The sequence below is a fragment of the Pseudarthrobacter raffinosi genome, assembly GCF_023913835.1.
Lineage (GTDB): Bacteria > Actinomycetota > Actinomycetes > Actinomycetales > Micrococcaceae > Arthrobacter > Arthrobacter raffinosi.
Genome location: NZ_JAMXBG010000003.1, coordinates 57,672 through 114,437, shown reverse-complemented (window position 1 = coordinate 114,437; position 56,766 = coordinate 57,672). Strand labels below are relative to the sequence as shown.

Annotated in this window: 58 protein-coding genes (2 of these 58 running past the window's edge); 44 read left to right on the top strand and 14 right to left on the bottom strand. The window is 65.8% G+C overall.

The window, feature by feature from the left end; translation table 11 throughout:
- The 8 genes from dxr to NG697_RS04115 form a co-directional block, all read left to right on the top strand.
- Positions 1-851 carry the 3' portion of a 1-deoxy-D-xylulose-5-phosphate reductoisomerase gene (gene dxr / locus NG697_RS04150; protein WP_252613670.1) on the top strand. 334 nt of this gene lie to the left of the window's left edge, so the window shows 851 of its 1,185 coding nt (coding positions 335-1,185); the start codon falls outside the window, past its left edge; its stop codon occupies positions 849-851.
- A gap of 18 nt (positions 852-869) precedes the next feature.
- On the top strand, positions 870-2,201 hold the full coding sequence (locus tag NG697_RS04145) for a M50 family metallopeptidase (RefSeq protein ID WP_252613669.1): 1,332 nt from the start codon (positions 870-872) through the stop codon (positions 2,199-2,201).
- A 48-nt stretch (positions 2,202-2,249) separates the two neighbouring features.
- Entirely contained in the window at positions 2,250-2,687 is a 438-nt protein-coding gene (locus tag NG697_RS04140) for a hypothetical protein (RefSeq protein WP_252607882.1), read from the top strand.
- 161 nt (positions 2,688-2,848) lie between these two features.
- Complete coding sequence (locus tag NG697_RS04135) at positions 2,849-3,514, top strand: MarR family transcriptional regulator (protein ID WP_252613668.1); 666 nt, start codon at positions 2,849-2,851, stop codon at positions 3,512-3,514.
- Complete coding sequence (locus NG697_RS04130; protein WP_104063097.1) at positions 3,511-4,035, top strand: hypothetical protein; 525 nt, start codon at positions 3,511-3,513, stop codon at positions 4,033-4,035. Before NG697_RS04135 ends, NG697_RS04130 begins: the two co-directional genes overlap by 4 nt.
- 55 nt (positions 4,036-4,090) lie before the next feature.
- Positions 4,091-4,384, top strand: coding sequence for a YciI family protein (locus NG697_RS04125; RefSeq protein ID WP_252607883.1), 294 nt, complete (start codon positions 4,091-4,093; stop codon positions 4,382-4,384).
- 47 nt (positions 4,385-4,431) lie between these two features.
- Positions 4,432-5,598 (top strand): flavodoxin-dependent (E)-4-hydroxy-3-methylbut-2-enyl-diphosphate synthase, encoded by a 1,167-nt coding sequence (ispG, locus tag NG697_RS04120; protein WP_104063099.1) that lies wholly within the window; start codon positions 4,432-4,434, stop codon positions 5,596-5,598.
- The gene (locus NG697_RS04115) at positions 5,561-6,451 is read left to right on the top strand and encodes a GNAT family N-acetyltransferase (protein ID WP_252600049.1); all 891 of its coding nucleotides are present in this window, start codon (positions 5,561-5,563) and stop codon (positions 6,449-6,451) included. Before ispG ends, NG697_RS04115 begins: the two co-directional genes overlap by 38 nt.
- A 53-nt stretch (positions 6,452-6,504) precedes the next feature.
- On the opposite strand, the gene NG697_RS04110 is transcribed toward NG697_RS04115, so the two are convergent.
- Genes NG697_RS04110 through NG697_RS04100 form a run of 3 tightly spaced genes read right to left on the bottom strand, consistent with a single transcriptional unit; the run spans position 6,505 to position 8,698 of the window.
- Complete coding sequence (locus NG697_RS04110; RefSeq protein WP_374209888.1) at positions 6,505-7,161, bottom strand: TetR/AcrR family transcriptional regulator; 657 nt, start codon at positions 7,159-7,161, stop codon at positions 6,505-6,507.
- A complete protein-coding gene (locus tag NG697_RS04105) occupies positions 7,158-7,901 on the bottom strand; it encodes an ABC transporter permease (protein ID WP_056348486.1) in 744 nt (247 codons plus the stop codon). Before NG697_RS04105 ends, NG697_RS04110 begins: the two co-directional genes overlap by 4 nt.
- A gap of 8 nt (positions 7,902-7,909) precedes the next feature.
- The gene (locus NG697_RS04100) at positions 7,910-8,698 is read right to left on the bottom strand and encodes an ABC transporter ATP-binding protein (RefSeq protein WP_252607884.1); all 789 of its coding nucleotides are present in this window, start codon (positions 8,696-8,698) and stop codon (positions 7,910-7,912) included.
- A 409-nt stretch (positions 8,699-9,107) separates the two neighbouring features.
- Here NG697_RS04100 and NG697_RS04095 point away from each other — a divergent pair, with 409 nt between their 5' ends.
- The 3 genes from NG697_RS04095 (at position 9,108) to NG697_RS04085 (ending at position 13,183) form a co-directional block, all read left to right on the top strand.
- Positions 9,108-10,916 (top strand): proline--tRNA ligase, encoded by a 1,809-nt coding sequence (locus NG697_RS04095; RefSeq protein ID WP_252600019.1) that lies wholly within the window; start codon positions 9,108-9,110, stop codon positions 10,914-10,916.
- A 9-nt stretch (positions 10,917-10,925) separates the two neighbouring features.
- Positions 10,926-11,720, top strand: coding sequence for a sulfite exporter TauE/SafE family protein (locus NG697_RS04090; RefSeq protein WP_252600020.1), 795 nt, complete (start codon positions 10,926-10,928; stop codon positions 11,718-11,720).
- Between the two features lie 65 nt (positions 11,721-11,785).
- On the top strand, positions 11,786-13,183 hold the full coding sequence (locus NG697_RS04085) for a pyridoxal phosphate-dependent decarboxylase family protein (protein WP_252607885.1): 1,398 nt from the start codon (positions 11,786-11,788) through the stop codon (positions 13,181-13,183).
- Between the two features lie 84 nt (positions 13,184-13,267).
- Here the strand turns inward: NG697_RS04085 and NG697_RS04080 are convergent, their stop codons facing one another.
- Genes NG697_RS04080 through NG697_RS04070 form a run of 3 tightly spaced genes read right to left on the bottom strand, consistent with a single transcriptional unit; the run spans position 13,268 to position 16,236 of the window.
- Positions 13,268-14,299, bottom strand: a complete 1,032-nt coding sequence (locus tag NG697_RS04080; protein WP_252607886.1) for an aminoglycoside phosphotransferase family protein — start codon at positions 14,297-14,299, stop codon at positions 13,268-13,270.
- Positions 14,296-15,024, bottom strand: coding sequence for a VIT1/CCC1 transporter family protein (locus NG697_RS04075; RefSeq protein WP_252564829.1), 729 nt, complete (start codon positions 15,022-15,024; stop codon positions 14,296-14,298). The genes NG697_RS04080 and NG697_RS04075 overlap by 4 nt, the downstream gene beginning before the upstream one ends.
- 51 nt (positions 15,025-15,075) lie before the next feature.
- Positions 15,076-16,236 (bottom strand): DUF4439 domain-containing protein, encoded by a 1,161-nt coding sequence (locus NG697_RS04070; RefSeq protein WP_252607887.1) that lies wholly within the window; start codon positions 16,234-16,236, stop codon positions 15,076-15,078.
- A 106-nt stretch (positions 16,237-16,342) separates the two neighbouring features.
- On the opposite strand from NG697_RS04070, the gene rimP reads away from it, so the two are divergent.
- The 5 genes from rimP to rbfA all read left to right on the top strand — a co-directional run bounded on the left by rimP (position 16,343) and on the right by rbfA (position 22,363).
- Positions 16,343-16,957: a ribosome maturation factor RimP gene (rimP, locus tag NG697_RS04065; protein WP_252613667.1), complete on the top strand. Its 615-nt coding sequence runs from the start codon at positions 16,343-16,345 to the stop codon at positions 16,955-16,957.
- Complete coding sequence (gene nusA / locus NG697_RS04060; protein ID WP_058929500.1) at positions 16,957-17,937, top strand: transcription termination factor NusA; 981 nt, start codon at positions 16,957-16,959, stop codon at positions 17,935-17,937. The genes rimP and nusA overlap by 1 nt, the downstream gene beginning before the upstream one ends.
- Positions 17,938-18,107: 170 nt before the next feature.
- Entirely contained in the window at positions 18,108-18,485 is a 378-nt protein-coding gene (locus tag NG697_RS04055; RefSeq protein ID WP_252575299.1) for a YlxR family protein, read from the top strand.
- 152 nt (positions 18,486-18,637) lie between these two features.
- Complete coding sequence (gene infB / locus NG697_RS04050; protein ID WP_252613666.1) at positions 18,638-21,562, top strand: translation initiation factor IF-2; 2,925 nt, start codon at positions 18,638-18,640, stop codon at positions 21,560-21,562.
- A gap of 291 nt (positions 21,563-21,853) precedes the next feature.
- On the top strand, positions 21,854-22,363 hold the full coding sequence (gene rbfA, locus NG697_RS04045; protein WP_104063111.1) for a 30S ribosome-binding factor RbfA: 510 nt from the start codon (positions 21,854-21,856) through the stop codon (positions 22,361-22,363).
- A 73-nt stretch (positions 22,364-22,436) separates the two neighbouring features.
- Here rbfA and NG697_RS04040 read toward each other — a convergent pair whose 3' ends face one another.
- Positions 22,437-23,534: a ScyD/ScyE family protein gene (locus NG697_RS04040; RefSeq protein ID WP_252607892.1), complete on the bottom strand. Its 1,098-nt coding sequence runs from the start codon at positions 23,532-23,534 to the stop codon at positions 22,437-22,439.
- A 181-nt stretch (positions 23,535-23,715) separates the two neighbouring features.
- Here NG697_RS04040 and NG697_RS04035 point away from each other — a divergent pair, with 181 nt between their 5' ends.
- A complete protein-coding gene (locus tag NG697_RS04035; RefSeq protein ID WP_058929495.1) occupies positions 23,716-24,201 on the top strand; it encodes a nucleoside deaminase in 486 nt (161 codons plus the stop codon).
- Positions 24,202-24,213: 12 nt separating this feature from the next.
- On the opposite strand, the gene NG697_RS04030 is transcribed toward NG697_RS04035, so the two are convergent.
- On the bottom strand, positions 24,214-25,380 hold the full coding sequence (locus tag NG697_RS04030; protein WP_252600028.1) for a pyridoxal phosphate-dependent aminotransferase: 1,167 nt from the start codon (positions 25,378-25,380) through the stop codon (positions 24,214-24,216).
- 69 nt (positions 25,381-25,449) lie between these two features.
- Here NG697_RS04030 and truB point away from each other — a divergent pair, with 69 nt between their 5' ends.
- The 10 genes from truB to NG697_RS03980 all read left to right on the top strand — a co-directional run bounded on the left by truB (position 25,450) and on the right by NG697_RS03980 (position 35,544).
- Complete coding sequence (truB, locus tag NG697_RS04025) at positions 25,450-26,433, top strand: tRNA pseudouridine(55) synthase TruB (RefSeq protein ID WP_252600029.1); 984 nt, start codon at positions 25,450-25,452, stop codon at positions 26,431-26,433.
- A 2-nt stretch (positions 26,434-26,435) separates the two neighbouring features.
- Positions 26,436-26,789, top strand: coding sequence for a hypothetical protein (locus NG697_RS04020; protein ID WP_248761780.1), 354 nt, complete (start codon positions 26,436-26,438; stop codon positions 26,787-26,789).
- Between the two features lies 1 nt (position 26,790).
- Positions 26,791-27,261, top strand: coding sequence for a hypothetical protein (locus tag NG697_RS04015; RefSeq protein WP_248761779.1), 471 nt, complete (start codon positions 26,791-26,793; stop codon positions 27,259-27,261).
- 185 nt (positions 27,262-27,446) lie between these two features.
- A complete protein-coding gene (locus tag NG697_RS04010; protein WP_252600030.1) occupies positions 27,447-28,430 on the top strand; it encodes a bifunctional riboflavin kinase/FAD synthetase in 984 nt (327 codons plus the stop codon).
- Positions 28,431-28,470: 40 nt separating this feature from the next.
- The gene (gene kynA, locus NG697_RS04005) at positions 28,471-29,325 is read left to right on the top strand and encodes a tryptophan 2,3-dioxygenase (protein ID WP_252613665.1); all 855 of its coding nucleotides are present in this window, start codon (positions 28,471-28,473) and stop codon (positions 29,323-29,325) included.
- An 8-nt stretch (positions 29,326-29,333) separates the two neighbouring features.
- Entirely contained in the window at positions 29,334-30,581 is a 1,248-nt protein-coding gene (locus NG697_RS04000) for a kynureninase (RefSeq protein ID WP_374209891.1), read from the top strand.
- Between the two features lie 230 nt (positions 30,582-30,811).
- The gene (gene rpsO, locus NG697_RS03995) at positions 30,812-31,081 is read left to right on the top strand and encodes a 30S ribosomal protein S15 (RefSeq protein ID WP_056348417.1); all 270 of its coding nucleotides are present in this window, start codon (positions 30,812-30,814) and stop codon (positions 31,079-31,081) included.
- Between the two features lie 249 nt (positions 31,082-31,330).
- The gene (locus tag NG697_RS03990) at positions 31,331-33,583 is read left to right on the top strand and encodes a polyribonucleotide nucleotidyltransferase (RefSeq protein ID WP_252600052.1); all 2,253 of its coding nucleotides are present in this window, start codon (positions 31,331-31,333) and stop codon (positions 33,581-33,583) included.
- 124 nt (positions 33,584-33,707) lie between these two features.
- A complete protein-coding gene (locus NG697_RS03985; protein ID WP_252613664.1) occupies positions 33,708-35,051 on the top strand; it encodes a M16 family metallopeptidase in 1,344 nt (447 codons plus the stop codon).
- A 31-nt stretch (positions 35,052-35,082) separates the two neighbouring features.
- Positions 35,083-35,544: a DUF1579 family protein gene (locus NG697_RS03980; RefSeq protein ID WP_252611174.1), complete on the top strand. Its 462-nt coding sequence runs from the start codon at positions 35,083-35,085 to the stop codon at positions 35,542-35,544.
- Between the two features lie 56 nt (positions 35,545-35,600).
- On the opposite strand, the gene NG697_RS03975 is transcribed toward NG697_RS03980, so the two are convergent.
- Positions 35,601-35,882 (bottom strand): hypothetical protein, encoded by a 282-nt coding sequence (locus NG697_RS03975; protein ID WP_252613663.1) that lies wholly within the window; start codon positions 35,880-35,882, stop codon positions 35,601-35,603.
- A gap of 207 nt (positions 35,883-36,089) precedes the next feature.
- Here NG697_RS03975 and NG697_RS03970 point away from each other — a divergent pair, with 207 nt between their 5' ends.
- Together NG697_RS03970 and NG697_RS03965 are read left to right on the top strand one after the other, a co-directional pair.
- Complete coding sequence (locus NG697_RS03970) at positions 36,090-36,680, top strand: hypothetical protein (RefSeq protein WP_252613662.1); 591 nt, start codon at positions 36,090-36,092, stop codon at positions 36,678-36,680.
- 41 nt (positions 36,681-36,721) lie between these two features.
- Positions 36,722-37,228, top strand: a complete 507-nt coding sequence (locus tag NG697_RS03965) for a helix-turn-helix transcriptional regulator (RefSeq protein ID WP_252613661.1) — start codon at positions 36,722-36,724, stop codon at positions 37,226-37,228.
- 12 nt (positions 37,229-37,240) lie between these two features.
- On the opposite strand, the gene NG697_RS03960 is transcribed toward NG697_RS03965, so the two are convergent.
- The 3 genes from NG697_RS03960 to moaA form a co-directional block, all read right to left on the bottom strand.
- Positions 37,241-38,788 (bottom strand): HNH endonuclease signature motif containing protein, encoded by a 1,548-nt coding sequence (locus tag NG697_RS03960; protein WP_252613660.1) that lies wholly within the window; start codon positions 38,786-38,788, stop codon positions 37,241-37,243.
- Between the two features lie 221 nt (positions 38,789-39,009).
- Positions 39,010-39,276 (bottom strand): MoaD/ThiS family protein, encoded by a 267-nt coding sequence (locus NG697_RS03955; RefSeq protein WP_252611182.1) that lies wholly within the window; start codon positions 39,274-39,276, stop codon positions 39,010-39,012.
- Positions 39,277-39,280: 4 nt separating this feature from the next.
- Complete coding sequence (gene moaA / locus NG697_RS03950) at positions 39,281-40,483, bottom strand: GTP 3',8-cyclase MoaA (RefSeq protein WP_252600037.1); 1,203 nt, start codon at positions 40,481-40,483, stop codon at positions 39,281-39,283.
- 249 nt (positions 40,484-40,732) lie between these two features.
- Between moaA and NG697_RS03945 the strand changes: the two genes are divergently transcribed.
- From NG697_RS03945 to NG697_RS03915, 7 genes are all read left to right on the top strand, one after another.
- A complete protein-coding gene (locus tag NG697_RS03945; protein WP_252613714.1) occupies positions 40,733-42,289 on the top strand; it encodes a molybdopterin-dependent oxidoreductase in 1,557 nt (518 codons plus the stop codon).
- A gap of 23 nt (positions 42,290-42,312) precedes the next feature.
- Complete coding sequence (locus NG697_RS03940) at positions 42,313-43,557, top strand: molybdopterin molybdotransferase MoeA (protein WP_308293049.1); 1,245 nt, start codon at positions 42,313-42,315, stop codon at positions 43,555-43,557.
- Positions 43,545-44,039: a cyclic pyranopterin monophosphate synthase MoaC gene (gene moaC / locus NG697_RS03935; protein ID WP_252600038.1), complete on the top strand. Its 495-nt coding sequence runs from the start codon at positions 43,545-43,547 to the stop codon at positions 44,037-44,039. Before NG697_RS03940 ends, moaC begins: the two co-directional genes overlap by 13 nt.
- Positions 44,036-44,605, top strand: a complete 570-nt coding sequence (locus NG697_RS03930) for a MogA/MoaB family molybdenum cofactor biosynthesis protein (RefSeq protein ID WP_252613659.1) — start codon at positions 44,036-44,038, stop codon at positions 44,603-44,605. Before moaC ends, NG697_RS03930 begins: the two co-directional genes overlap by 4 nt.
- Positions 44,595-45,056 (top strand): molybdenum cofactor biosynthesis protein MoaE, encoded by a 462-nt coding sequence (locus NG697_RS03925; RefSeq protein WP_252600040.1) that lies wholly within the window; start codon positions 44,595-44,597, stop codon positions 45,054-45,056. Before NG697_RS03930 ends, NG697_RS03925 begins: the two co-directional genes overlap by 11 nt.
- A gap of 94 nt (positions 45,057-45,150) precedes the next feature.
- Positions 45,151-45,921, top strand: coding sequence for a 4-hydroxy-tetrahydrodipicolinate reductase (gene dapB / locus NG697_RS03920; protein ID WP_252600041.1), 771 nt, complete (start codon positions 45,151-45,153; stop codon positions 45,919-45,921).
- 3 nt (positions 45,922-45,924) lie between these two features.
- On the top strand, positions 45,925-46,404 hold the full coding sequence (locus tag NG697_RS03915; protein ID WP_058929479.1) for a hypothetical protein: 480 nt from the start codon (positions 45,925-45,927) through the stop codon (positions 46,402-46,404).
- Positions 46,405-46,463: 59 nt separating this feature from the next.
- On the opposite strand, the gene NG697_RS03910 is transcribed toward NG697_RS03915, so the two are convergent.
- Positions 46,464-47,699, bottom strand: coding sequence for a heparan-alpha-glucosaminide N-acetyltransferase domain-containing protein (locus tag NG697_RS03910; RefSeq protein WP_252611191.1), 1,236 nt, complete (start codon positions 47,697-47,699; stop codon positions 46,464-46,466).
- 226 nt (positions 47,700-47,925) lie between these two features.
- Between NG697_RS03910 and NG697_RS03905 the strand changes: the two genes are divergently transcribed.
- The 8 genes from NG697_RS03905 (at position 47,926) to NG697_RS03870 (ending at position 56,543) form a co-directional block, all read left to right on the top strand.
- Complete coding sequence (locus NG697_RS03905; protein WP_374209890.1) at positions 47,926-48,234, top strand: hypothetical protein; 309 nt, start codon at positions 47,926-47,928, stop codon at positions 48,232-48,234.
- Between the two features lie 4 nt (positions 48,235-48,238).
- Entirely contained in the window at positions 48,239-48,985 is a 747-nt protein-coding gene (locus NG697_RS03900) for a carbon-nitrogen hydrolase family protein (protein WP_252611194.1), read from the top strand.
- Positions 48,986-49,110: 125 nt separating this feature from the next.
- Positions 49,111-50,019, top strand: coding sequence for a 4-hydroxy-tetrahydrodipicolinate synthase (gene dapA / locus NG697_RS03895; protein WP_252602117.1), 909 nt, complete (start codon positions 49,111-49,113; stop codon positions 50,017-50,019).
- Between the two features lie 41 nt (positions 50,020-50,060).
- Positions 50,061-51,752, top strand: a complete 1,692-nt coding sequence (locus NG697_RS03890; protein ID WP_252602113.1) for a ribonuclease J — start codon at positions 50,061-50,063, stop codon at positions 51,750-51,752.
- 130 nt (positions 51,753-51,882) lie between these two features.
- Positions 51,883-54,804, top strand: a complete 2,922-nt coding sequence (locus NG697_RS03885) for an FtsK/SpoIIIE family DNA translocase (RefSeq protein ID WP_252613658.1) — start codon at positions 51,883-51,885, stop codon at positions 54,802-54,804.
- A gap of 9 nt (positions 54,805-54,813) precedes the next feature.
- On the top strand, positions 54,814-55,449 hold the full coding sequence (gene pgsA / locus NG697_RS03880; protein ID WP_252611198.1) for a CDP-diacylglycerol--glycerol-3-phosphate 3-phosphatidyltransferase: 636 nt from the start codon (positions 54,814-54,816) through the stop codon (positions 55,447-55,449).
- 9 nt (positions 55,450-55,458) lie between these two features.
- Positions 55,459-55,938 carry a CinA family protein gene (locus tag NG697_RS03875; RefSeq protein WP_252611200.1) on the top strand — a complete coding sequence of 160 codons (480 nt, stop codon included), beginning with the start codon at positions 55,459-55,461 and terminating at the stop codon, positions 55,936-55,938.
- A 152-nt stretch (positions 55,939-56,090) separates the two neighbouring features.
- Positions 56,091-56,543 (top strand): helix-turn-helix domain-containing protein, encoded by a 453-nt coding sequence (locus NG697_RS03870; protein ID WP_111906474.1) that lies wholly within the window; start codon positions 56,091-56,093, stop codon positions 56,541-56,543.
- A 75-nt stretch (positions 56,544-56,618) separates the two neighbouring features.
- Here NG697_RS03870 and NG697_RS03865 read toward each other — a convergent pair whose 3' ends face one another.
- Positions 56,619-56,766 carry the end of a MarR family winged helix-turn-helix transcriptional regulator gene (locus tag NG697_RS03865; protein ID WP_252613657.1) on the bottom strand. Its footprint extends 422 nt past the window's final position, so the window shows 148 of its 570 coding nt (coding positions 423-570); its start codon lies off the right edge, out of view — the gene reads right to left on this strand; its stop codon occupies positions 56,619-56,621.

Below are 56,766 nucleotides of genomic sequence, written 5' to 3'. Positions count from 1 at the left end.
CCATCGGGCTCGCCCCGACCCTCGCCGCCCTGAAATCAGGTGCAACGCTGGCGCTGGCCAACAAGGAATCGCTGATCGTCGGCGGAGCGCTCGTCAAGGCCGCCGCCCGCGAGGGGCAGATCGTGCCGGTGGATTCCGAGCACTCAGCGATAGCGCAGTGCCTGCGCTCCGGCTCCGCGGTCGAGGTTGAGAAGCTCATCCTGACGGCCTCCGGAGGGCCTTTCCGCGGCCGGACAAGGGAACAGCTCCACGACGTGACGCCGAAAGAGGCCCTGGCGCACCCCACGTGGGACATGGGGCTGATGGTCACCACTAACTCGGCCACGCTCGTCAACAAGGGCCTTGAGCTCATCGAGGCCCATCTGCTGTTCGACGTGCCGCTGGACCGGATCGACGTTGTGGTCCACCCGCAGTCGGTGGTCCACTCCATGGTCCAGTTCATTGACGGGTCCGTCATCGCCCAGGCGTCCCCGCCGGACATGCGCCTCCCCATTGCCTTAGGGCTGGGCTGGCCGGACAGGGTCCCCAAAGCGGCCTCCCCGTGTGACTGGACCAAAGCCACCAGCTGGACGTTCGAACCGCTGGACACCGTCGCTTTCCCGGCCGTGGACTTGGCCAAGGACGCCGCCAAGCAGGGGAGTACTTTTCCCGCCGTCTTTAACGCGGCAAACGAGGAAGCGGTCATGGCGTTCCACTCGGGACGCATCCGCTTCACCGAAATCGTGGACACCATCGATGCTGTCCTCAGCGAACATTCAGGATCCTCCGGGCTGACGCTGGAGTCGGTACTGGATGCTGAAGACTGGGCACGCACGCGTGCCCACGAACGTTTAGCAGTCAGCAGTCTCTAGGAAGCAGCAGATCCACGCATGAGCCCCGTCCTCCTCTTTATCCTCGGCGTCGTCTTTGTGGCGATCGGCATTGCCGTGTCCATTGCGCTGCACGAAGTGGGGCACCTGGTGCCCGCCAAGCTGTTCAAGGTGCGTGTCACCAAGTACATGATCGGCTTCGGCCCCACCCTGTGGTCCAAGCGGAAGGGTGAAACTGAATACGGCGTGAAAGCGATCCCGCTGGGTGGCTACGTGTCCATGATCGGCATGTATCCGCCCAACAAGGACGACGGCACCGTCCGCCCTTCCAGCACCGGCATGTTCCAGACACTGGCCACGGAAGCCCGGTCCATGGCACACGAGGAAGTGGGACCGGAGGACGCAAACCGCGTGTTCTACCGGCTGCCGGTGTGGAAGAAAATCATCGTGATGCTGGGCGGGCCGGCCATGAACCTGCTGATCGGCGTGATCCTGACCGCCGTCCTGCTGATGGGCTTCGGCATGGCCACGGCCACCACCACCATCGCCGACGTCTCCAAGTGCCAGGTGGCGGCCGGCGAGACCGTTGATCCCGATTCCCCGGACTGCCAGCTGACCCCCGCGGCCGCTGCCGGGCTCCTGCCCAACGACGTGGTCACCTCCTTTGACGGGAAAGCTGTCACCGGCTGGGACGAGCTGACCGAATGGATCCGGACCTCCGCGGGCAGGGAAGTCAGCATCACTGTTGAGCGCGACGGCGCGCCCGTCACCACCGCGGTGACGCCGGTGCTCTCCGCCCGCCCCGTCGTCGGCGTGGACGGACGCCAGGCAAAGGACGACGCCGGCACCCTCCTGTACCAGGACGTCGGCTTCCTGGGCATCGGCGCGCAGACCGAACTGGTTCCCCAGCCGGCGTCGTCCGTCCTGCCCATGGCGGGCGAAAACATCAAGCAAGTGGCCGGCGTCGTCTTCAATCTGCCCGCCCGGGTGGTGGGCGTTGCCAAGGCGGCCTTCAGCGAGGAAGAGCGCGACCCCAACGGCCCCATCAGCGTGGTGGGCGTGGGGCGCGTGGCCGGTGAAGTGGCGGCCATGGAGGAAGTGCCGCTGCAGTCCAGGATTGGGGCACTGGTAGGGCTGCTCGCCGGCTTGAACTTTGCGCTTGCGGTCTTCAACCTGATCCCGCTGCTTCCGCTCGACGGCGGCCATGTGGCCGGAGCGCTGTACGAGGGGGCGCGGCGGCGGGTGGCCAAGCTGTTCGGCAAACCGGATCCGGGCGCTTTCGACATCGCCAAACTGCTTCCCGTGACTTACGTGGTGGCCACGTTGCTGATGGGCATGAGTTTGTTGCTGATTTATGCCGACATCGTGAAGCCGGTGAACCTGTTCGGCTGACTCCTGCGGACGTCTGGCTGGACGGATGTCCCGGATCTACCATGAAACATGGGCACGTTCGCCGTCCAATCAAAGAGCATTAGCCGCTGGATCCGGGCCGGGTTGTGGGCGCTGCCTGTCTCGTGGCTTGTCACCGCCTGGTCCACGCTGGACCCGCATCCGGACCAGGCGAAGGACCCGGAGGCGTGGGCCCGTTTTGTCAGCTCCGATGCGTACCAGATCAGCCATCTTTTCGGCAGTACCGCAGGCACCATCCTGGCCCTGTTCGGTTTCTTTGCTTTGGGCTGTTCCATGGCCAACAGCAGGACGGGGAGCCTGGCAATCGCCTCAATGGTCACAGCTGTTGCCGGCACGGCTTTGCTGCTTGTTCCGGCGGTGATTTCCACGTTTTGCTGGGCCTGCTGCTCGTATTCGTTGGCACGGTGCTGCTGGGGATCGCGGTATGGCGTTCCGACGTGCTGCCGCGCCGGGCTGGGGCCGTACTGATGGCAGGCGCCGGTGGGTGGATCGCCTGGAGCGGATCCCGGCAGGCCACGACAGCACCTGATCGGATCGGGTGATTCTCGAAAATCAGTCTTTATTGGCTGATATTTAATAATCAGCTATTTTTGATTGATTATGAGTGATCACCTGCGTACGGTTAGGGCATGTACGTACTGACCATCGACCAGCGAGGCAGCACTGCCGACGTCGACCGTGTTCCCGATCTGATCGCCGCACTGCGCAGCCTCACACCGGCGACCTTCGAACGGTCCGTGGGTGATGAACTCCAGGGTGTGGTGGAACATGCCGAGGACGTAGTGGAGATCGCCTTGTACGCACTCCGGAGCGGGCGCTGGTACGTCGGGATCGGGATCGGGGCCGTACAGCTCACCCCGGGCGGAAGCCCCCGGGAAGGTTCCGGGAGCGGCTTTGTGGCAGCGCGAAAGGCCGTGGAACTCGCCAAGGGCTCGGCTGGTCAGGTGCCATTGTCGGTGGTGTCCGGCAGTATTGGCCGTGGACGGGAGATGCCTCCCCACGCCAAGGAGGGAGCCATGACCAGTGCAAATGCCCAGGCGGTGCTTCGCCTGATCGGACGGGTGGTGCAGCAACGCACACCAGCCCAGTGGCGGGTGGTGGACCGGTTGCGCGCGCTCCAGGGCGGCGAGGGAAAGCATGGCAGCCAGAAACACGTGGCCCAGGAACTGGGAATCACGGAGCAGTCGGTGAGCCGTGCTGTGCTTAGGTCCGGCTGGCTTGAGGAATGGGCGGCCAGGCCTGCCGCGGCCATGCTCCTGGACCACGCCCATTCCCAGATTGAAGGAGAACGGTGAACGCACTCTGGATCGCAGTTGCGCTGTTGGTGGCCGGATTCGCAGGATGGCCGGTGACCGCACTGGTGTTCCGGCTCGCCAGGACCATTGACGACAAAGCGGACGCGGCCACCAAGTCGGACCAGGACGCATCGGCCCAGGACCCTTCAGCCGACGTCACGGTAGACACCGTTTCGGAAGCCCCGCGGGCCGGTACGGGGCAAACCGTCGACGGCGAGCTGACCACGGGTGGCGGCCAGCCGCCGTCGGACGTTCCTCAGGTGGCGCCGGCGCTGCCGGCCCAGCGGATCCTGCGGGGTGGGGCAATCATCGGAGTCCTGGAACGGTTGGGCGTCTGCGTGGCCATCCTGACCGGACAGCCGGTGGCCATTGCCTACATCGTGGCTATCAAGGGCCTGGGCAGGTTCGCCGAATTGAAAGAGACCCCCGTGGCTGCGGAGCGGTTCATCATCGGAACGCTCACGTCCATGCTGTGGGCTGCGGGAACGGCGGCAGTGATCAAGGTAGTGTTCCTGCAGTGAGTCTTGCTGACTGCCCGGATCGGCGACAGCCCACCCCTGGGGATAGGGTGTCTTTATGACTGTTTTTGCCGTTGAGTATGTGTACGCCGCCGATTCCTCCGCCGTCCGTGATGATCACCGCCCCGCGCACCGCGCCTGGCTGGCGGGTCTGGCGGACGAGGGCCAGCTGCTGACCAGCGGACCCTACGGTGACGGGGCGGGCGCCCTGCTGATCTTCAAGGTCCAGGACGAAACCCACGTGAACGATCTCCTCAAGCAGGACCCGTTCGCCGTCGCCGGCACCATTGCCGGGATCCGGACAACCGAGTGGACTCCCGTGATCGGCCTCCTGGCCGCGCACGCATCCTGATTCCCGGACCCTTTTTTACTACCGAAACACCTACCCAAGGAGTCCACGTGACCTCGGTCAGCCTGGGAATGCCGTCAGCACCGCCGCCCGTTCTCGCCCCCCGCCGCAAGACGCGGCAGATCAAGGTGGGTTCCGTCGGGGTCGGTTCGGACTCGCCCATCAGTGTGCAGTCCATGACCACCACGCCCACCACGGACATCAACGCCACCCTGCAGCAGATCGCGGAACTCACCGCATCCGGTTGCGACATCGTGCGCGTCGCCTGCCCGTCGGCCGATGATGCAGAGGCTCTGCCAATCATCGCTCGCAAGTCCCAGATCCCTGTCATTGCCGACATCCACTTCCAGCCGAAGTACGTCTTCGCGGCGATTGAGGCCGGCTGCGCGGCAGTGCGGGTGAACCCGGGCAATATCCGCAAGTTCGATGACCAGGTCAAGGAAATCGCCCGCGCGGCGAAGGACCACGGGACCTCCATCCGGATCGGCATCAACGCCGGATCGCTGGAGCCCGGCATCCTGAAGAAGTATGGCAAGGCCACCCCCGAGGCCCTCGTGGAATCCGCCGTCTGGGAAGCGTCGCTGTTCGAAGAGCACGGTTTCAACGACTTCAAGATCTCGGTCAAGCACAACGACCCGGTCATTATGGTTGCTGCCTACGAGATGCTGGCCGAGCAGGGCGACTGGCCCCTGCACCTGGGCGTCACCGAAGCCGGGCCCGCCTTCCAGGGCACCATCAAGTCCGCCACAGCCTTCGGGGCGCTCCTGGCCAAGGGCATCGGCGACACCATCAGGGTTTCCCTGTCGGCGCCTCCGGTGGAGGAAATCAAGGTGGGCAACCAGATCCTCCAGTCCCTGAACCTGCGTCCGCGCAAACTGGAAATCGTCTCCTGCCCGTCATGCGGCCGCGCCCAGGTGGACGTGTACACCCTTGCCGAACAGGTCACCGCAGGGCTGGAAGGCATGGAAATTCCGCTCCGCGTGGCAGTGATGGGCTGTGTTGTCAACGGACCGGGCGAAGCCCGCGAAGCCGATCTTGGTGTGGCGTCCGGCAATGGCAAGGGGCAGATCTTTGTGAAGGGCCAAGTCATTAAGACTGTGCCTGAGAGCGAGATTGTTGAGACACTGATCGAAGAGGCCATGCGCATAGCTGAAGAGATGGGGGAGGCCGATGGCGAAGATGCTGTCAAGGGTAGCCCCGTGGTTAGCGTCTCATAAAGAGGACGCCGCGCCGGCGGGAATATCCGTCCGGACCCTCGCCGGCGCGGACACCGCTGCCCTGCGGCGCCTAGCGTCGCAGGATCCGGTGGCCAATGTCTTTATCCTGGCGCACCTCCGGGCGGCGGGCTCTGCCGCGCCCACTGCTGGTGGTGCTGGCGTCCTGGGAGTTTTCGACGACGGCATCCTGGTCGGCGCGTGCTGGGCAGGGGCAAACCTGGTCCCGGTCCAGCTTGACCCCGAATTTGCCGGGCTTGTCGCTGCCGCAGCAAGCAATTCCGGCCGCCGATTCGCCTCCGCCTTTGGCCCCGCAGATGCTGTCCTTGCCCTCCATGCTGAGCTGGCTGAACTAGGGCATGCGGCCCACGAGGTGCGGGATGAACAGCCGCTGATGACGCTGTGCGGGCCGCCGTCGGTGGAGGCGAACGCGGATCTGGGGCTTGGCCGGCTGGCCGATTTTGACCGGATCCTTCCCGCCTGCGCCGCCATGTTCGAAGAGGAAGTGGGCTACTCGCCGTTCCTGGGAGGCAAGGAGTTCTACAGCCGCCGCGTGGAAGGCCTCATCCGGCAAGGCCATTCATTGGCACACGTCAACGACTCCGGCGACGTTGTGTTCAAGGCCGAGCTGGGAGCTGTGACAGCCGACGTCACGCAGATCCAGGGTGTATGGATGAACCCCGGCTACCGCGGACAGGGTCTGAGCGCCGGCTACATGGCTGCCGTGGTGGAGAAGGCGCGCACGCTTGCCCCCGTCACCAGCCTGTACGTCAACGGTTTCAACCTCCGGGCGCGGTCCACTTACGAGCGCGTGGGCTTCCGCCAGGTTGGCACCTTCGCTACGGTTCTGTTCTAGCCGCCAGGTCGCTGGCCTCAGCGTCGCCGCCTTTCAGGCCACCCGCCGCCGGTTCACCCGTCACCCTTCAGGTCACCCGTCAGGTAATGCTGGACGTTCGGAGCCACGAGCCGCACAAGGTCGTCGGGCGAGGCAGACGCGAGTGGCTCCAGCCGCACCACATACCGGACCAGCATCACCCCAACCATCTGCGTGGCCACAAGGTTTCCGCGCATGGCCACTTCTTCGGGCGGGCCGGGGACTCCTGCCATGATCCGGCCGAGGATGGTCCGCTGCACCAGTTCCCGCAGCAGCAACGTCTTGGCCTTGGAGCCGATGGTTCCCCTGAGGAAGGCCACCAGGCTGTGCTGGGCCGGGCTCTCCCACAAGCGCAGCACGGCCCGCACGATCGCCTCTGCCCGGTCCTCTGGCGAGTAGCCGTCAACGCCCGCCAGGACTTTCTCCGGGTCGGCCGGTAGTGCCACACTCAGCGCGAAAAGCTCGTCCTTGCCCTTGAAGAAATGGTGGACCATGGCGGGGTCCACGCCGGTTTCCCGGGCGATCTGGCGCAGGCTGGTCCCTTCGAAACCGTGTTCGGCGAAAAGCCGCCGGGCTGTGTCCAGGATCTGTTCCCTCGACTCGGTGGCCCCGCCGCGCCGGCCCCGCCGGCCCGTACCCGCCGCGCTGCCTGCGGAACCCGGGGCGTCCGCCGGATCATGCTGTCCGTTCACGCTGTCCGCCGCCGCAGGGTCAGGGACGCGAGCACCAGGACCGCCAGGACAATGGCCACGATGACTCCGGCATCCATCCACAGCTGGTCTGTGGGCTCGGTGTTGGCGGCGATCTCCTGGAGGGCATCCACCGAAAAAGTCAGTGGAAGGACATTCGATACAGCCTCGAGGGCCTCGTTCATCCTTTCGCGGGCCACAAAGAGGCCACAGAGCAGGATCTGCGGGACTACCACCACCGGCATGAACTGCACGGCCTGGAATTCCGTCCGGGCGAAGGCCGAACAGAGCAGCCCCAGCGCGACGCCAAGAACCGCATTGATCACGGCAATCATGACCACCAGTCCAGGGCTGCCTTGGATGTCGAGCCCGAAGATCCAGTAGGCCACGGCGGTAGCCACCAGCGACTGCAGGGCGGCCATGATGGAAAATGCCAGCCCGTAGCCGAACAGCAGGTCCGCCTTGTGGATGGGAGTGGTCAGCAGCCGTTCCAGGGTCCCCGAGGTGCGTTCCCGCAGCATCGTGATGGACGTAACCAGGAACATAACCACAAACGGGAAGATCGCCAGCATCATCAGGCCAACCCGGTCAAAAGTCCTGGGCACCCCCGGCGGCAGCGTTTCATTCTCATAGAGAAAGTACACGGCGGTGAGCAGCAGCGCTGGGACCACCAGGATTAGCGCGATGCTGCGGTGGTCGTGCCGGAGCTGGTCGAGGACGCGCCGGGTGGTGGCCAACAGCATCAACAGGTTCATGACCGTACCGTCCTTTCGGGGGAACCACTGGGCACTTCGGCGGTGTCCTGGATGATGTGCAGGAAAGCCTTCTCCAGATCGGCACTGTGCCCGCGCCGGCTCAATTCCGCCGGCGTCAGCTGCGCCAGGAGCTTTCCCTCCCGCAGCAGGAGGAGTGATCCGCAATGGCTGGCTTCCTCCATCACATGGCTGGAAACCAGCAGGGTGGTCCCGGACTCGGCCATGGACCGGAAACGGTCCCACAGGTCAGCCCGGAGCACCGGATCAAGGCCCACGGTTGGCTCATCCAGGACCAGCAGGCTGGGGCGAGCCACCAGGGCACAGGCCAACGACACCCGGCTCAGCTGTCCGCCGGAGAGGTCGCCGGTTTTCTGCCTGGCCTGCGGTTCAAGCCCGACGGCGGCGATCGCCTCTGCGGCCTCGGCGCGGCCCTTGCGGTGCATGGCGCCGAAGTAGCGGACATTGGCTTCGACCGTGAGGTCCGGATACACGCTGGGGGACTGGGTCACGTAACCCACCCGGTGTCGCAGGTCAGGGTGCCCGGCGGGCAGCCCCAGCACTTGGACCGAGCCGGACGTGAGCGCCTGGACGCCCATGATGGCCCGCATGAGCGTAGTCTTGCCGCTGCCGGACGGGCCCAGCAGCCCGGTGATCTCGCCTGCCTGGATGGCAAAGTCCAAGCCGCGCAGGACGGGAACCTTTCCCCGTGTGACGTGCAGGGCGGTGGCGGCCACAGCGATGCTGGCTTCCGTGACGGCCGGGGCGGTAGCTTCTGAATGGGACATTAATGCCTCCGAATGCTGGGAGTCCGCCTTTGAATTCATCAGGTGATGAATTGAAACTAGACCTGCAAAAGGCGGCCGTCAATTACTTCGAATGGAAAAACCCTTGTGGATGTGTCGGCTATCACATATGTTCGATCTAGCTGCGCTGGAGTGGGTGGGCGGTCTCACCAGTCCTCACCAGTACCTAGGCGTCAACGGCCATGGAGCCACGTCCGCATGCAATGACCAGCCGTTTACGGCCAGGGGCTTTGCATGCCGGGCGTGGCTCTATTGCGTCCCGCCCCCGCGGTCTCTGGGCCGGCTCAGGTTCCGCCGCCTGGCGTGCCGTGGATAGCCGGTAGATTAGTACCCAGAAGAATTGCCCGGCTCTGCTTTCCAGCAGCTACTCCCCAGAAACGGATAACCACCCGTGGTCACAAGAATGTCCAAGCTTTTCCTGCGCACGTTGCGTGAAGATCCCGTCGACGCTGAGGTCGCCAGCCACCGGCTCCTGGTCCGGGCCGGCTACATCCGCCGCGCGGCGCCCGGCATCTACACCTGGCTTCCGCTGGGGCTGAGTGTGCTGCGCAAGGTCGAGGCCGTCGTCCGCGAGGAAATGGACGCCATCGGTGCCCAGGAAGTCCACTTCCCGGCGCTGCTGCCGCGAGAGCCCTACGAGGTCACCAACCGCTGGACCGAATACGGCGAAGGTCTGTTCCGGCTCCAGGACCGTAAGGGTGCCGACTACCTGCTGGCCCCCACGCACGAAGAAATGTTCACCCTTCTGGTCAAGGACCTGTACTCGTCCTACAAGGACCTGCCCCTGAGCCTGTATCAGATCCAGAACAAATATCGCGACGAAGCACGCCCCCGCGCGGGCCTGCTGCGCGGCCGCGAGTTCATCATGAAGGATTCCTACTCCTTCGACGTGGACGACGCAGGCCTGGACGCCAGCTACGCCGCCCACCGTGGCGCCTACCTGAAGATCTTTGCGCGCCTGGGCCTGGAAGTCATTCCCGTTGCGGCCACCGCCGGCGCCATGGGTGGGTCCAAGAGCGAAGAGTTCCTGCACCCCACCGAGATCGGCGAAGACACTTTCGTGCGCTCCGCCGGCGGCTATGCAGCCAACGTTGAGGCCGTCACCACCGTTGTTCCGGCCGACATCGACTTCAGCAACGCCCCTGCCGCCGAGGTCCTCGATACCCCGAACACGCCCACCATCGATACGCTGGTTGCCGCGTCCAACGAACTGGCTCCCCGGAGCGAGGCCGACGGCGGCGCGTGGACGGGCGCCGACACCCTCAAGAACGTGGTTCTTGCCGTCACCCTGCCCACTGGTGAGCGCCAGCTTGTGGTCATCGGCCTGCCGGGTGACCGCGGCGTTGACTTGAAGCGCGTGGAAGCCAACATCGGTTCCTTCCTGCCCATCGGCGGCGAGATCACGCTCGAAGCAGCCAACGACGACGACCTCAAGAAGCAGCCCCTCATAGTCAAGGGCTACCTTGGACCCGGCCTGACGCTGGACCAACCCCTACTGGGCAGCGAAAGCTCAACCAAGCTTCTCTACCTGGTGGATCCCCGCGTTGTCAGCGGCACTGCCTGGATCACCGGGGCCAACGAAGCAGGAAAGCACGTGTACGGCCTGGTTGCCGGCCGCGACTTCACCTGGGACGGCGTCATCGAGTGCACCGACGTCCGCGAGGGTGACCCGGCCCCGGACGGCTCCGGTCCGCTGGAGACGGCCCGCGGCATCGAAATGGGCCACATCTTCCAGCTGGGCCGCAAATACGCTGAGGCCCTCGAGCTGAAGGTCCTGGACCAGAACGGCAAGCAGGTGGTGGTTACCATGGGCTCCTACGGTGTTGGTGTCACCCGTGCCGTCGCCGCACTGGCCGAATCCAACCACGATGACAAGGGTCTGGTCTGGCCCCGCGCCGTTGCCCCCGCCGATGTCCATGTAGTGGCTGTCGGCCGCGGCGAGGAAATCTTTGCCACCGCCGAGCAGCTGGCCCTGGAACTCGAGGCCGCCGGCCTGGACGTCATCTACGATGACCGGCCGAAGGTCTCCCCGGGCGTAAAGTTCGGCGACGCGGAACTCGTCGGCGTCCCCACCATCCTGGCCGTCGGCCGCGGCCTGGTGGACGGCGTTGTCGAGATCAAGGACCGCCGCAGCGGCGAAGCGGAGAACGTGGCCGTGGACAAGGCCGTTGACTATGTGGTCACCGCCGTCCGCAGCTGACCTGCGGCGGTGATTTCCGGGTTCGAGTCGATCCAGCTCACCACAATCATCCTGATTGTGGTGGCTGGATTTGCTGCCGGCTGGGTGGACGCCGTGGTGGGTGGCGGCGGTCTGCTCCAGCTGCCGGCGATGCTGCTGGTACCCGGGATTACGCCGGTCCAGGCCTTGGCCACCAACAAGATGGGGTCAATTTTCGGCACCGCCACGAGTGCGGTGACGTACTACGGGCGGGTGAAACCGGACCTTCGGACAGCCGTGCCCATGGCGGTGATCGCCCTTGCCGGCAGCTTCGCCGGGGCGGTGCTCGCCGCCACGCTGCCGGCGAGTGTCTTCAAGCCGATCATCGTGGTGGCGCTGGTCGTCGTGGCGCTTTTTACGGCGCTGAAGCCCAACGTCGGTGACCTCACCGTGCTGCGGCACGATGGCCGCACGCACTACGTGGTGGCATGCATGATCGGGGCCGTGATTGGCTTCTATGACGGCCTGATTGGTCCGGGCACCGGCTCCTTCCTCATCATCGCGCTCGTCTCGGCGATGGGCTATGCCTTCCTGGAGGCAAGCGCCAAAGCCAAGATCGTGAACATGGCCACCAACGCCGGCGCCCTGCTGTTCTTCCTGCCCCATGGGTCAATCCTCTGGGGTGTCGGGCTGCTGCTGGGCCTGGCCAACATGGCCGGCGGCTACCTGGGCGCGCGGACTGCCGTGAAGCAGGGAAGCCGCTTCATCCGCGTTGTATTCCTGCTGGTGGTGGGCGCCCTGATCATCAAACTCGGCGTCGACGTCTGGCAGGAAAACCTAGCCTGATAGGGTAGCCGAAACCCTCGCAGCCGGTATCGCCCGCAGCCCCCGGCCGGGCGTACCATGCAGGTATGTCCGCAGGCGGGGAACCCTATTCGGAAGCATTGTCAGTCGCGGCCCCTCGCGCCGCCGAGTGGCTGGCGAGCCTGCCGGACAGGCACGTCGGGCCCGCCCAAAGCGCCCACGATCTCGAGGCTGACTTCGGCGGGCCCCTTCCCGAACAGGGCATGCCCGCCGCAGCTGTGGTTGAGTACCTGGCGGACAAGGCCGAACCGGGACTGATGGCGATGCCCTCGGGGCGCTTTTTCGGTTGGGTGATCGGCGGGACGTTGCCTGCCGCCCTGGCTGCCGACTGGCTGGTCAGCGCCTGGGACCAGAACTCGGGCCTGCGTTACACCACCCCAGCGATAGCCGCCATCGAGGAGGGGGCCGGCCACTGGCTGCTGGACCTTCTCGGCCTACCGGCGGAATCCGACGTCGGCTTCACTACGGGTGCCACCATGGCCAACTTCACCGGGCTGGCTGCTGCCCGGTGGCGGTTGCTGGCCGATGCCGGCTGGGACCTCGACGGCGATGGCCTGGCAGGCGCCCCGCGGATCCGGTGCTTTGTGGGCCAGGAGCGCCACGAGACCATTGACCTGGGCCTGCGGTACCTCGGCCTCGGCCGGCCCGTCGCGGTCCCCGCAGATGGCCAAGGCAGGCTGCTGGCGGTGGAGCTGGACCGCCTGCTGTCGGAAGGGTCCGGGCCCGCGCTGGTCTGCCTCCAGGTCGGCAACCTCCACTCCGGAGCCTTCGACCCCTTCGACGCCGCCATCGAGGTTGCCCGGCGGCATGGCGCCTGGGTGCACGTGGACGGCGCGTTCGGGCTGTGGGCCGCGGCCGTGCCGGAATTCGTGGACCTCACCCACGGCATGGAGCTGGCCGATTCGTGGGGGACCGACGCCCACAAGACGCTCAACGTCCCGTATGACTGCGGTATTGCCATCGTCAGGGATTCAGCAGCGCTACGCAGCGCCATGGGACTGCAGCACACCAGCTACCTGATCCACGATGTCGAGGGCCCAGGCGACCCGTTTGAAAAAGCGCCGGAGCTCTCGCGCCGCGCCCGCGGCGTACCGGTGTGGGCGGCGCTGAGATCACTGGGCCGGGACGGCGTGGCCAGCCAGGTCCGCGAGTTAGTGCTGCGCGCCTCGCAACTGGCAGAGCAGCTGTCAGCACTGGACGGCGTCGAGGTACTCAACACGGTGGACTACACGCAGGTTTCGCTCGCCTTCGGGGACGATGCCACCACGCGCGCCGTGACAGCCCGCGTGATCGAGGACGGCAAGGTCTGGATGTCCGGTTCACACTGGCGGGGCAGGGATGTCCTGCGCGTCTCGGTCAGTAACTGGAGCACTGACGCGGACGACGTCGGCACTGCAGTCGAGGCGGTCAGCTCCGCTTTGGCGGCTGTCCGGGCAGCGGGCTGACCGCCGGCGAGGCCCCATCCGACCACCGGGGAGGCACTGTCCCGCACGGAAGACATCCGTCCTGCCCGGGAGGGCACCCGCCGCTCAGCTGTCGCCCTGCCCCGGCTCAGGCAGGGCGTGCGCCGAGGGGAGACCATCGAGGGTCCGCCCGGCAAGGGTGCTGGCCACCCAGAGTGACCGGGCCAGATCTCCCTGGTGGCGCGGCAAGGACGCGTAGCAGAGGGCGTTCTCCACTTCGCGTGCCACGGCCCACTGGCGCGCAGCTTCGGCGTCGAGGCCGGCCGCGGCGCTGAAGTCCTGGCACCGCCGCCTCAACCCTCCGGCCGGATCGCTCCGGGGCAGGTCGCCGAGACGGTTCCACAGCAGCGGTGCCACCGCGAACTCCGGTTCGCCGATCATGGGCTGCGGGTCGATGGCGACGAAGGCCTCCCCGGGCAGCCCTCCGCTGATGGTGTGGGGCCGGGCCAGGATGTTCAGGAAATGCAGGTCCGTATGGACCAGGACATCGCGGCCCGAGCGGCGGCCAACGGCGCCGCGGGTCTGGCAGACTTCCAGGGCCGCCTCCAGTAGCCAGCGCGGGAACGGGCGGCCCTGCTGTTCCCAGTCGGCGGGCAGGTCGTCGCTCCATTGTTCGGCCCGCCCGGCGATGTGATCGAACTCCTGCCACTGCGGCCGGCCGTCCGGCACCAGGCCCAACTGCCGCATGGTGCCGCCCCACGCCACCGCCGCTTGATCCAGCGGAAGGGTCTGGAGCGAGGAGTCCGGATTCAGCCGCTCCAGCAGCATGGCGCACGTTCCGGCGTCGGATTCCAACAGCCGGACGGCGCCGGAGCCGCCCCAGAGTGCCAGCGCATGGCGTTCCATCCGTGCCTCATCGTGGGGAAACGCTATCTTGAGCGCCGCCGGTGTCCCGTCCGTCCGGCGGACTGGAACCACCACGCCGCCGTGGCCATGCCACGGGAGGGCGCCGGCTTCCAGGTCAACAGCCAGTTCCCAATGCTCCAGCCGCCCCTGCACCAGTCCCGGGAGGGAGGAAAGCCAGGCCCGTCCCGCGCTGCTGTGGCTGAAACGCCCGCTGAGGGCTGGCGGGATCGGCACGCCAATCTGGACACTCACAGGACGCCGCTTGCGCTAAGCAGGTTGCCGATGGAGAACGTGGCAGCCAAGGCCAAAGCCCCGCCCGCCACCACTCTGGCGGCGGCCCGCAGCTTCGAACCGCCGCCGATCCAGGCGCCCAGCGCCCCGGTGGCAGCGAGTGCCGCCAGCACGGCCGCGAACGTCAGGGGGACCCGGATGTTCTCCGGCGGCAGCAGGATGGCGGCCATCGGCAGGATGGCGCCGGTGACGAACGCAATCGCCGAAGCAAAGGCTGCATTCCAGGGGCTCACAATGTCTGTTTCGTCGATGTTCAGTTCGGCGGAGAGGTGCGCGCCCAGGGCATCGTGGGCCGTCAGCTCCCGCGCTACTTTCCTTGCTGTGTCCAGGCTCAGCCCCTTGCCCTGGTAGATCGCCGCGAGTTCCTCCAGCTCTTCCTCCGGCTGTTCCTGCAGTTCCAGGCGCTCCTTTTCGATCAGGGCCCGCTGGCTGTCCTTCTGGCTGCTGACGGACACGTATTCGCCCAAGGCCATGGATACAGCTCCACCCACCAGGCCGGCCGTGCCGGCGACGAGGATCGGTCCGGACTGCGTGGTGACACCGGCGACGCCCACCACGATTGCGGCGACCGAGACGATGCCGTCATTGGCACCCAGCACGCCGGCTCGCAGCCAGTTCAGGCGCTGGGCGACGTCGTTTTGGTGGGGCTCATTCTCATGAAGGGCGGGGGCGCCGGCACTGTCCATGCCTCCAGCAAAGCATTAGTGCCTGCGCCTGGCCAGTGTGCCGTGCCTTGGCTACGAATTGCCGGGAGTGCTGGTTGTGGAAGTCCCCGGAGTTGATACAGGCTCCGGCAGTGGCGGCAGGAGTGCTTCGTCCAGGACCATGCCGGGGACCGGGCCTGGCGACGCACGCCAATGGACGGTCCGCCGGGCCGCCGACTGAAGTGCTGAGAGTGCCCATACGCGTTCGCGCCCCTCGCTGAGCGCCACCACGTCGCCGAGTACCGGAAGTGTCCCCGCCTCCAGGGTTCCCAGCCCCGCTGCAGGGTCGGCCAGGAACGCCGGGCTCAGGACATAGCCGGGCTGCCTCGGGGGTACCGTGGCGCAGCGGGACCTGCCCATGGCCTCCGCTTCGCCCCGGAGGACGCCGTGCTGGGCCAGGAAGGTCGACGCCGGAGCAGCGGACCCGGAGTTAAGCCTGGTCAGCGCGGCCTGGTACGCGTAGACCAGTTCCAGCTCGCCCTGCACGGCCGAGGCCAAGGCTGAGCCGAGGTCCGCGCCAGTGCTGGCGGCGGGGTCGGCTGCTTCGCCGGCACAGCCGGCGGCTACTGATGCCGAAACAGGCAGGGTGGGCGCCGGCGATGCGGGGGAGGAGGGGCCAGACCCCGGGAGTGCAGCCAACGCAATCCCGGTCGCCGAGGCCAGGTCCTCTGCAGCCAGAAGCTGGGCAGTTCCGGTGCCGGCGAGAAGGCGGGCCATGCCGCCGTCGGCCGTTTCGGCATCGTGGAGCCGCTGTGCCCCGCTTGCCTGGAGGGCAGCGGCGAAGTCCGCGGTGGTGGACGGCCGCGTGACGGTGGCCAGCGCCGTGGACGGGGCAGGGACGGGGGCAGTAGCCGCACGGTCCAGGGCAGGATCGCCGGCCGCATCAGCCGGCAGCATCAACGCGCGGGCCTGGACAGTCAGCAAAGTCACAATCCGGGCAAGGGCGGCCGCTTGTGGGGCCGGCGCAGTGGCGCCGGCAGTGCCTTCGAGGTCCAGGCCAGCGGCCCTGAGGTTCAGGGAATCCGCGAACGCGGATGCCCTTGCTTGCTCGGAAAACGGCGGCGCCGCAGGCGGGGACGGTTCGCGGGGGATGAGCACCAATCCGAGGCTCACCACCAGAAGGGCGGCCAGCGCAAAAACGGCGTACTGGAAATAACGCCTGCGGCCGCCGGATTCCTGCGTGTCGTCTTTCACAACAGACCATGTTCTCACGCCTGATGCGAATCTTCGTGCACCACTGTGGCCGGAAAATCGTTAGGCTAGTAGTCACAACATCATCTATTGGAAGGCGGCCGGCATCGTGAGTAATGCAGAAGCCACGACTTCATCAGACGCTACCGGAACGGGTACCGCTGTTGCTGCGCCCGCCAACAATCCCGAAGCCGTCAGGCTCCGGGCGCTGTTGGAACCGGCGGTCCAGGCCAACCGCCTGTACCTCGAGGACGTAACCATCCTGGCCGGTTCACACCGCGTGGTCCACGTGGTGGTTGACCTGCCGCAGGAGGAAACCGGCGGCGTAAACCTCGATGTCATCGCTGACATCTCCAGGGTCCTCTCCGACGTCCTGGACAATGATCCCGCAGACGACGGGCGCCCCTACGACCTCGAGGTTTCCTCCCCGGGCGTCGCGCGTCCCCTCACCGAAGTCCGGCACTGGCACCGCGCCCGGGGCCGGCTGGTCAAGGTCAACGTCATCCAGGGCGAAAACGTCACCGGCAGGGTCCAGTCCGTGGACGATTCCGGCGTCACCATCATCCCGGAGATCGCCGTCAAGAAGGGCATGAAGCCCAAGCAGGGCGAGCCCCAGATTCTTCCTTTCGACAGGATCCGTAACGGAAAAGTCGAGATCGAATTCAGCCACCTCGAAGAAGCTGGTCTGGAACCTGAGCACAATGGACCTTCTGAGGAGGCCTGATGGATATTGACATGAGCGCGCTGAGACTACTGGAGCGTGAGCGCGAAATTCCGCTGGACCTCCTGATCCCCACCATCGAGCAGGCGCTCCTGGTGGCGTACCATAAATCGCCCGGCGCCTTCGAGAAGGCCCGGGCCGAGCTGGACCGCAAGAGCGGCCACGTAACCATCTGGGCAGTGGAGATCGACGACGACGGCGCCCCCATCGGCGAGTTCGAGGACACGCCTGCCGGCTTCGGCCGTATCGCGGCGAGCACCGCACGCCAGATCATCCTGCAGCGCCTGCGCGACGTCGAGGACGACGCCATACTGGGTGAGTTCAAGGGCCGCGAGGGTGAACTTGTGGCCGGCCTGATCCAGCAGGGCAACAACCCGCACATGATCCAGGTCAACCTGGGTTCGGTGGAGGCCCTGCTGCCGCCGCCCGAACAGGTGCCGGGGGAGAAGTACATCCACGGCAACCGGCTCCGCGCCATCGTTATCGATGTCCACCGCGGCACCAAGGGCCCGTCCGTCACCCTGTCCCGTTCACACCCGGGCCTCGTCCGGAAGCTCTTCGAACTGGAGGTCCCGGAGATCGCGGACCGCTCTGTGGAGATCGTGGCACTGGCCCGCGAGGCCGGCCACCGTACCAAGATCGCGGTCAAGGCCCACACCCAGGGCATCAACGCCAAGGGCGCCTGCATCGGCGAAATGGGTTCCCGCGTCCGCGCCGTTATGACGGAACTGAACGACGAAAAAATCGACATCGTCGACTTCAGCGAGGATCCGGCAACGTTTATTGCCAGTGCACTCTCCCCTTCGCGTGTGAATTCGGTCACTATCGTGGACGAGGCCACCCGCTCCGCGCGTGTGGTGGTCCCGGACTACCAGCTCTCGCTGGCCATCGGCAAAGAGGGCCAGAACGCCCGGCTGGCGGCCAAGCTGACGGGCTGGCGAATCGATATTGTCTCGGACGCTGCCCCGGCGCGCGAAAGCTAATCCGGTTCCGGGGCTTCGGCCGGCGGCGGATACCTCCGGCCGAAGCCCCGGTTTCGGGCAGAACTGCCCGGAGGGGCTAGAATAGACATGACCGCGCCTAACGGCCGGTATTCGTGTGCCCTGAGAATTCCCGTTCCGCCGATGCGGTTGGGGCCTCAGGGCCGGCAGTTATGAACGTCAGGAAGATACTCACCGTGGCAGAAGTGCTTCACACCGAGGATCAACCGCAGCGTACCTGCATCGGATGCCGGAAGCAGGCACCGCGGTCTGAGTTACTCCGGCTCGTCGCCGAAGGCAGCGGTTCCACCGCAGTGCTGGTAGACGAACGACGCCGGATGGCTGGCAGGGGTGCATGGCTGCACCCCAGCGAAGCGTGCCTGGCCCTGGCGGTCAAGCGGCGAGCATTCGGAAGGGCCCTCAACGGCGCAACCGGGTCCACCGCCGTCGAACGCCGGATCATGGCAGGCAAGCAGGACGCCGGCCCGTTGCAGGTACCCCTGGTAGCTGCAGCAAAAACCGTCCAACCTGAAAGCGGGTCAGAAAACTGATGGAAACCCGATGAGTTCCCAGCGATGAGTGCGCAACGATGACAACTTTGTTGCGCTCTGCAATGGGCCCTGTAGTTGCAACCGCGGCTGGGGCCCGCAGTAAGAAGTAGACGGTTCGTGCCTGGCTCGGTGCGGACCGAGACAGGAGAAATGTGGCCAAGGTCCGCGTACACGAGCTTGCTAAAGAGCTCGGTATTACTTCCAAAGATGCAGTAACCAAACTGCAGGAACTGGGCGAATTCGTTCGCTCCGCTTCTTCAACCATTGAGGCCCCGGTGGTGCGGAAACTCCGCAACGCCTACCCCGACGCAGCTGCCAAGACCGCAGCTCCGGCAGCCGCGCCCAAGGCGCCTGCCCCGTCGGCCGACACACGACCGGCAGCACCTGCTCCGGGCCCCGCAGCTCCCTCAGCCCCGGCGGCACCAGCTGCTGCGGCTCCGGCTGCACCCGCTGCCGTTTCCGCAGCTCCGGCAGCACCTGCCGCAGCACCGGTTGCGTCAGCCCCGGCCGCAAGCGCACCGTCCACCGGCGCCAAGCCCGGTGCCCGTCCGGCACCGAAGGCTGAAGCCCCGGCCGCACCGACCCGCTCCGGCGGATCAACGCAGGGTGGTTCGCAGGGCGGCTCCGCACCGCGTCCCGGCGGTCCCCGTCCGGGCAACAACCCGTTCGCCACGTCCCAGGGCATGCCCCGCGGCCGCGGTGGCGACGGAGAGCGTGCTCCCCGTCCGGGTAACAACCCGTTCGCTCCTTCGCAGGGCATGCCCCGCGCGGGTGGAAGCCGTCCCGACGGCGACCGTCCGGGTGGTCCGCGTCCCGCGGCCGGTGCCGGTGGTCCCCGTCCGGGTGGTCCGCGTCCCGCAGCCGGTGCCGGTGGCCCCCGTCCGGGTGGTCCGCGTCCCGCAGCAGGCGCCGGCGGCGCTGGTGGTCCGCGTACCGCGGGTGCCGGTGGAAACCGTCCTACTCCGGGCATGATGCCCAACCGCACTGAGCGTCCCGCACCCGCTGGTGCAGGCCGTCCCGGTGGCGGCGCCCGTGGTCCCGGACGTCCGGGTGGCGCTCCAGGCACCGGTGGCGCACCGGGTGCCGGTGGCGGCGCTCCGGCCGGCGGTGGCTTCGGCAAGGGTGGCCGCGGTCGCGGTGGCACCCAGGGTGCTTTCGGTAAGGGCGGCGCAGGCCGCGGCAAGCAGCGCAAGTCGAAGCGTGCCAAGCGCCAGGAACTCGAGCAGATGAGTGCCCCGTCGCTGGGTGGCGTGAGCGTACCCCGCGGCGACGGCAACACCGTAGTCCGACTTCGCCGTGGCTCGTCCATTACGGACTTCGCCGACAAGATCGAGGCGAACCCCGCAGCACTGGTGACGGTCCTCTTCCACCTCGGCGAAATGGCCACGGCCACGCAGTCGCTGGATGAAGAGACCTTCGCACTGCTCGGCGAGGAGCTTGGCTACAAGCTCCAGGTTGTCTCGCCGGAGGACGAGGAGCGCGAGCTGCTCTCCGGTTTCGACATCGACTTCGAAGCAGAACTCGAAGCCGAAGGCGACGGAGACCTTGAGGCACGTCCTCCGGTTGTCACCGTTATGGGCCACGTTGACCACGGTAAAACCCGCCTGCTCGATGCCATCCGCAAGTCCGACGTTATGGCGGGCGAGCACGGCGGCATCACGCAGCACATCGGTGCTTACCAGGTCACGCACACCCACGAAGACATCGACCGTAAGATCACCTTCATCGATACTCCGGGCCACGAGGCGTTCACCGCCATGCGTGCTCGTGGTGCGAAGGTCACCGACATCGCCATCCTGGTGGTCGCAGCGGACGACGGCGTAATGCCGCAGACCGTTGAGGCACTCAACCACGCGCAGGCTGCAAATGTGCCGATCGTGGTGGCTGTGAACAAGATCGACAAGGAAGGCGCCAACCCGGAGAAGGTCCGCGGCCAGCTGACCGAGTACGGCCTGGTTCCCGAAGAATACGGTGGCGACACCATGTTCGTGGAGGTCTCTGCCCGCCAGAACCTCAACATTGACGAGCTGCTCGAGGCTGTCCTGCTCACCGCGGACGCTGCCCTGGACATGCGCGCCAACCCGAACAAGGACGCCCGCGGTATCGCGATCGAAGCCAACCTGGACAAGGGCCGCGGTTCCGTGGCCACCGTCCTGGTGCAGTCCGGCACCCTGCGTGTCGGTGACACGATCGTGGCCGGTACGGCTCACGGCCGCGTCCGCGCCATGTTCGACGACGACGGCAGTGTCCTGACCGAGGCCGGCCCGTCCCGCCCCGTGCAGGTTCTGGGTCTGTCCAACGTGCCGCGCGCCGGCGACACCTTCTTTGTGACCGCTGACGAGCGCACCGCCCGCCAGATCGCCGAGAAGCGTGAAGCAGCCGACCGCAACGCCGCCCTCGCCAAGCGCCGCAAGCGCATCAGCCTGGAAGACTTCGACCAGGCCGTGGCCGACGGCAAGATCGACACCCTCAACCTCATCCTCAAGGGTGACGTGTCCGGTGCCGTGGAAGCCCTCGAAGACGCACTGCTCAAGATCGACGTCGGCGAAGGCGTGCAGTTGCGCGTCATCCACCGCGGCGTTGGTGCTATCACGCAGAACGACGTCAACCTGGCAACGGTCGACAGCGCCGTTATCATCGGCTTCAACGTCAAGCCTGCCGAGCGGGTTGCCGAACTGGCAGACCGCGAAGGCGTGGACATGCGCTTCTACTCCGTCATCTACGCAGCAATCGATGACATCGAGATGGCCCTCAAGGGCATGCTCAAGCCGGAGTACGAAGAGGTCCAGCTGGGCACCGCCGAGGTCCGCGAAGTCTTCCGCTCTTCCAAGTTCGGAAACATCGCCGGTTCCATCGTTCGCTCGGGCATCATCCGACGCAACACGAAGGCGCGCATCAGCCGCGACGGCAAGATCATCGGTGAGAACCTCACCGTTGAGACGCTCAAGCGCTTCAAGGACGACGCCACTGAGGTCCGCACGGACTTCGAGTGTGGTATCGGTCTTGGTTCGTTCAACGACATCACCGAGGGCGACATCATCGAGACCTTCGAGATGCGCGAAAAGCCGCGCGTCTAGGGTTCGTTGCTTGACGGGTCGGGGGCGTCGGATTTTTCCGGCGACCCCGCCCTTTCCGCCGCAGAGGGGGCCCCGCCCCTACGACGGACGGCCAGCGATCTACGATCGTTGGCCGTCCGTCTCCGGCAGGCCCGATGCCACTCCCGGGCCCCCTCAACGGCTCCAAAGGGCCGCCGGAAAAACCCAACGGGAGTCCGTCGTAGACTCGCCTTTAGTGCGTGGCAGATAACTGAAACGTGCGACGTGGCCCATTTGGCCGCCGTCGTACATCCCAAATTTTTAGGAGTGGAAATGGCTGATCCCGCACGGGCTGCCAAGTTGGCGCAGCGGATTAAGGTTGTTGTTGCTGAGGCCTTGGGCCGGAAGGTTAAGGATCCTCGGCTGGAGGGCATTACTGTTACTGATGCCCGGGTGACCAATGATCTGCAGCATGCCACGATCTACTACACCGTTTTCGGCGACCAGGCTGTGCAGGCCGATGCTGCCAAGGGCCTGGAGAAGGCCAAGGGTGTGCTCCGCCAGGAGGTGGGGCGCAACGTGACTGTCCGCCTGACGCCGACGCTTGAATTTGTGGCGGACCAGATCCCCGTCGTTGCCTCAAACCTGGAGGACCTGCTCCGGGCCGCCAAGAAGCGCGACGCCGAGGTGGCTGCGCTGGCCGAAAACGCCAAGCACGCCGGCGAGGCCGACCCGTACAAGAGCGACATTCCCGCCGATGTGGAGATCGATGAGGACGACTTCGACGAAGAGGATATTGACCTCACCGACGACGAAGACCTCGACGAAGACGCCAACAAGTAGCTTGACGCGAAGAAGGCCCGGACCCGAAGTTGGGTCCGGGTCTTTTTCGTCTGCGGGATGTTCCCTGCGTTTCCTACCGGATACTGGCCTTCAGGACCGTTCCCGCGGTGAGGTCAGCGAAGCTGAAACCGGCTGTGGCATAGAGGGTTTTCCCTCTCAGCTCCACCGCGGCAGGACCGTCGACGGCCAGGAACTGTGACTGTTCGCGGGTCCAGGCGTCGATCCTGACGATCTCATTGCCGAACATGGAAGCTGCGTAGACGTCCCCACTGCCGGATACGGCTATGCCCGTGGGGCTCAGGATCTCATCGGCCCACAGGTGGATCGCCCCGGTCCATGGATTGACCCGGAAGATGGCACCGCGGTGGCCCAGGGAAGGATCCTCCGGACCGCCCGGCAGCGACGAGACGTACAGCCAGCCGTCGGGGCCGATCTCTACATCGGTGGGCACCGGTTCAAATGCGTAGTCGTGTCCGACAACGCAGGACGGGAAGCCAACAGCCGAGGCAGCCTCTGCAGTGGCTTCCGCCGGACGCGGAGGCAGGACCGCGAGGGTGGAAGTCTCCCCGGTGGCGGCGTTGACCTTGAGGATGGCATTCATCCCGGCGTCGGCCACGAAGACGGTATTGCCATGAACCGCTGCGGCATAGGGGTGTGAGTCGACCGCCCCGGAGTATTGTGCCGGCGGGAACGGCGCCGTAATTTGGGCCAGGCACTCGGCGGTCACGTCGGATCCGAAGCCGTAGTCCTGGAATCCGTCCGGGTTGTTCTGACGCTCGTAGGTCGCGAGGTCCACAATGGTCCTGACCTCCCCGCGCCTGTCGATTGACTTCAAATAGCCGGCCAGTGCTGTGGGATCTCCGCCGCCTCCCCCGACGCTTTCGACGAAAAACGTGGTGGTGCCCCGTGTCTCAACACCGCCAACGTCCCAGCCCGCATTCGTGTAAACGTTGGTCGTTTGCCCGTCATCCTCGACGCGGTCCAGCGTGCCCGCAAAGTTCTGCGTGATGAGGACGCTCTTGCCAGGACCCAAGGCCAGGCTCAACGGCGTCATCAGGTGCTCCGCCAGGGTTTCGGGTCCGGACGGTTTCTGCGTAGCCGTGGCGGGCGCGACGGGGATGATCATCGCCGCTGCTGCCAGGCACGCGACGATCGGAAACTTCTTGTTCATTGGATCCTCCGGAGTTGACGTGCACCCCGTCGCCGGGGCCTGGCCTGAGACCAAGTCAATGCGATCCGAACTGCCCCCGGCGCTAGGTTAGTCCCGCGAAAGCAATGACGTCGACGGCATTTCCCCCTAATGTGCCCCCTATTTTGAACCGGAAATCCTGGCTCATGGCTAGGATCTAGTTATGACGCAGGCGAGCGACAACCACGAGGCCACCCGATACCTGGAACAGGCCATTGAGCTGGCTGTCCGGAACGTCTCCGACGGTGGCGGCCCGTTCGGTGCGCTGGTTGTGACCCCGGATGGGCGGGTCCATGAAGGCACCAACCGGGTCACCCGGGACAACGACCCCACCGCGCATGCCGAAGTGGTGGCAATCCGCGCTGCGGCAGCCGCAGGCGCCACGTTCGACCTGAGCGGCGCCGTGCTCTACACCAGCTGCGAGCCGTGCCCGCTGTGCCTGTCAGCCGCACTGTGGGCGCGGATTGATCGAGTCTATTTTGCGGCCGACCGCCATGGTGCAGCCGCGGCCGGTTTCGACGACGCCGTGTTCTACGAGTATTTCAACGGCACGCGTCCGGAACTTCTGCCGGTCGCCCAAACCGCCATTCCGGCGTCGGACGCTCCGTTTGACGCGTGGCGCCGCAACACGAAACGCAAGGATTACTAACCAGGTGCCGGATCATGAATCCTGGCGTTCAGGCAGCCTGCCGACACCCTCCACCAAATCGTTGCGGGTACCGCACAGCGCGATCCGTACCCAGCCCTCGCCGATCGAGCCAAAGGCAGTTCCCGGCGCAAGCGCAACGCCGGAATCGGCCAGGAACCTGCGGGCCCAGCTGCGGACGTCCCCGTCGCTGACATGGGAGACGTTGGCCCACAGATAGAAGGCTCCCTGTGCACTCAGGTACGGGATTCGCTTGTCCTCCAGCACTGCTGAGGCCGCGTCCCGGTTGGCCCGGTAGTGGTCGTGGGCGTGACCGACGTAGTCCTGCGGGCCTGTCAGTGCCGCGAGCGCGGCGTACTGCGACGGCGAGGCAACGCAGGAGACAATCGCTTCCATCACGTTGTTCATCTTCTGCTCCAGCCCCGGCGGACAGACCAGGGCGCCGATCCTCAGGCCGGTGAGGCCGTACGTCTTCGAGAGAGTCAGCGACGTGAACACGCGCGCCTCGCCGGGCACGTCGCTGTCGAACCGGGCCGGGCTGACGTGGGGGACGTCGTAAGTGAAGGCCTCGTAGCATTCGTCGGAAATGATCCAGAGATCGCGCTTGCGGGCCAGGTCCACAAGTTGCCGGGTCAGGTCCTCGCCGAGGACGGCGCCCAGCGGGTTGGACGGGGAATTCAGGATGAGCACCCGGGTCCGGTCCGTGATGAGCGCTTCAATGTCCTGGATCCGCGGCTGGAAGTCATGCTCGGGATACAGCGGGTAGCCCACCGGCACGGCATTCAGGAGCCGGCTGGTCATGGCGAACGTGGGGTAGCCGGGGTTCGGGATCAGGATTTCGTCGCCGGGGGAGAGCAGGAGGCTCATGGCGAAGTGCAGGCCCTGTTGCGCTCCGTCCACCACGTAGACGCGCTCGGCACCGAGGCCGGTGTTGAGTCCGGCGCGTTCACGGAACCGGGTGGCGAACGCTTCACGGAGGGCCGGGATGCCGGCGTTGGGCGTGTAATTCGTTTCGTCCCGGTCGAGGCACGCCATGCCGGCTTCCAGGATGTGGCGGGGGAGCGCGAAGCCCGGCTCGCCGATGCTCAGGACGATGGCCCCGGGAGTATGCCAGGCGGCCTCGGTGATTTCGCGGATCTGGTTGACGGGGACGTCGCGCGCGTGCGCCGCAAGCTCAGGCATGGATGCCATCCTAGCCGCCACCCGCGCACCTGGGCGGGGTCCGTCGCCAGCGCCGATATACTGGGAAGCGTGCTTTCTGGACTGGTGATAGTGGACAAACCGCAGGGATGGACCAGCCATGATGTGGTTGGTCGGATGCGGCGTCTCGCCGGGACCCGGAAAGTGGGGCACGCCGGCACCCTTGATCCCATGGCTACCGGCGTCCTGGTGGTCGGCATCAACAAGGCCACCCGGCTCTTGACCTACATCGTGGGCACGTCCAAGACGTACACGGCAACCATCCGGTTGGGCCAGTCCACTATCACGGACGACGCCGAAGGTGACGTGATTGCCGCCGTCAGTGCCGCCGCCGTCGCCGATGAAGCAATTCACGACGGCGTCGCCGCCCTCACGGGTGAAATCCAGCAGGTGCCCAGCAGCGTCAGCGCCATTAAAGTCAACGGAGAACGTGCCTACGCCCGGGTCCGCTCCGGTGAAGAGGTAAAGCTCGCGGCGCGCCCGGTCACCATCCACCGTTTCGAAGTTCACGCCATCAACCGGGAAGCGGGCGGCGACGTCGTGGACATTGATGTCACCGTTGAGTGCTCATCCGGTACCTATATCCGCGCCCTCGCCCGTGACCTCGGCGACGGGCTGGGAGTGGGCGGCCACCTGACCGCCCTCCGCCGGACCCACGTTGGCCCGTACTCGCTGGACCAGGCCCGGACGTTGGAACAGCTGGCCGAGGAGCTGAATGTCCTGGAGATGTCCCAGGCTGCCCGGGCACTGATGCCTAACCGCGAACTCACAGCGGAGGAGGCCAGAGAGATTTCCTTCGGACGCCGGATCGCAGCGGGAGCGGAAGCAGGAGATCCCGCGGCTGCCACCACTGAGCACCCGGCAGCAGCGTTCGCGCCGGACGGCAGCCTCGTGGCGCTCCTGGCGGACTCCGGAAACTTTGCCAAGCCTGTCCTGGTATTCGCGCCTGGCAACGGTGCGTCAGAAAAAACTGCGCCCCGGAATGCTGCGCCCGAGAATGTTGTGCCTGAAGATGCTGCGGGCGGGGACGCTTAGGCATGGACGCCTATTTCTACATCATCCTGGTGGTCGGCCTGCTCTCCAGCGGAATCTGCCTCGGTGCCGGCATCCTGAAAAAAGCCCCCAACGATCTCACCATCCTGTCCGTTGCCGCCGTCGAGCTGGCACTGCTGGTTTACCTGGTGGGTTCGATCGTGCGGGTGATCGCGGGCGAACCGATTGCCGGGGAAGCCTGGGAATTCTGGGGATACCTGGCCACGGCGATGCTCCTGCCGCCGGCAGCCGTGTACTGGTCCATCCTGGAACGGACCCGCTGGAGCAACTTTGTCCTCGCCGCCGTCGGTGTCACGGCCTTGGTGATGGCCGCCCGCATGAACCAGATCTGGTACTGAAATGGAAGAAGTACGCAACGTGAAAGCACCTCGTTCCGAAGCCGCCCGTGCCAAGGCAGACGCCAAGGCCGGCGTCAAGGACACTCGGAACACCGGCCCCGGACGCCTGCTCATCGCCGTCTATGCAGTGTTTGCCATTTCGGCCACCGCACGCGCCGGTTACCAGATCCTTACCAAGTTCTCCGAAGCCCCGCTCGCCTACCTGCTTTCCGCGTTCGCGGCGCTGGTCTACGTTGTGGCAACGGTGTCCCTGGCCAAGCCCGGCCGCACCTGGTTCAAGATCTCGCTGGCCGCCGTCCTGGTGGAACTTGTGGGCGTGCTGGTAGTGGGGGCGTTGAGCGTGTTTGATTCAGTGGCGTTCCCGCATGAGACCGTCTGGTCCCTTTTTGGCCGGGGGTACGCGTTCATTCCGCTGCTGCTGCCTGTCCTGGGTCTGGTGTGGCTGTACCGGCGCCGGCCGAACCAGCAGTAGACCGCACCAGCGGCAAACAGCACCAGCGATCGGCCGCCGCGGTCGGGCCTCCGGACATGTCCTCGTGTGCCATCCAGTTGGCCCGGCGCCGTCCGGCAGCAGTACTGAATGCGGGTAATCTTAGAGAGTTCCGGCGCCGGTGCGTTCGGAGAGATGTCAGTTTTAGGCAGTAAAAGGCGAGGGTGATGGTCTACATCTGGAACGATCCGTCCGAGGTCCCGGCGGACTTTGGTCCCTCCGTTGTCACTTTCGGCAACTTCGACGGCGTCCATCGCGGGCACCAGCAAGTGCTTTCCGAGCTAATCCGCTCGGCCCGCTTCAACGGGACGAAGGCCGTTGCCGTCACCTTTGACCCGCACCCGGCCTTGATCCACCGCCCGGAGTCCGCGCCTGAAATGATCATGGGCCTGCAGGACAAACTGGTCGCATTGGGGGAGCTGGGCCTGGATGCAATTTTGGTGATGAAGTACTCGCTGAACCTGGCCAGTCTCACCCCTGAAGAATTTGTGAGCCAGGTCCTGGTGGACAGCCTGCACGCCAGCCACGTGGTGATCGGTCACGATTCCCGGTTCGGCCGGGGCAACTCCGGTGACCTTGACACCATGAAGCAACTGGGCGAAAAGTTCGACTTCGACGTCCAGGTCATCAGCGAGTTCGGTTCGGAAGGCTACCCGCTGCATGACGACGACGGCACCGACCGCCGCTGCTCCTCCACCTGGGTGCGTGAAGCATTGCAGGAAGGCGACGTCGCCACCGCCGCCGCGGTGCTGGGACGACCGCACCGCATGCGCGGGGAGGTTGTCCACGGTGCTGCCCGCGGCCGCGTACTCGGGTTCCCCACCGCTAACCTTGCCCACGAGGCCACCGGGTTCATCCCCGCGGACGGCATCTACGCCGGCTGGCTGGTGGACCAGGCGGGCACTCGCTGGCCGGCGGCCATCTCGGTGGGGTCCAATCCCACGTTCGACGGCGTCAGCCGCCAGGTCGAAGCCCATGTGATTGACCGTCCGCACGAGGCCGTGGAGGATTTCGATCTGTACGGCCAGACAGTAGTGGTCGAATTTGTGGCCCGGCTCCGCGGCATGGTGGCATACCGTGGGCCGGAGGCGCTTGTTGACCAGATGCGTCTGGACGTTATTCAGGCCCACGATCTCCTGGTGCGGCGCTGACCCGGTCCCACCAGCACCGAACACCCAGAGAGGCAGCACCGTGGCCGTCGAGAAGAACACCCGCAAACTGGACAAAGGCATAGTCCGCGATTTCAGTTCCCGGATGAGCTACGCGTCCTACCTCCAGCTGCCCACCCTGCTCAGCGCACAGCAACCTGTCAGCACGCCCGAACACCACGACGAGCTGCTGTTCATCATCCAGCACCAGACCACCGAGCTGTGGCTGAAGCTGGTGCTGCACGAGCTCCGCAGCGCCGCGGCCTGGCTGCGCGCAGACGATCTCGGCTCCGCGCTCAAAGGCATCGCCCGGGTCAAGCACATCCAAAAAACCCTGACGGAGCAATGGTCCGTCCTGGCCACGCTGACGCCCACGGAGTACTCCCAGTTCCGCGGGTTCCTGGGCAACTCCTCCGGATTCCAGTCCAGCCAATACCGGGCCGTGGAGTTTATCCTCGGCAACAAAAACCGAAAAATGCTGCCGGTCTTCGAATCTGACCCGGACGCGCACGTCATGCTGGAGGACGTGCTTAAGGCGCCCAGCATCTACGACGAGTTCCTGGCCTACCTGGCCCGGCAGGGCTTCGACGTGCCACAGTCCGTCCTGGAGCGGGACGTCACCCGTGCCCACGAGTTCTGCCCTGAGCTGGTGCCGCTGTTCAAGCACATCTACGAAAACGCCGCCGCTAACTGGGGTGCGTACGAGGCGTGCGAGGAACTGGTGGACCTGGAGGATAATTTCCAGCTCTGGCGGTTCCGGCACCTGCGAACCGTCCAGCGGACCATCGGGATGAAATCTGGAACCGGGGGATCCAGCGGCGCTGCCTTCCTGCAAAAGGCCCTTGAGCTCACCTTCTTCCCGGAACTGTTCGCCGTACGAACGGAGATCGGCCAGTGAGCAGCGCAATGGACGCGAACATGGAGAACCACGACGCCGCCGACCTCCTTGAGCAGGCCGCGCAACTGGATGCAGGCGACCCGTTGGCGCGCTACCGCGGCCTCTTCATCGGGACGGACACGGACCTTTCCTACCTCGACGGCAATTCCCTGGGCCGCCCGCTGAAGCGGACACAACGGGACATCAGCACCTTTATCGGGGAAGGCTGGGGCGGCCGGCTCATCCGTGGCTGGGATGAGGAATGGCTGGACCTGCCCCAGACCATCGGCGATCAGCTGGGCCGCGCTGTCCTCGGCGCAGCCCGGGGCCAGACCGTCATCGCCGACTCAACCACGGTGGTGCTCTACAAACTGATCCGCGCCGCGCTGGCCACCGTGGCTGACCCCGCCCGCACAGAGTTCGTCCTGGACACGGATAACTTCCCCACGGACCGCTACCTGGTCGAGGGCATCGCCCGCGAGGAAGGCCTGACCCTGCGGTGGATCGAAGCCGATCCTGCGTCCGGAGTCACCGTCGAACAGGTGCGGGACGCGACCGGCCCGGCCACCGCCGTCGTACTTCTGAGCCACGTGGCCTACCGCTCAGGCTTCCTGGCCGACCTTCCGGGCATCACGGAAGTTGCACACAGCGCGGGGGCGCTGGTGGTCTGGGACGTGTGCCACTCCGCCGGATCCGTGGAGCTGGACCTGGACGGGGCAAACGTGGATTTTGCCGCGGGCTGCACCTACAAATACCTCAACGGGGGACCGGGCTCGCCGGCGTTCGCCTACGTCAATCGCAGGCACCTGCCCGGTCTGAAACAGCCGATCTGGGGCTGGATGGGACGCAAGGACGCGTTCGAGATGGCCGCAGGCTACGAGCCGGCGCCCGGTATCCGGAGTTTCCTCAGCGGCACTCCGGCCATCTTCGGGATGTTGGCCATGCGCGGCACCCTGGACCTCATCGAAGAGGCCGGCATGGCTGCCATCCGGGAGAAGTCCCTGAAACTCACAGCCTTCGCCGTTCAGCTGTTTGAGGCATGGCTGGAACCGGCGGGCGTCGAGCTGGCGTCGCCGCGTGAGCCGGAGCTTCGCGGGAGCCACATCACCGTGGATCATCCGGCGTTCCGGAACGTGACGGCGGCGCTGTGGGAACAGGACGTCATCCCGGACTTCCGCGCACCACACGGGATCCGCGTGGGGTTGTCGCCCTTGAGCACCAGCTTCGCGGAGCTGTTCCGGGGGATGGCCGCCATCCGGGATCAGCTGCGTCGCTGAGCCACGGGCATTTGGTGACGGCCTTTTGGGGACGGCCGCGGCTGACGGCGGCGGCTGTTTCGACAAGATTGCGGCGGGGCCGGTAAACTAGCAGATGGATCCGGCTGCAGTCCGTGGCGGCTGGTTCCTGCCATGTGTGGAAATTCCCTGGTTTCCGGGGGATTCCTGCGCGGGCAGACCCGGCAGTGAAGTACTGAATCGGGCCTCACGGCACATCTATAGGAGTTATTGTGGCACTTGACGCCGCTGTAAAGCAGTCCATCATCCAGGATTTCGCAACGTCCGAGGGCGACACCGGTTCACCGGAGGTCCAGGTTGCAGTCCTGACTCAGCGGATCAAGGATCTGACTGAGCACATGAAGGTGCACAAGCACGATTACCACACCCAGCGCGGTCTGCTGGCCATGGTTGGTCGTCGCAAGCGTATGCTCACCTACCTCAAGAACACTGACATCACCCGCTACCGTGCGCTCATCGAGCGTCTCGGCCTGCGCCGCTAGTCAGCTTTAAGGGGCGGCCCCTTCCGTGACGGAAAGGGCCGCCTTCTTCAGAAGAAAAACTAAACAGGAGGATCAACCGCATCACGCATTCGCGGTCCTCGGTAGTGATCCCCGGGAACGGCTTCGAAGAATGAAGCCCCCGGCCCGTGGATCTCGATCGATGACCGGGTGCAGTGCAGGCCAGTAGACAGATGCTGGCCTGGGTTGATGCGGCTGGACTCCGTGAAACAAGAAACGGAGGTGACTCTCTTGGAGGGTCCCGAAATCCAGTTCTCAGAAGCAGTCATTGACAATGGCCGCTTTGGCAAGCGTGTAATCCGCTTTGAAACCGGCCGTCTTGCCAAGCAGGCAGCCGGCGCAGCCATGGTGTACATCGACGAAGACACCGCACTGCTGTCCGCCACCACCGCCGGCAAGCACCCGCGTGAAGGCTTCGACTTCTTCCCGCTGACGGTTGACGTTGAAGAGCGCATGTACGCCGCCGGCCGTATCCCGGGCTCGTTCTTCCGCCGCGAAGGCCGCCCGTCCACCGAGGCCATCCTGGCCTGCCGCCTCATGGACCGCCCGCTGCGTCCGGCCTTCGTCAAGGGCCTGCGCAACGAGGTCCAGATCGTGGTGACCGTCCTGGCCATCAACCCCGACGAGCTCTACGACGTGGTGGCCATCAACGCCTCCTCCATGTCCACCCAGCTCTCGGGCCTGCCGTTCTCCGGCCCGATCGGCGGCGTCCGCGTTGCCCTCGTCGCTGACGAGCACGGTTCACAGTGGGTTGCTTTCCCCAAGCACTCCCAGCTCGAGAACTCTGTGTTCAACATGGTTGTAGCCGGCCGTGTTGCCGGTGACGACGTCGCCATCATGATGGTCGAAGCCGAAGCAACCGACAATTCCTGGAACCTCATCAAGGAACAGGGCGCCACCGCTCCCACCGAAGAGGTTGTCTCCGAGGGCCTCGAGGCTGCCAAGCCGTTCATCAAGGCACTCTGCGACGCCCAGGCGGACCTGGCTGCACGCGCTGCCAAGCCCACCGTTGAGTTCCCGGTCTTCCTGGACTACCAGGATGACGTCTACGCCGCTGTTGAGTCCGCTGCCGCTGAGAAGCTGGCCGCTATCTTCCAGATCGCTGACAAGCAGGAACGCGATGCTGCAACGGATTCGCTCAAGGACGAAGTCACTTCTTCCCTGGCCGGCCAGTTCGAAGGCCGCGACAAGGAGCTGTCCGCAGCATTCCGCTCGGTTACCAAGCAGGTTGTGCGCCAGCGTATCCTCAAGGACCAGATCCGCATCGACGGCCGTGGCCTGACGGACATCCGCCAGCTCACCGCCGAGGTTGAGGTTCTGCCCCGCGTGCACGGCTCGGCAATCTTCGAGCGCGGCGAAACCCAGATCATGGGTGTCACCACGCTGAACATGCTCAAGATGGAACAGCAGATCGATTCGCTGTCGCCCGTCACGCGCAAGCGCTACATGCACAACTACAACTTCCCGCCGTACTCCACCGGCGAGACCGGCCGCGTGGGTTCGCCCAAGCGCCGCGAAATCGGACACGGCGCCCTCGCCGAGCGCGCCATTATGCCGGTGCTGCCGTCCCGCGAGGAATTCCCCTACGCGATCCGCCAGGTGTCTGAGGCTCTCAGCTCCAACGGTTCGACGTCGATGGGTTCCGTCTGCGCTTCGACGCTGTCCCTGCTCAATGCAGGTGTGCCGCTGAAGGCAGCTGTTGCAGGTATCGCCATGGGCCTGGTCTCCGACCAGGTTGACGGCCAGACCCGCTACGCAGCCCTGACCGATATCCTCGGCGCCGAAGATGCTTTCGGCGACATGGACTTCAAGGTTGCCGGCACCGCCGAATTCGTTACGGCCATCCAGCTGGACACGAAGCTCGACGGCATCCCCGCTTCCGTGCTGGCAGCAGCGCTGAAGCAGGCCCGCGAAGCCCGACTGCACATCCTGGACGTCCTGAACTCCGCGATCGACACCCCGGATGAGCTCTCCGAGTTCGCGCCGCGCGTCATCGCGGTCAAGATCCCGGTTGACAAGATCGGCGAGGTCATTGGGCCCAAGGGCAAGATGATCAACCAGATCCAGGAAGACACCGGCGCCGACATCTCCATCGAGGACGACGGCACGGTCTACATTGGCGCCACCAACGGTCCGTCTGCTGACGCAGCACGCTCCGCCATCAACGCCATTGCCAACCCGCAGATCCCGGAAATCGGCGAGCGCTACCTGGGTACGGTCGTCAAGACCACCACCTTCGGTGCCTTCATTTCGCTGACTCCGGGCAAGGACGGCCTGCTGCACATCTCCGAGCTGCGCAAGCTGGCCAACGGCAAGCGCGTGGACAACGTTGATGACGTGGTTTCCGTCGGCCAGAAGATCCAGGTGGAAATCACCAAGATCGATGACCGTGGAAAGCTGTCGCTGTCCCCCGTAGTGGCTGAAGAAGAAGGCGCCGAGAGCGTTGACGCTTCCGCCGCAGAGAGCGCTGTCGAAGCGGAGTAGTCCACTGACGTGGAGGAGCATCCTCCTCCACACAGCATGAATCGGCGGGGCCGGTGGATGATCCACCGGCCCCGCCGCTGTTACGATGGCAGCCAGATCCGGCTGCCGCTCCTGAAAGGCTTCAATGACTGTTGTACCCCTGCCGCTTGAGCAGAACCAGCCCGGCGACACCCTGGTCCACGGCTCCGACGGCGGCTCCGTTGTCCGGCGTTCGGTGCTGCCGGGCGGCGTTCGGGTGCTCACCGAAGCGATGCCGGGCCAGCGTTCGGCGACCATCGGTTTCTGGGTGGGCGTCGGGTCACGCGATGAAGCCCCGGGCCAGCACGGCTCCACGCACTTCCTGGAGCACCTGCTGTTCAAGGGGACCAAACGCCGCACTGCCCTGGAGATCGCCTCGGCCTTTGACGAGGTGGGCGGGGAGTCCAACGCAGCCACGGCCAAGGAGAGCACGTGCTATTTCGCGCGCGTGCTGGACACGGACCTGCCCATGGCCATCGAGGTCATTGCCGACATGATCACCGGTGCCGTCCTGGATCCGGCCGAGATGGAGCAGGAGCGCGACGTCATCCTGGAGGAAATCGCCATGGACAGCGACGACCCCACGGACGTTGCACATGAAAACTTTGTGGCTGCCGTCCTGGGCACCCACCCGCTGGGCCGCCCTATCGGCGGCACGCCCGCCGCGATCCGCGCCGTCGCCCGCGAGTCCGTCTGGGAGCACTACCGCCGTTACTACCGCCCGGATGAGCTGGTCATCACCGCCGCCGGGGGCTTGGAGCACGACGTCGTCTGCAGCCTTGTGGTGGACGCCCTCCACACTGCCGGGTGGTCACTTGAGCCGGATGCCGCTCCGGTGGATCGCCGCTCCACCGAGCGGGCGGACATCACCGGCACAGCCGGGCTGCATGTGGTCAAGCGTGCGGTGGAACAGGCGAATATCATCATGGGCTGCCCGACGATTGTGGCCACCGATGAACGCCGCTACGTCATGAGCGTCCTCAACGCCGTCCTGGGCGGCGGGATGTCCTCGCGGCTGTTCCAGGAGATCCGCGAGAAGCGTGGCCTGGTGTACTCCACGTACTCCTTTGCCTCCTCCTACGCGGATGCAGGCTACTTCGGGATGTACGCAGGGTGCACTCCGTCCAAGGTCCGCCAGGTACTGGACCTGCTGGGGCTGGAGCTGGACAAGCTTGCCGAAGGCGGGATCTCCGACGACGAACTGCGCAAGGCCGTGGGCCAGCTCTGCGGTGGAATTGTCCTGGCACTGGAGGACACGGGTTCCCGCATGTCCCGCCTGGGCCGTGCTGAACTCGTGTCCGGTGAATACCAGGACATCGACGAGACCCTGCGCCAGATCAAGGCGGTCACTGCGCAGGAGGTCCAGGAGCTTGCCAGGGAACTGGCGGCCGCCCCGCGGACTGTCACCGTGGTGGGCCCGTTCGAGGAGACCGAAACCTTCGGTCTCTGACGGGCAGGCTTGCGCCCGCCATAATGAACCTATGAACTTTCCGCAGCCGGGCACGGTGCACGCCGTCCTGGAGAACTTCCTGGGCCATTGGCGCGGCACCACCTGGCTGGACGCGTCGGCCTGGGGGCCCAAGCGCACGGCCTCGGCGGAAATCAGTTACACCAGGGCTGCCGGGGGCTACGCAGTCGTGCAAAGTTACAGACACACCGAAGCTGATGGCACGCACTTTGAAGGCCACGGCGTTTTTACTGTCGACCGTGACCACAACGACATCCTCTGGTACCACGTGGACAGCATGGGCCTACCGCCGGGAGCCCCGGCCCGCTGCACGTGGGTGGACGGTGTGCTGCGCGTCGAGCGCCACAGTGACCGGGGGACTGCCCGCCATACTTTCCGGGTGGACAACGACGTGCTGATCCACACCGCCGAGTTGCGCCTCGGCGACGGCCAGGCCTTTGTCCCGTTCATGAACTCCGAGTGCCGCCGCGTCTGACCCCATCCCGACCCCTGCGCGAACGGACACTTGGGGCCCCTGCAGAATTCCGACCGTCAGCCGGCTGATTCCAGAATCCTTGTCCGCGGAGCGCCGTTCAAGGCTGGCGCTGCGGAAGACGAATTCCACACCCTACTTTTCAGGTTCGCCGGCAATTGCTCAGCCTGGCCGGGTTCGTTGAAATCGAGTTCCACCACCACGTAGTGGGAATCATCCACAGGCTGGGAAATCCGGTGGCCGACGACTCCGGAGGCCGCGCGGTCCACTGGATCCCGGTCGAAGGCTTCTTTCCACATGCCAAAGTCCTTAATGCCATGTTCGATTTGCAGTGTGTACATTGCTAATTCTCCTTAGCTCATCGTGTTAGTTGATCGCACTTATTTGCCTCCGTGCTGTCCAACCCATGGCTCCTGTCCTGGGACAGCCGCACGGTTCCGCTGCGTCGCGTACTGTCACGTTAACTGCCGGCCGATGTGGCCGGTATCCCAGAAATCTGGGGTCTTGGTAGAAAACCCGGCGCTGTCCACAGAGGGCATACTGGGGGAATGACCCCCGGCAGGCCCTGGAACAGGAGCTTTGAACGGATCCGGCTCATCGGCGACTCCGCCCCGGATCACCACTCGTTACGCACTGCCGTGCTCGCTGAGTTGGGCCGGGTGCTTCCGTTCAGTGCTTTCGTGTGGCCGCTCTCAGATCCGCTGACGGCGACGGGCATGTCGCCCATGGCCCGGATTCCGTGCCCGGACGAACTGCCGTTGCTGATCAGGCTCAAGTATCTGACGCAGGCAGGTCGGTGGACGCAGTTGGCGATCAGCCCGTCGCCGGTCACGACGCTGCTGCGCGAAACTGCCGGCAATCCATCACGGAGCCTGGTATGGGATGGCCTGATGAAGCGCTACGGAGTGACCGATGTCCTGTTCGCAGTGCTGGCGGACAAGCACGGTTGCTGGGGTTGGATTGACCTCTGGCGAACGGCGAAGGAAAATCCCTTTACCGCCGACGAAGTGGGATACGTCGCTGCCGTGACGCGTGAGGTCATGCCCGCCCTTCGTCGTTCGATAGCCCGGCAATTTCTCCTGGAGGTGCCTGGCGGACGCGACCCCGTAGGACACGAGGTGGTCCGTACGCGGGCGTAAGCCGTCGGCGAACGTCCTGGGCCGGACTGCCTCAGCAGGCTGTGCTGACTCTGGATGCGGATATGGCGGTGGTGGGTGGAACGGCTTCGGTGGAGGAGTGGCTTGGACTGCTCCAGGCCGGCCCGCGTCCCTTTCAACGCGTACCGGCCGAGGTCCTCAACGTCGCTGCCCAGCTGCTGGCGCGTGAGGCGGGCGTGGATCGTCATCCTGCGTCCGCCCGTGTGCACATCGGGTCAGGCCAGTGGGCCCTCCTCCAGGCCAGCCGGATGGACTCTACCGGCACGGCGGCCATTCCGCCATTGGCCGTCACCATCCAGGCCTGCCCTCCGGCGGCGAGGCTTGATATGTTCGCCCGGAGCTTCGGGCTGACAACGCGCCAGCGGGAATTGTTTGAGCTTGCCGCCAGCGGCGCCGACACCAACGCCATGGCTGACGCCTTGGGGATCGGGGCCCATACCGTCCAGGATCAGTTCAAGCAGATTTTCGAGACATGCGGCGTCCATAGCCGCGCGACGTTGTTGGCCCTGGCGATGGGAGCGGCCCAGTAACCGAAACGCAGTTCAGCTCCGTGCCGGTGGTATGCCCAGGTCCAGGTCCAGGTCCAGGTCCAGGTCGAGTTCCAAGTCCAGGTCCGCGTCCAAGACCGAACCGGTGCTGGTGCCGGCGCCGGGCATGGGGATGTTGGCTGGCCAGTGGGGTGGTTCCCAGTCGGGGTGTTCGCTTTGGTAGTGCCGTCCGGACGGTGATATCCAGCCGGGTGGTTCATTCTTGGTGGCGGTGGTGGGTTTCCAACCGGTGATGTGGCGGAGTCTGTGGTGTTTGTGGCAGGGTTGGCCGAGATTTGGGATGCCGGTGGTGCCGCCGTGGGCCCAGGCGAGGAGGTGGTCCGCTTCGTTGTCGAGGGACTGGTTGCTGCAGCCTGGGAACGGGCATTTCCCGTCCCGTAGTCGTAGCCATTGGCGTTGGGCTTTGGTGAGCCGGTAGCTGGTTCTGCCGATTTCCAGGGGTGCTCCGTCGCGGGGATCGATCAGGACGCGGTGGAAGGATTCGGCACCGTCGGCGATCAGGTGGCGGGCCATGGATGGCGGGATCGGCCCGTATCCGTCGAGCATGGCGGGTTCGTCGGTCTGGCCCAGCAGCGCCATGACCGGGACCGTGATCAACACCTGCGCCCGCGGGGATGGAACACCGCCGCCCACGGCGATGCCCCCGGTCTCTTCGTGGCTCGTTTCGCCGGTCGCGCCGCCGCTCTTTTCCCTACCCTCATCACCGGTTCCGCTGCCTGCACTGTTGTTGGTCAGAAGCCAGGTGGCGGCGATGTCTGCTCGGAGCTGGCTGAGGTTCCGGTCCTCATGAGGCCCCTGCAACGCCCTGGCCACTGTGGTGGTGCGGTTCCAGATCCCCGCGGCGGTGTCCGCAGGGAGGTAGGCGGAGAGCCAGGCCATCCCGTCGCGGTCCGGGGCATATTCCAGGCCTCGGTCGGCTGCGCTCTTGATATGGCGTTTTTCGATGCTGACCGGGTGGTGGCGTTCCCGCCAGGTGCGGGCCTTGTGCCGGAACCTTCCGGGGATGAGCTCACCGGCCGGGCCACGTGCCGGATTCACCACGTGAGGGTCCAGGAAATGTGCCTCCAACGCCGCCGCGCCCGGCCTGTCGAGGTTGGTGGTTTCGTCGACCATGATCCGGGCGTGCTGCCACGAGATCGTCCCTGCCTGCAGCGCGGAGAATGTCAGCGGCAGGGCCGTGGTCAGGGCGTGGGCTTCGGCGAGGAGGGCCCCGGCAGCGCGTTCACTGACCGTCAGGGCACACGCGACCTCCGCGACCACGGCCATCTCCTGCCCGGTATGGTCCTCGGGCGACGTTGCAGGGCCCGCCAGAGCCTCGGCGGCGGCGGTGTAACTGGCAGCCAGCCAGGCCTTCAGTGCGGCACTTTTCGCGTCCAGCCGTGAGATCTCGGCCAGCCCGTCCAGGAATTCATCTGCTCTCCGACGCATAGGATCAGCGTCCCCGGAACAGCCGGAATCAGTCCCGTCCCGGAGCACCACAGCCAGCTCAGCGAAGGATGCCGAAAGGGACTCCGCCGTCGCCACAGCTGCTCTGCTATCCATACTCAAATCATCCCGCGAGGGTCTGACAATAACGGCCAGCCTGAACGGCTATGTGCATAACTCCGCGAAGCAACTGTAAGTGCCTGCATCCGTGGGCGGTTTCAAGGTGTCGTTGCAGGGGCCTCAACTGTCCGTTCGCACCAAGGACGCGGGGCCTCAAATGTTCGTTCGCGCCAAGATCCGGGGCCTCAAGTGTCCCCTCGCGCCGTCTGCAAGGTGTCCTACCCGCCGGCGAACGGAGGCAGCACGTCGACCACATCGCCCGGATTTAACACAGTCGTGCGGTCCCGGACGGCCACCTCGTTGAGCAGGAAACTGCTCCGGGACAGGATACGTTGCAGGGGAGGAGTGCCGGCAGCGGGCTCGGCGCGGTCCACAGCCAGGACTGCCAGCAGCAGGTCGGCCACTGTGGCCCCCGGCGCGAGATCGAAGAGCTCTTCTTCGACCCCAGCGGCAGCGCGTGCGGCAGCGAAGTAACGTACGTTCAAGAATTCAGCCTCCGATGGCGCTCATGCTGCGGTCCGGCTGGACAAAGTCCGCCGCGCCGAGACCTGTGTGGTCCATGCCGTGGGCCTTTGGCTTGACCCACATGGCATCCTGCCAGCGTTCGGCCAGGGCCTGATCACCGGCGCCGTCCCGCAGAAGACCCAAGAGATCAAACTCCTCACGGGAGAACAGACAGCTCATGATCTTGCCCTCGGCGGTGATCCGTGTGCGACGGCAGTCGGAGCAGAACGGCTCCGTGACGGACGCGATGATGCCCACGGTGCCGAGCACCGGCCCTTGGGCTTCCGGCGCCGCCTCCACGCCTTCCGGCCGATGCACGTTAGCGGCAGACACTAGTCCCTCGGTACCCAGCACGGGACTATCCGGCCCCGCGGTCCCGGCTGCCCGGCGTCGTACTTCAAAGCGTTCCGCGGGGGCTCCATCGCGGGCGCGGGGATCGGGACTCAACACAAAGTCGCGCGAGAGCAGAGTGCGAATCTCGGCCGCGGTGATCATGTTCCGGCGGGTCCAGCCGTGGTCTGCGTCGAGCGGCATCTGCTCGATGAAGCGCAGTTCGTAGCCGCGGTCCAGCGCCCAGGCGAGCAGGGACGGCGACTCGGTGTCGTTGATGCCCCGCATCAGGACGGCGTTGAGTTTGACGGGGCCCAGTCCCGCGGCCCAGGCGGCATCGACGCCGGCCAGGACACGGTCCAGGAAGGGGCGCCGGGTCAGCTTGGTGAAGGTTTCTTCGTGCAGCGAATCCAGTGAGACGTTGATGCGGGTCAGGCCCGCAGCCTTGAGCGTGGCGGCCTTCTTGTCCAGGCCCACGCCGTTGGTGGTCATGGAGATGGGCAGTTCCGGATGGTTGCTGCGCAGGGCCGCAATGATGTCAATCAGGTCCGCCCTGACCAGTGGCTCCCCGCCCGTCAGACGCAGTTCGCGAACACCGAGCAGCTCCACGCCGATCCGGACAATCCGCACGATCTCCTCGGCGGACATCACGGCCTGCTTGGAAAGCCATTCAAGCCCCTCGGCCGGCATGCAGTAGGTGCAGCGCAGATTGCATTTGTCCGTCAGCGACAGCCTCATGTCCGTGGCCCGGCGGCCGTACTGGTCCAGCAGTCCCGGCGCCGTGCCGGCCGGCCGGGCAGGCGGCAGCCCCGGCCCTGCATCCTCCCGGGGTTGTGGCATGCCTAGCTGAACACTCATGAATTCAGGCTACGCCACGTTTACCCCCGGGATCACGCCCATGACGCCCGGGATCCGCTCCATCGCCGGAAGTCCCTCCGAACGGTGGCGAAGTCCCGCGCCGCCGGGGCCCGGCGAACCTATGCTGGAGAGGTGAACAGCTCCCAGCCCCTGCAGGAAACGGCCGACGACGGCGCCACCTCTCCAGGGCGCTCGGGAACCGACGGTGCCGCTCGAGGCAGCCGTCGCTGGGCCGCCGCGTCGGGAGCCGTGGCCGCCGGCGCCGCCGTCGTAATAGGGGAGCTGCTGGCAGGTCTGTTCAGTCCGTCCCTCTCGCCCTTGACGGCAGTCGGCGGAGCCGTGATCGACGCTGTTCCGCCGGGTGTGAAGGACTGGGCCATCTCGCTTTTCGGCACCGCCGACAAAGCGGTGTTCGTGGGCGGGATGCTGCTGGTTATCGCGGCCGTCGGGGCATTGGCAGGGATCCTGGAGCAGCGCAGGCGGTTTGCCGGTGGGGCGGTGATTGCTGTTTTTGGGCTCGTCGGGCTCAGTGCGGTCCTCACGCGTGCCCAGATGACCCCGGCCGCGGCTGTAGTGGCACTGGCCGCAGCCCTGTCCGGTGCCCTGCAGCTGGGATGGCTGATCCGGCGGCTCCACGAAGGGCACCCGGCCGGCGCAGCTGGAACAGGTGCAGCGGGGACAGCAGCCGGGACAAACGCCGCGACGGCGCAAGTTCCCGCGGGGACAGCAGCAACCGCCGGGCGGCGCACGTTCCTGCAGGTCTTGGCTGCGAGCGCGGGGGCCACCGCCGTTGGCGGGGTTGTGGCCGCGGTCTGGCGAGGTGCAGCCTCCGGCATCAGTACTGCCCGCGAGATGCTGCAACTGCCTGCCGCAGTCTCCGGAGCGCCCGCCATCCCGGCCGGCGCCGAGGTCGGCCTGGACGGGATGCAGCCGCTGGTTACACCGAACCGGGACTTCTACCGGATTGACACCGCCCTGATCGTCCCGTCCCTCGACCCTGAATCTTGGGTACTCCGCGTCACGGGGATGGTGGAACAGGAGATTGAGCTGAACCTGGCCGATCTGCTGGCCAAGCCGCTGATCGAACGTCATGTGACCATCGCCTGCGTCTCCAACGAAGTGGGCGGGGACCTGATCGGCAATGCCCGCTGGCTCGGCTGGCCGGTGCGGGAACTCCTGGCCCTTGCCCGGCCGCAGTCCGGCGCCGACATGGTGCTGTCCCGGAGCTCCGACGGCTGGACGGCGGGCACACCGCTGGAGGTCCTCACTGATCAGCGGGACGCCCTGCTTGCGGTGGGGATGAACGGCGAACCGTTGCCGCTGGAACACGGCTTCCCGGTCCGGTTGATCGTGCCGGGCCTCTACGGCTACGTTTCCGCGACCAAATGGCTCACGGAACTCCGTCTCACCAGGTTCGCGGACGACGTCGGCTATTGGACGCCGCGCGGCTGGTCCGACCGCGGCCCCATCAAAACGTCCTCGCGGATCGACGTTCCGCGCACCGGCCGGCGGGTGGGTGCTGGAACGGTCATGTTTGGCGGCGTGGCCTGGGCCCAGCACACCGGGGTCGGCAAAGTGGAGCTCCGGGTCAACCGCGGTCCGTGGCAGGCGGCCCGCCTCGCGCCCGGGATTTCGCTGGACACCTGGTACCAGTGGCAGCTGGGCATCGACCTGGCTCCGGGCCAGTACGAGGTCCAGGTCCGCGCCACAGACCTCAACGGCGAGCCGCAGGTGGAGGACCGCCGGCCGGTTGCTCCCGACGGTGCCACAGGCTTCCACACCATTAGAGTTGACGTGAATCCATGACCGCCCGGACCGAAGGCAAGACCATGCACAGCCCTCCGCACCAGCGCGGCCACATGCACCACCAGGCACGGTCCGTCGCCCTGCACCGCGCCGCCGTCACCGAACTGCTGGCGCCCCTGCTGGCCCAGGAACGGACGGAAACGCTGGCACTTCGCGACGCGCTGGGCAAGGGCCTGGCCCAGGACGTGATGGCCGCCCTGAACCTTCCGCCGTTCGCCAACTCCCAAATGGACGGCTTTGCCGTCAACAGCCTGGACGTGCCCGACGGCGGTGCGGAGCTGCCTGTGGGTGTCCCCGTTCCGGCAGGTGCCGTGCCGGCGGCCCTGGACCGCGGCACTGCCGCCCCCATCATGACGGGAGCCATGATTCCCGCCGGTGCTGACGCCGTCGTGCCCGTGGAACGTGCCGTTCCGGACCGGTTCCCCGCCCCGGGGGAAACAACCACTGTGTGGCTGCCGGCGACGGCGGCCGGCACCTTCGTGCGGTCGGCCGGCAGCGATATTGCGGAGGGGGAGCGGGCGCTGGCCTCGGGTACCTTCCTTGGCCCGGCGCAGCTGGGGCTGCTGGCGGCCCTGGGGATCGCCGAAGTTACTGTGCACAGGCCGGTGACCGTCCTGCTGGCCACCACGGGCGACGAAGTGGTGGAACCCGGCCAGCCCCTGCCGGCCGGCAAGATCTACGATTCCAACGGAACCCTCCTCGAAAGCGCCATGCGGCAAGCGGGCCTGGCCGTGGTGCGCACGGCCATTGCCTCGGACCACCCTGACGAATTCCGGGCACTCCTGCGCAGCCATGCCGGCACGGTGGACCTGATCGTTACCACGGGCGGCGTCAGCAAAGGAGCCTACGAAGTGGTCCGCCAGGCCATGGAGGGCCAGGCCACCGAGTTCCTGCATGTGGCCATGCAGCCCGGCGGCCCGCAGGGCATCGGGACGTTCGACGGTTTGCCTTTCCTCGGATTCCCGGGAAACCCTGTTAGCTGCCTGGTTTCCTTCGAAATGTTCCTGCGGCCTGTGCTGGCTGAACTGTTTGGATCGCCGGCACCGCGGATTCCGGTCCGCGCACGGCTGGGCCACAGCCTTTCGTCGCCTGAACACAAGCACCAGGTCCGGCGCGGAACCCTTCAGGGGGACGGAGCCGTCCGCCTGGAAGGGGGCGAAAGCTCCCACCTCATGCATGCCCTCGCCGGCTCCAACGCGCTGGTGCACGTACCCGTTGGGGTCTCGGCGCTCGCCGAAGGTGACGAGGTGGAAGTATGGATGCTGTGAATCCAGAACATAGCCCGTCCGCGCTGACCCACCTGCGCCAGGACGGAAGCGCCCAGATGGTGGACGTGTCAGGCAAATCCGAAACCACGCGGGAAGCCACCGCCACTGCCACCGTCCGCACCACTGACGAAGTGCTGGGCCTGCTCGGATCCGGCGGCCTGCCCAAGGGTGATGCCCTGGCCGTGGCGCGGGTTGCCGGCATCATGGCGGCAAAAAAGACCCCCGAACTCATCCCGCTCTGCCATCCTTTGCCGCTCTCGAAAGTCACTGTGGACTTCGAGCTCGGAACCGATTCCGTGGAGATTCTGGCCACGGTCAAGACCCGCGGGGTCACCGGGGTTGAGATGGAAGCGCTGACGGCGGCCTCCGTGGCTGCCCTCAGCGTGTACGACATGATCAAGGCCGTCGACAAGCACGCCGTGCTGACCGACATCAAAGTGCTGGCGAAAAGCGGCGGCAAGAGCGGGGACTGGACACTATGAGCACCGAGAGCACTTACCCGGCTGAGCCAAACACAGAGCCGCACACTCACCAACCCCACCTGCCGGAGCCGCACACTCACGGCGAGGTGCAGGGCCGGAAGGCCGGGGTTGTCATTGCGTCCACCCGGGCCGCCGCAGGCATCTATGAGGACGAAACCGGGCCCGTCATCATCGACTGGCTCACCGAGCACGGCTTCGAGGCGTACCCCGCCATGGTGGTGCCGGACGGCGCGCCCGTCGGTGCGGCGATCCGGGCCCTCCTCACCCAGCATCCCGCCGTCGTGATCACCAGCGGCGGTACAGGGCTCAGCCCGGACGACCGCACACCCGACGTCACCCTGCCCCTTCTGGACCGTGAAATCCCGGGCATCATGGAGGCCATCCGGCGCGAAGGCGCAACCAAAACGCCGCTGGCGGCCCTCAGCCGCGGCCATGCGGGAGCTGCCGGGCAGACGTTCATCATTAACCTGCCCGGCTCACCCAAGGGCGTTATGGACGGCCTGTCGGTGCTGGACCCGTTGATCGGGCACCTGTGCGACCAGCTGGAGGGCGGCCATGGCCACTGAACCGGTTTTCGAAGTGGTCCACGCCGTGCTGAGCGCCGAACCCATCTCCGTCGATCAGGCGATCGCTGCGGTGGAGTCTGACACCGCAGGGGCCGTGGTCAGTTTCAGCGGCGTAGTGCGGAATCACGACGGCGGCAAGGCAGTGGAGCGGCTCAGTTACAGTGCGCACCCCACGGCTCACCAGGTAATGGCCGACGTCGTCGCGCGGCTGGCCGCCGAACATGCCGGCGACGGGGCCGCCACGCAGCCCGTGCGGATCTGGGCTGCCCACCGCATCGGGATGCTCAACATCGGTGATCCGGCGCTGGTTTGTGCGGTCTCGGCTGCGCACCGCGGACAGGCTTTTGCCGTGTGTTCCGAACTGGTGGACCGCATCAAGGAGCAGGTTCCCATCTGGAAGGAGCAGTTCTTCGCCGACGGCACGGTGGAGTGGGTCGGCGCGGGCAGCTGAGCCGTACGGGCTTCCCTCCGCCTTCCGGCGGTTGCGAGGTAACGCACAGCCTCCGGTTCAATCCCGCACCCGGCCCGACGGTAGGGTTAACGGCATGACCGAACAACTCTCCGCGCCCACCCGCGTGGCTGTCCTGGGCGCCAACGGGCGCATGGGCGCCGAAGCCGTAAAGGCCGTTGAAGCTGCCTCCGACCTGATGCTCGTAGCCGCCCTGGGACGCGGCGACTCGCTGGACCAGCTGGCCACTTCGGGTGCCGACATCGTAGTGGACCTCACCGTCCCCGAGAGCACGGAAGCGAACGTGCGCTACGCCGTCGAGCATGGCATGCACGCCGTCGTGGGGACCACCGGCTGGGATTCCACGTGGCTCGCCGCCCTGGAAGCACTGCTCGCGGAGCACCCGGAAACCGGAGTGCTGATCGCCCCCAACTTTGCCCTAGGCTCCGTGCTGGCCTCGGCCTTTGCCGCCAAGGCGTCTAAGTATTTTGAGTCCGTGGAAATCATCGAACTGCACCACCCGGAAAAGGTTGACGCGCCATCCGGGACCGCTGTGCGCACCGCCCAGCTCATTGCTGCCGAGCGCAAGGCTGCGGACGTTCCGCCCAGTCCTGACGCGACCACCAGTGAACTCGCGGGCGCGCGGGGTTGCGAGGTTGAGGGAGTCCGCGTTCACAGCGTCCGGCTGCGCGGGCTGGTGGCCCACCAGGAGGTGCTCCTCGGAGGTCCGGGGGAGCAGCTGACCTTCCGCCACGACTCCTTCGACCGTGCTTCTTTTATGCCCGGAGTGCTGCTTGGCGTGCGCAACGTCGCCGCGCATCCGGGACTGACGGTGGGCCTGGACGGCTACCTGGACCTGGGGCTCTAGGCCGTGGGCGAGTTCCTGGCCGCGTTCCGGAAGAACCGCACCAAGATCTGGGTGGGTGCCGTAACGCTCCTGCTGGTCTTCTACCTGGTGGTGTCCTTCCAGCGCTCCGTGCTCCTGCTGCTGGACAGCAACCCCGCCGCCAAGGCCATCGGGGCTGCCTACCTGGTCCTCCCGGCCATCGGCGCCTGGGCTATGATCCGTGAACTGCTGTTCGGCGCGCGCACGGAACAGATGGCCAAGGTCCTGGAGGCCGAAGGCGGGCTCCCGGTAGACGAACTGCCGCGCACACCCGCCGGCCGGATCGTCCGCTCGGCCGCGGACCTGGAATTCGAAAAGTACAAGGCCGAGGCGGAGGCGGCGCCCGGTGACTGGCGTTCGTGGTTCCGGCTCAGCTGCGCCTATGACGCTGCCGGGGACCGCAAGCGCGCCCGCGCCTCCATGCGCGACGCCGTGAAGCTGTTCCGCGGCCAGGTTCCGGCGTAGGAGCCTGCTCTCCGCGACTACTCTCTGCGGCGGGTTAGCTGTAACCGGGCTAGCGCGGGCTAGCGCAGGCCCGCTCGTCCGCCGCGCCCCAGTTGGTTGGCGGCATGGCCCACCAGTTCCAGTGGCCCCCGCCATTTCAGGAGGACAAACACGATGCCCACGGCGATGGCCGTCGCGGCATGTGCCCAGTACATCCCCGCCTCGGTCCAGCCGGGGGGCAGCGGCTTCAGGTAGAACGCCGAAACCACCCACACATGCGCTGAGTAGAGCGTGAGCGTCATTGCCCCCGCGCCGCGCAGCGGCAGCAACAGGTCCAGGTCCAGCCAGTCAGCCAGACTGCCGAGCAGGAGGAACGCACCCACAACGGCGGCCGCCACGCCGCAGGTGTGAAGCAGATCCAGCGTGGTGGCCGAATGCGGTGCCGCGGCCGCCAGCCACCACCACGATCCTTCCTGCCGGATTCCCGTGAGGTTGACCTGGAGGACACTGTCCAGCGGGTATCCGGGGGCGTTCAGGACTGCCTCCAGCGCGGCCCGGCCGCCCCAGGTCTCCATTGCGGCGGTGCCCAAAGCCTTGGCCAGTGCGGCCACCGCAGTCCCGCCGGCGAGCAGCAGGACAGGAACCATCGCCTTGGTGAGGGCCAGCCGGCCAATGACCAGGCCCACCAGCAGGTACGACAGCCACTGGAACACCGGGTAGTAACCGGTCAGGAACAGGTCTCCCAGCAGAGGGAACGGGGTCGAGAGGTCTTCCCAGGACGGGTTGTGCCCCAGATTCAGGGGCGGATTGGCTGCCATAAGCCAGGGGCGGAGGAGATATGCGAGGACCGGGGAAACCACGATCCAGCCAACGGCCCAGACGCACAGTGCCTTCAGCTTCAGGCCCAGGAACGGCAGGATGCACAGGAAAAGCAGGGCGTAGTGGACCAGGATGATCGCAAGGTTCACTTCCAGCCCGCCCAATGAGAGCCCGACGGCGGCAATCACCAGGGCGCGCAGTGCGATGCCGCGGCGTGCTGCGTTCAGGGCAACACCTTCCGGAGGTACCTGTTTTCCGGTGGACAGCGCCAGGCCCACGCCCGCCAACACGGCGAAGAGGGCTGCCGCGCGGCCGGAGAAGGTCAGGCCGATCCACGTGGGAGTGAGGTCGGCGTTTGCCTCGAAGGTTGGGAGCAGATGTGTGGCCATCATGCCAAGGAGCGCCAGCCCCCTGGCTGCGTCAATACCGCGGAGGCGGCCCACGGCCTGTGAGGTTCGAGGCACCCGCGAGGGTCTTGCCGGGGCACGGGACGTCATGAGGCGATGTTCTCACACCAACCTTTATGGCAGCAGCCAAGAGCCAGCCGGAAACACGGTCTTGTAGACCTTGTATTCGAATATACGTTCGAATAATATGGAGACCATGCAAACCCCATCCCAGCCGCGACCCTTCCCGGAATCCCCAACCGCCGGCGGATCCGTGCGCCCCGCTCGGGACGGCCAGTACCCCGGCTCGGCACAGCCTGTTGGACTGATGAAAGCGATGAGCCCGGGAGTGGTGGACTTCCTCTTCCGCCAGCTCGTGGCAGGTCGGCCCCCTGTGGACATCCAGTGGCAGGACGAAGGCGTCACACTCACCGCCCAGCCGGCGGGTGCAGAGCTGGCCCGCAGGTTGGACGAAACTGACCTCGACGCCTTGACGCCCACGGAACTGTTCCACTACGTCCGGGCGGCCCAGCGGCTCGCGGCCTGGGCTGAGGGGCTGCGGGAGGCTGCGGTGGACCGTTACTGCCAGCCAGGGAAGCCGCAGGATGGCGTAGTTCCCTCGGCCAGGCGCGCATCCCTAGGATAGAGGGGTGATTGATGCCCTGACCGTCTCTGCCGTGCAGTACCAGGCGCTGGAAGGCGGGATTATCCCGAACGTGCAAGAACACGTCCGGCTGGTCGAGGACGCCGAATCCCACGGTGCCCGGCTGGTGGTGTTTCCTGAGCTGTCGTTGACGGGGTACAACCTGGCGCTACTGGCTGTTGACGACTCGTGGCTTCAACGCGATGACCCGCGCCTGGCCGATCTCCACGAAATCTGCCGCCGGACGGGGATCACCGCCGTGGCAGGTGCTGCCTATCGGGAACCTGACGGCACGCCGCGGCTCGCCAGTCTCGTGATCCACCCCGACGGCACCACTGGACTCGGGTTCAAAACCCACCTCCACGGCCCGGAGCGGGAGGCCTTTGCCGCGGGCGACGGTGCCGTCGTGATCGAGCTGGATGGCTGGAAGATCGCGCTGGCCATCTGTTTTGACGCCGCGATTCCGGACCACTCCACCGGGGCAGCCCAGGCCGGCGCGGATATCTATGCCGTTTCGGCCCTGTACACGCAGGCGGAAGAACGGCGGCTTGGCCTGCATCTCGGAGCCAGGGCCATGGACAACAGGATGTTCGCCATCTTGGCGAACCTTGGCGGACACACGGCGCTGGGCCCCACCTGCGGCCTCAGCGGGTTCTGGGGACCGGATGGCTTCGAAATGAAAAAGGCTGCCGGAACAGGCACCGAAATAGTCACCGCCATCCTGCAACGGAGTGCCTTGCGGAAATTCCGCTGACCCTGCGGGGGTCGATCTGCGGTGCGTGCTGACCCCATTCCCTAGGGCATCGCGGCCCGCTAGTTGACGCGGATCACGCCGTCCCCATTGTCCTAACCAGCCGCCGACAGGGTAACGTTTTTTCCATGCCTCACAAATCCGCCACCGCTCCTGCCCTTGGTACGCTCCTGACCGCTATGGTCACGCCCTTCACCAAGGATGGCGCCGTGGACTACAAGCAGGCGGCCGAACTGGCCACCAAGCTTGTGGACGATGGCTGCGACGGCCTGGTCGTCACCGGGACCACCGGCGAAACGTCCACCCTCTCGGATGAAGAAAACCTTGGCATGTTCCGCGCTGTCAAGGAGGCTGTCGGAGACCGCGCCGCCATCATCGCCGGCACCGGGACGAACGACACCGCACATTCGGTGCGCCTCTCCCAGCAGGCGGCAGCGCTCGGCGTCGACGGCCTGCTGCTCGTCACGCCGTACTACAACAAGCCCAGCCAGGCCGGGGTCCGGGCACACTTCGAGACCGTCGCCTCCGCAACCGATGTGCCCGTTATGCTCTATGACATTCCGGGCCGCTCCTCCATCGCGATCGAGCCCGAAACCATGATCCGCTTGGCGCAGCACCCGAACATCGTCGCCGTCAAGGATGCCAAAGCCGATTTCATGGCAGCCAGCCGCGTGATGGCAGAGACGGACCTGTACTTCTACTCCGGCGACGACGGATTGACCCTTCCGTGGATGTCCCTTGGCGCCGTCGGGCTCGTGGGTGTGACAACCCACGTCGCAACGCGCCGCTTCCGCGAGCTGATCGACGCCATCAATGCGAACGACTTCGAAACCGCGCGTAAGATCAACTTCGAGCTGCTGCCCGTTGTGAGGGCAACGATGACCCGCGTCCAGGGAGCCGTTGCAGCCAAACAAATTCTTAAATGGCAGGGAGTCCTGCCCAACTCGATTGTCCGTTTGCCCCTCGTGGAGCCGGACGAAGCCGAGATCGTAACCATCCGCGAGGATTTGGCGGAAGCGGGGCTGGTCTTTCCCTGAGGGCTAAGACCAGCACCCTTCCGCCTGGAAAGTAGTGCACTATGACCCAAACCGCCCTTCCCGGCCTTGTCACGCCTCCACGCCTGCCGCAAGGCACCCTCCGGATCGTTCCGCTGGGCGGACTGGGGGAGATCGGCCGCAACATGGCCGTGTTCGAAATTGATGGCAAACTGCTCATCGTGGACTGTGGTGTCCTCTTCCCGGAGGAGACGCAGCCCGGCGTTGACCTGATCCTGCCCGATTTCTCTTACATCGAGAACCGTGTCGACGACATCGTGGCCGTTGTCCTTACCCACGGCCACGAGGACCACATCGGCGCCGTTCCATACCTCCTGCGGCTGCGCGCCGACATCCCCCTGGTGGGCTCACAGCTGACGCTGGCGCTCATCGAGGCCAAGCTGCAGGAACACCGGATCCGTCCGTACACGATGACCGTTGAAGAGGGCCAGGTCGAAAAGTTTGGCCCCTTCGAGTGCGAGTTTGTCGCGGTCAACCACTCGATCCCCGATGCTTTGGCTGTGTTCATCCGCACGGCCGGCGGCACTGTCCTGCACACGGGCGACTTCAAGATGGACCAGCTGCCCCTGGACGGCCGGATCACCGACCTCCGGCACTTCGCCAAGCTGGGTGAAGAGGGCGTTGACCTCTTTATGTCCGACTCCACCAACGCGGATGTGCCAGGCTTCACCACCGCCGAGAAGGAAATCGGACCCACGCTGGAACGGCTGTTCGGCCAGGCCACCAAGCGCATCATCGTGGCGTCCTTCTCCTCGCACGTCCACCGCGTCCAGCAGGTGCTCGACGCCGCCGCCAAGCACAACCGCAAGGTGGCCTTCGTGGGCCGCTCCATGGTCCGCAACATGGCCATCGCCGCCAAGCTCGGCTACCTGGACGTTCCCGACGGCCTCCTCGTGGACATCAAGAACATCGACAACATGCCGGACAACCGCGTGGTGCTGATGTCCACGGGTTCCCAGGGCGAACCGATGGCCGCGCTTTCCCGCATGGCCGCCGGTGACCACCGCGTGGTGGTGGGCGACGGCGACACCGTCATTCTGGCCTCCAGCCTCATCCCGGGCAACGAAAACGCCGTCTTCCGCATCATCAACGGCCTGCTCAAGCTCGGCGCGGACGTCATCCACAAGGGCAACGCCAAGGTGCACGTCTCCGGACACGCAGCCGCTGGCGAGCTGCTCTACTGCTACAACATCCTTGAGCCGCTCAACGCCATGCCCGTGCATGGCGAGACCCGCCACCTGATCGCCAACGGCAAGATCGCCATCGAGTCCGGCGTCCCCACCGCCAGCGTCATCCTTGCCGACAACGGCACCGTGATCGACCTCAAGGACCACCGCGCAGACGTGGTGGGCCAGGTTGAAGTGGGCTTTGTCTACGTGGACGGCTCCAGCGTCGGCGAAGTCACGGAAGCGGATCTCAAAGACCGCCAGACACTTGGCGATGAAGGCTTCATCTCCATCATCACCGTCATCAACCGCACCACCGGCAAGGTGGTCTCCGGACCCGAGATCCACGCCCGCGGCGTGGCCGAGGACGATTCAGTCTTCGACGAGATCATCCCCAAGATCAACGCCGCCCTGGAAGAAGCCGTGCTCAACCGCACGGACCACACCACCCACCAGCTCCAGCAGGTTGTCCGCCGAGTTGTCGGCACCTGGGTCAACCGCAAGCTGCGCCGCAAGCCCATGATCATCCCGGTGGTCCTCGAGGCGTAATAGCCCCGAAGGCAAGCGGAATGGCAAAGGCCCGGTTCTTGTAGAACCGGGCCTTTCCCATCCGCAACATGAGGCCGGGAACAGCCGGAAATCCGCGGAAAACCGCGCCAGTTCCGGTACCGTGGCACGTATGGCCACTCGTACCACTCCCGCGCCCCGAGGCACCGCTGGCGGCAAATCCAGCGCCAAAACCGGCAGCACGGCGGGCCGCGGTGCAGGCGCCACAGCGTCCAGCCGCACCGGCGGCCGGGCTGGCTCTTCGGCCGGCACCACACGCACGCGCCAGCTTCCCGCCGTCGAACAGCGGCAACCCTGGCTCCTGCGTATTGTCGGCGGCGCCTGGCTGGCCGTGGGCCATCTGGTCGGCGGCGGTGTCCGCAGGATCGGCTCCGACGTCAGCGACCTGCCGGCGGAGGAGCGCCGCGACGGCGCGGCCCTGTTCAACCTTGCCCTGGGCGTCTTCATCGCCACCTTCGCGTGGTGGGGAATGACCGGCTGGTTCCCCGACGCCGTCTACGGCGTGGTCAACGGCACCTTCGGCTGGATGTCACTGCTATTGCCGCTGATGCTTTTTGTGTGTGCCTTCCGGCTCTTCCGGCAGCCCGACGACGGCCGCGGAAACAACCGGGTGGGGATCGGTTTCCTCATCATGACGTTTGCGGGCTGCGGCCTTGCCCACGTAGTGGGAGGGCAGCCCACCGTTGCCGAAGGCTTCGACGGCCTCCGGCAGGCCGGCGGTATGCTCGGCTTCCTGGCCGCCTCACCCCTCGGGGCCATCCACGCGGCAGTGCCCGTGGTGATCTACGGCCTGCTGGCCTTCATCTCGCTGCTCATCATTACCGCCACCCCCTTCGGGGCCATTCCACGCCGCCTGCGGGGCGCCTATGAGCATCTGATGGGCCTGGACCTCCAGGAACCCGGCGACGGCGGGGACAGCCACGACCGCAGCTACCTCGAGGAATCGAAGGCAACCCCGGCGCCGCGGAAGAAGAAGCGGCGTTTCTTCGGCAAGGACGACGAGTCCGACGCCGGGCTGGAAGGCTACGTGGGTGACGAAGCCTTTGAGCACGCCGTCATCGACGACGACGAGACTGACGCAAAGTCGGGCCGCGGGCCGCGCCCCGCTCCCGGCGTGCGCCGCCCCACCCAGGCGGAAATCGCCGTCGAAAAAATCAAAGCGGCCCAGGGCCTCGGCACTGCAGGGAGGGCTCCGGCAGAGGACAACGCCACTGAGGCCATCCCGCTGGTCACACCCGGGATGGTGGCCGCCGGCTCACTCAACGCTGCACCCGCTGCCGTTGCCCAGGTGCCTGCCAAGCCCGTCACGCCCATGCCCCTTCCGGCTCCCATTCCGCAGCGGACCGAGCAACTCTCACTGGCGGGCGACGTCACCTACACCCTGCCGCCGTCGGACGTTCTGACCCCGGGCTCCATCCCCAAGGAGCGCACCGAAGCCAACGACGCCATTGTGGCTTCGCTGACCGAGACCCTTAACCAGTTCAACGTGGAGGCACAGGTCACCGGCTTCAGCCGCGGCCCCACCGTCACCCGGTACGAGATCGAGCTCTCCCCGGGCACCAAGGTGGAGCGCGTCACCGCCCTGTCCAAGAACATCTCCTACGCCGTGGCTTCCAGCGATGTCCGGATCCTCAGCCCCATCCCGGGCAAGTCCGCCATCGGCATCGAGATCCCCAACACGGACCGCGAGACCGTTTCCCTCGGTGACGTGCTGCGCAGCCAGAACGCGCGGCGGACCGACCACCCGATGGTGATGGGCGTTGGCAAGGACGTCGAAGGCGGCTATGTTGTGGCGAACCTCGCCAAAATGCCCCACCTGCTCGTCGCAGGTGCCACTGGCGCCGGTAAGTCCTCGTTCGTGAACTCCATGATCACGTCGATCCTTATGCGGGCAACCCCGGATGAGGTCCGCATGGTCATGGTGGACCCCAAGCGTGTGGAACTGACCGCCTACGAAGGCGTCCCGCACCTCATCACGCCCATCATTACCAACCCGAAGAAGGCTGCCGAGGCCCTGCAGTGGGTGGTCCGTGAGATGGACGCCCGTTACGACGACCTCGCCAACTATGGGTTCAAGCACATCGATGACTTCAACAAGGCAGTCCGCGCCGGCAAGGTCCAGCCGCCCGTTGATTCCAAGCGCGTCATCCGGCCCTACCCGTACCTGCTGGTGATTGTTGACGAGCTCGCCGACCTGATGATGGTGGCACCGCGCGACGTCGAAGACTCCATCGTCCGCATCACCCAGCTGGCCCGTGCCGCCGGCATCCACCTGGTCCTGGCCACCCAGCGGCCCTCCGTGGACGTCGTCACCGGCCTGATCAAGGCCAACGTGCCTTCGCGGATGGCCTTCGCCACGTCCTCCGTCACGGACTCCCGCGTGGTCCTTGACCAGCCCGGTGCCGAAAAACTCATCGGCCAGGGCGATGCGCTGTTCCTGCCGATGGGTGCCTCCAAGGCCATGCGTGTCCAGGGCGCCTGGGTCACGGAGTCTGAAATCCACAAGGTGGTGGAACACGTCAAGGGCCAGCTCAAGGTCGACTACCGCCACGATGTCGCCCCCGAGGCGCCAAAGAAGCAGATCGACGACGACATCGGGGACGACCTGGAAGTGTTGCTTTCGGCCACCGAACTGGTTGTCACCACACAGTTCGGTTCGACGTCGATGCTCCAGCGCAAGCTCCGGGTGGGCTTCGCCAAGGCCGGACGGCTAATGGACCTCCTGGAGTCCAGGGGAGTGGTTGGCCCCTCCGAAGGGTCCAAGGCACGCGACGTCCTGGTGAAGCCGGACGACCTCGCATCGGTGCTGGCAGCCATGAAGGGCCAGGACGCGCCGGCCGTTGCTGATTCACAGACGGCAGCGCTCAGCGACAACGCCAACGCGAACATTGCCCAGGGCGGTTATGCGGAGGACCTCGTGCAGGCGGACCTGGACCAGCGCAGCCAGAAGGTTGAGTACTTCGACGGCGCCGACGGCACCTCGGGCGACGACGAGGACGGTTCCGAAGACGCTTGGTCACTCACCGGACGGTAGCCTAGGAGTGTGACTAGCACCGAAGCAACTGCCGCCGGCTCCAGCAGCCCAGGAATCTGGAATCTTCCCAACATCCTGACCATGCTGCGCATCGCCCTGGTGCCGTTCTTCGTCTGGTTCCTCCTCGCCGACGCCCCCGGGCTGGACAGCGAGTCAGGGCCGTGGCGCTGGGCCGCGGTGGTGGCGTTCGCCGTCGCCATCTACACCGACAAGCTTGACGGCGACATCGCCAGGAGCCGCGGCCTCGTCACCAATTTCGGCAAAATTGCAGACCCCATCGCCGACAAGCTCCTCATCGGCTCAGCCCTGGTGATGCTCTCCATCCTGAATGAACTGCCGTGGTGGGTCACCATCGTCATCCTCGTCAGGGAATGGGGCATCACCGCCCTTCGGTTCTTTGTCATCCGGTACGGTGTCATCCCGGCCTCGCGCGGAGGCAAGCTCAAGACGGTCGTTCAGACAGCCGCGATCTTCCTGTACCTCCTGCCGCTCGGCGCGCTGGCGCCGTGGCTTGTCTGGGTGGCTTTCGCCGTCATGATGGTGGCCGTACTGATCACGGTATGGACCGGCGTCGAATACGTCATTGAAGCCCTGCGCATCCGGTCACAGGGCAAGCGGGCCGGAAAAACTACAACTGGCAACTAGGGAGCCGATGTGACCAACCTTCACCACCTGGCGGAACAGGCAGTCAAAAATGCCTTGGAAATGGGCCGCACCGTAGCGACCGCGGAGTCGCTCACTGCGGGAATGGTCAGCGCCGTTCTCGCCGACACAGCCGGAGCCTCAGGCATTCTCCAAGGCGGCGTGGTGGCCTACCAGAACTCCGTCAAAGTGGACGTCCTGGGCGTTCCGGCAGAGCTGCTGGCCGCCGCCGGATCAGTTGACGGTGCTGTCGCAGCGGCCATGGCGGCCGGGGCCAGGACTGCGCTGCATGCAGATATCGGCGTTGCCACCACAGGAGTAGCCGGCCCGGAGGAACACGACGGGAAAGCGGTGGGAACGGTGTTCATCGGGGTTGCCACAGCGGACGGTGCGTCATATGTCGAATACGCCTTCACCGGGAACCGCGCAGAGATCCGCGGACAGGCTTGTGGCGCTGCGCTGGAAAGCCTGATCGCGGCCCTATCTTCCTGAAGCTACCGGGCGTAAAGTTGCCGGGAACAAATCCCGGTGTCCATTAGTTATTACATTGTGTCGCTTCCGGAGAGCGGAGGCGCCTAGGATGAATAAACCACCACGGTTCGCTCCACGGCGGACCGAACTCATGAGGGAGCAAGGCGATACAGATGGTAAAGCAGCCCGTATCCATAAACGGCGTTGTCCGCTGGAAGGATGTGGGCCTCGCCGATCAGGCCAAGAGCGAACAGAAGGAGCGCAAGATGGTTGTACTTCGTCACGAAATCGGTGATGTCCTGCGCGATGTACGCCAGCGCCAGGGACGCACGCTCCGTGAAGTTTCGCACAGTGCCCGTGTTTCCTTGGGCTACCTCAGCGAAGTAGAGCGCGGCCAGAAGGAAGCTTCATCAGAGCTCCTCTCGTCAATCTGCTCAGCCCTGGACGTGCCGCTGTCCAGCATGCTCAGGGAAGTCAGCGACCGTGTCGCCGTCGCCGAGGGCGTTGCCGTTCCGGACACCGTTCCCCAGGAATTCTCACAGCGCTACGGCCGCGACCTTGATCGCGATTTGAGCGCTGAACTCAACAACGAACTGTCCAAGGGCCTGCTTTCCGGCGCACGGTAAGCCGTCCGCAGGAGCCAGACAGGAAGTACAGCAAAGCCTCCGGCCATGGGCCGGAGGCTTTGTTGCGTGTGGTGGCTATTTTGCCGTGTCGCCGGCGGACGGGTCCTTCGCGAAACCGTCGAGTTCAAAGAGGGAGTTGAGCTTTGCCATGTATTCGGCGAGGGTCTGCAGTTCCCCGACCGGCCACTCACCGAGCCGCTCACGGAAATCCTGGCGGCGCGCA

Bases quoted from the DNA above. Each gene is read 5' to 3' on its own strand.
- NG697_RS04145 (WP_252613669.1), top strand. From the start codon at position 870: ATGAGCCCCGTCCTCCTCTTTATCCTCGGCGTCGTCTTTGTGGCGATC.
- NG697_RS04140 (WP_252607882.1), top strand. From the start codon at position 2,250: ATGGGCACGTTCGCCGTCCAATCAAAGAGCATTAGCCGCTGGATCCGG.
- NG697_RS04135 (WP_252613668.1), top strand. From the start codon at position 2,849: ATGTACGTACTGACCATCGACCAGCGAGGCAGCACTGCCGACGTCGAC.
- NG697_RS04125 (WP_252607883.1), top strand. From the start codon at position 4,091: ATGACTGTTTTTGCCGTTGAGTATGTGTACGCCGCCGATTCCTCCGCC.
- NG697_RS04115 (WP_252600049.1), top strand. From the start codon at position 5,561: ATGCTGTCAAGGGTAGCCCCGTGGTTAGCGTCTCATAAAGAGGACGCC.
- NG697_RS04105 (WP_056348486.1), bottom strand. From the start codon at position 7,901: ATGCTGTTGGCCACCACCCGGCGCGTCCTCGACCAGCTCCGGCACGAC.
- NG697_RS04100 (WP_252607884.1), bottom strand. From the start codon at position 8,698: ATGTCCCATTCAGAAGCTACCGCCCCGGCCGTCACGGAAGCCAGCATC.
- NG697_RS04085 (WP_252607885.1), top strand. From the start codon at position 11,786: ATGTCCGCAGGCGGGGAACCCTATTCGGAAGCATTGTCAGTCGCGGCC.
- NG697_RS04075 (WP_252564829.1), bottom strand. From the start codon at position 15,024: ATGGACAGTGCCGGCGCCCCCGCCCTTCATGAGAATGAGCCCCACCAA.
- nusA (WP_058929500.1), top strand. From the start codon at position 16,957: ATGGATATTGACATGAGCGCGCTGAGACTACTGGAGCGTGAGCGCGAA.
- NG697_RS04055 (WP_252575299.1), top strand. From the start codon at position 18,108: ATGAACGTCAGGAAGATACTCACCGTGGCAGAAGTGCTTCACACCGAG.
- rbfA (WP_104063111.1), top strand. From the start codon at position 21,854: ATGGCTGATCCCGCACGGGCTGCCAAGTTGGCGCAGCGGATTAAGGTT.
- NG697_RS04040 (WP_252607892.1), bottom strand. From the start codon at position 23,534: ATGAACAAGAAGTTTCCGATCGTCGCGTGCCTGGCAGCAGCGGCGATG.
- NG697_RS04035 (WP_058929495.1), top strand. From the start codon at position 23,716: ATGACGCAGGCGAGCGACAACCACGAGGCCACCCGATACCTGGAACAG.
- NG697_RS04030 (WP_252600028.1), bottom strand. From the start codon at position 25,380: ATGCCTGAGCTTGCGGCGCACGCGCGCGACGTCCCCGTCAACCAGATC.
- NG697_RS04020 (WP_248761780.1), top strand. From the start codon at position 26,436: ATGGACGCCTATTTCTACATCATCCTGGTGGTCGGCCTGCTCTCCAGC.
- NG697_RS04015 (WP_248761779.1), top strand. From the start codon at position 26,791: ATGGAAGAAGTACGCAACGTGAAAGCACCTCGTTCCGAAGCCGCCCGT.
- NG697_RS04010 (WP_252600030.1), top strand. From the start codon at position 27,447: ATGGTCTACATCTGGAACGATCCGTCCGAGGTCCCGGCGGACTTTGGT.
- NG697_RS04000 (WP_374209891.1), top strand. From the start codon at position 29,334: ATGGACGCGAACATGGAGAACCACGACGCCGCCGACCTCCTTGAGCAG.
- NG697_RS03985 (WP_252613664.1), top strand. From the start codon at position 33,708: ATGACTGTTGTACCCCTGCCGCTTGAGCAGAACCAGCCCGGCGACACC.
- NG697_RS03980 (WP_252611174.1), top strand. From the start codon at position 35,083: ATGAACTTTCCGCAGCCGGGCACGGTGCACGCCGTCCTGGAGAACTTC.
- NG697_RS03975 (WP_252613663.1), bottom strand. From the start codon at position 35,882: ATGTACACACTGCAAATCGAACATGGCATTAAGGACTTTGGCATGTGG.
- NG697_RS03970 (WP_252613662.1), top strand. From the start codon at position 36,090: ATGACCCCCGGCAGGCCCTGGAACAGGAGCTTTGAACGGATCCGGCTC.
- NG697_RS03960 (WP_252613660.1), bottom strand. From the start codon at position 38,788: ATGGATAGCAGAGCAGCTGTGGCGACGGCGGAGTCCCTTTCGGCATCC.
- moaA (WP_252600037.1), bottom strand. From the start codon at position 40,483: ATGAGTGTTCAGCTAGGCATGCCACAACCCCGGGAGGATGCAGGGCCG.
- NG697_RS03940 (WP_308293049.1), top strand. From the start codon at position 42,313: ATGCACAGCCCTCCGCACCAGCGCGGCCACATGCACCACCAGGCACGG.
- moaC (WP_252600038.1), top strand. From the start codon at position 43,545: ATGGATGCTGTGAATCCAGAACATAGCCCGTCCGCGCTGACCCACCTG.
- NG697_RS03930 (WP_252613659.1), top strand. From the start codon at position 44,036: ATGAGCACCGAGAGCACTTACCCGGCTGAGCCAAACACAGAGCCGCAC.
- NG697_RS03925 (WP_252600040.1), top strand. From the start codon at position 44,595: ATGGCCACTGAACCGGTTTTCGAAGTGGTCCACGCCGTGCTGAGCGCC.
- dapB (WP_252600041.1), top strand. From the start codon at position 45,151: ATGACCGAACAACTCTCCGCGCCCACCCGCGTGGCTGTCCTGGGCGCC.
- NG697_RS03910 (WP_252611191.1), bottom strand. From the start codon at position 47,699: ATGACGTCCCGTGCCCCGGCAAGACCCTCGCGGGTGCCTCGAACCTCA.
- NG697_RS03905 (WP_374209890.1), top strand. From the start codon at position 47,926: ATGAGCCCGGGAGTGGTGGACTTCCTCTTCCGCCAGCTCGTGGCAGGT.
- dapA (WP_252602117.1), top strand. From the start codon at position 49,111: ATGCCTCACAAATCCGCCACCGCTCCTGCCCTTGGTACGCTCCTGACC.
- NG697_RS03890 (WP_252602113.1), top strand. From the start codon at position 50,061: ATGACCCAAACCGCCCTTCCCGGCCTTGTCACGCCTCCACGCCTGCCG.
- NG697_RS03885 (WP_252613658.1), top strand. From the start codon at position 51,883: ATGGCCACTCGTACCACTCCCGCGCCCCGAGGCACCGCTGGCGGCAAA.
- NG697_RS03870 (WP_111906474.1), top strand. From the start codon at position 56,091: ATGGTAAAGCAGCCCGTATCCATAAACGGCGTTGTCCGCTGGAAGGAT.